The following is a 57,671-nucleotide window of genomic DNA, read 5'->3' on the forward strand; positions in this document are numbered from 1 at the left end:
AACCCAAGGGCAATGCTTACTGGAATAATGGCGCTCTCAATTCTCAATGCCCGAATATTTCCGGCTATCGAAGCTTCCAGATATCGTTTGTATTTGCCTTCCAAAAAACCGAAAATGTTAAATGCTTTTACAATCTCGCTGCCATGAATACTCTCTGCCAGCACCGAATCACTGACGGCGGCATTGTGCTGAGCCGAAACAATATGCTTGCCTATGGAATTGCTCAATCGTTTACTGATTAAGAAAGCAAACGGGAATATTATTAAGCTGACCAGCAGCAATCTCCAACTGATAAACGCCAGTATGAAGCAGCATACGATTGCTCTAGTGAATTGGTGAACATATGTCGGAAGCCGGTCCTTTAAAAAGTAGTGAAGGGTCTCACCTGCTTGCATGATCCGGGATATCATTTCACCCGTTTTTTGTTTCTCCAAATAAGTTACCGGCAAATCAGGAATTTTCCCAACGATTTCGTTTCGAATTACTTGCGTAATGTAGGCGGCAAATTTGCCTGAGCTGTTAATGCTAAGAATATTAGTCAGAAAACCAACAATTACAGTAACAACCGTAATAATAATATAAATGATCAAACTCCGATACTGGCTCTCCATAGCATAGTCTATTAAATTCCTCATATATAGAGCTAGTGAAATGTCGATCCAGACAAACAGTAACGCGCAAAAAATGCTGATGGCCGCCAGCCGGCGATATTCTTTTAAGTAGGGCAGCAGCCGGCGGTAGAACAATTTCCATTCACCCATGTCTTGTCCTTTCATATTCGTAATGACTCGTAACGGGTCAATCAAGCGTTTATATGTTGCACAACTCAGGATTGGCCAAATCGTGAAACTGCGGATAAACCCTGCTGATTTGTGTTTCTTGAAGCAATTGCTCAAACCTTTCCTTCTGTTCAGCAGCAGGCGTTAGTTTGGTTACAAACACACTTCGCAGCATGTCAATGGCCTCCTGAACCTTATCGGCACCGGCTGGTTTACCTTCCCTGGTTAATTGCTCTTCCATTTCCTTGATCCGGCGGTATGGCTCCAGCACTCCTTTTTGATACGCTTCTTGATCCCAATTACGGTTGCGAGTGCATACGGCGATTGCCAGACACCGGCTGATCAGCTTTAATGTAGCATCCTCTGCACTCAAATCCTTCGAAACATTCAAAGCCTTCCATTCCTGCAAATCTTCCTCGCTGTCAAAGGCAAATGTCCGAATAGAGGGGAAATCTTTAAACAGGTTTTTCAAAACTTTTCTTGGGCCCAGCTCCACGGCCGTCTCCATTCCCTTTGAAGCGAGAAATTGCATGGTTTCGCTCCAACGAACGGGTTCAATGATTTGTCTCGACAAAAATGCAGGTATACTTTCTTTGTTCAAATAAGGTCTGGCATGTACATTGGAAATGACGGGAATAGTCAACGGGTTGAAATCCATCTTGTCCAGCACAGCTTTATATTTTAACGAGGCCTCTTCCATAAGTGGACTATGGAAAGGGGCACTGACCGTTAACCGGAGCGTCCTGGCTCCTGAAGCCTGCAGTTGTTCCTCCGCCCGCGACACCGCAGACCCATGCCCTGAGATCACCCACTGGGACTTTGAATTATAATTGGAGACAGCCACCTGCGCCGTTTCATCCGAGCATGCTCTGCAAACATGCTCAACCAGCTCCTTATCCGTCCCAGATACTGCAGACATTGCACCAGCGATGCCAATGCTGGCCTCGCTCATAAGCTGCCCTCTAATACGGACCAGTTGAACAGCATTTGCGAATGAAATTGCCCCGCTAACCACAAGTGAAGTAAACTCTCCGAGACTGTGACCTGCCAGATAATGGGGCTGAGGACCTCCTTCTTCTCGGTATATACGGTACGCGGCAATGCTTGCGGTCAGAATCGCCGGCTGGGCATTCTCTGTCTGCATCAATTCCTTTTCATCGCCTTCAAAACACAAGCGGGAAAGGGGGAGCCCCAAGACACTGTCACATTCCTTGAATGTTTTGGCGGCAACTTCATAACTGTCAAACCATTTTTTCCCCATCCCTATATATTGCGCCCCTTGTCCTGGAAAAAGCAGTGCAATTTTCATTACCATATTTCCTCCTTAAAATAGGCGCCTTAACCATCACCATTCGAACTCTACACTAATCTCATTCTCAACTTTTTCAGAGCCTGAAATATGATCCGTCCGGCTAAGCCCTGTCAATTGACCAATTGTGGTTCCGCAAGCTGCCGAAACCTCCTTCAATACACTAATATACTCAGCACCCAGCAACTCAGCATCTCCATCTTCAAACTTCGCAGGATTGTACAGGAAACTGCATCTCCAGCCATCAATGACTTGAACTACATGTAAAAGAAGGTCAAAACGCATACTACGGTGATCATTATCCATAAGTGCAAGCTGAATTTCATCGTGCTGGAATCTGCCCTTGTCCTCTTCATAGACTTCATAGACAATCACCGTGTTGAATAGCGGATCCCTGCGAGAAGAAGGAGTCTCCGCCAATTCATCCATTATCAGTTGAAGCGGGTACTCTTGATGATCTAACGAGCTCCCTACTTTTTGCCGGACCCTGTCAACAAATTCGTTGAAATTCAATTCCGGAGACAAATAATTACGGATGCCGATCATATTGGTAAACATACCGATCAAAGACTGTACCTCTTCCGCTGGTCTGCCTAGTACGGGATATCCTATTGTAATATCATCCGTCTGGCAAATCTTAGCAAGTACAATATTCAAAATAGCTACTGCAAGAATAAACGATGTGGTATTAGTGTCAGATGCTGCTGTCCGAATCAGTGTAGAGCTAACTTCAAACTTTTTGCTGGCGTATACCGAGGCTACCGTACCCCCATCTTCATTTCCCCATCGCTTAAAAGGAAAGACCATTGGAGCAGACCTGGATTGATACTCTTTCAGCCAGTATGCGCGCTGCTTCCTGAATTCCTCACTGTGCAAATATTCCTCATTGAACCATACCGTATAATCCGAAAACTGGACTTGCAGCGGAGGAAGACTGGCACCGCCATAGAGTTGTCTAATTTCTGTCGCCATAATCTCCATTGATTTGCCGTCCACATTAATGTGATGCGCATCGAATAACAGTATTTGTTCTTCTTCCCCCTCCACTTCCAAAAGGCAGGCTCTGAGAAGAGGTGCTTGCTTCAAATCAAAGGGCTGGATGAACTCATTTACGGCGTTGCGGATCTGAGACTTGCCTATGGTTTTGGAGTCCAGCTTAAATACAACATTCTCGTGCACCAGCTGCACAATTTCCCCTTCCCTGATATCAAAGGAGGTACGGAGGGAACCATGTCTACGGATCAGGCTTTGAAATGCGCTCTCCAGCCTCGAACTGTCCAGCCTTCCTATAACCCGATAGGAATGAGTTTCGTTGTACAGGGTCTTATTTTCAGAAATGACCTGGTGGATATATACATTCAATTGAGAAGGAGTAAGCGGATAAGCACTCCTCTTCGAGAAACCGATTCTCCGGTTGTTCTTCTCCTGAATACAGCTTTGCTCTTCTATCAATACTGCCTGTTTCATGAATTCCGGCTCTTCAAACAGCAGTGAGGCTGGTAAATGACATCCAAACTCCTTGTTGATTTTCGAGGAAAGCACCATGACTGAAAGAGAATCACCGCCAAGATCAAAAAAATGACCTGAGGTATTTATCTTCTCGATCCCCAAAATATCATTCCAGATTTTGGCCAGGCGTGCTCTGGTATTACCAGTCTCTTTATCAGGCGGATCTGCGGGCTGTAGGTTAGCTGGAGAATTCTCTTCTTTCAAACTCAGCCATGGCATAGACACAATCCTGTTTATTTCAAACCAGCATCGCGTATTTGCGAATGGATAGACAGGCCACTTTATTTTGGCCGGCGGGTCTGCTTCGTACCACTGACTCCAGTCGATCCATCCCCCATCAACATAATATTCCCCGAAACGCATCAGCAGTTCTCTGTCATCCCCCGGTTGTGGACACCATGGAACTTGCTTCAATTGCTCGCGGCTAAGTTCACCTCGATAAAAGATTCCCTCTTCTGGCCTATGGAATGCCCCTCTTATCAAGAACTGTTCAAGGATACGGATCAATTCTCCAATGCTGGAGACGACCATAGCGGCCCTGTGGCTATAATGTCCTCTTCTGGAATTCAAAATAAACGAAATCTGCCTCAGATCCACGGAAGAACCATAACGCAGCTCGTACACATAATCCTTCACAAGTGCCGTAAACGCCTCCGCACTCGCCGCCGAAATTGTACAGAGTTCCGATTGGCCGGCCGGTTTGAGCACTGTAAGTTCTTGAACCGGAGCTTCCTCCAATACAAGGTGACAGTTCGTACCAGAAAGCCCAAACGAACTGACACCGCAGCGTAATGGTGCATCGGCGATCCAAGGCATACTCTTGTCTGCAACAAACACAGGCGAATTACCGAAGTCGATATTTTGATTCGGTTTCTGAAAGTTCAGCGTAGCGGGAATGGTTCTATGCTGCAAAGCCATAACCGCCTTTAATAAACCTGCCGCCCCGGAGCAGTGATCGAGATGGCCGATATTTGTCTTTACCGAACCTATGGCACAGAACTGTTTTTTGTCGGTAAATCTTTCAAATGCTTTGGTGATGGCGCTAATCTCAATCGGGTCGCCAAGTCTCGTGCCTGTTCCATGGGCTTCAATGTAACCGATGGACTCCGGAGGTATCCGGGCATCCTTCCAAGCATCAACTAACAACTGCTCTTGCGCCAGAGGGTTTGGAGCTGTGATTCCCGATGAGCTTCCGTCCTGATTGACAGCCCCTCCCTTAATTACTGCATAGATGCGGTCTCCATCCCTCACCGCCGTTGATAACGGTTTCAGGACAAAGGCTGCACTGCCCTCACCCCATACTGTTCCGTCAGAAGCATCATCGAACGTCCGGGTCTTATAATCTGATGATTCAATCCCAACCCCGCTGATATCTGCTACCGGAAGCGGTATTATTTTGACGCTACCCGCTATAGCCTGTTCACATTCTCCATTACGGAGACTTAGGCATGCCCTATGGATGGCAACCAGTGAAGAGGAGCAGGCTGTATCAATGACCATACTGGGACCCCTTAAATCCAACAAATAGGCGATACGGCTGGCAATAATGGATGTTACATTTCCCGCCAAAGCCAGTGGGGCTGATTCCGGTTCCAGCAACGAAACAACCTGTCCGTAGACAGGGAGACCGATATACCCTACGAAGACGCCTGTTTTGCTTCCCCTTATGCTGTCGCCCCCGTAACCGGCATCTTCTATCGCCTTCCATGCTTGCTGGAGGAATATCCGCTGATTCGGGTCCATCAGACTAGCTTCTTTGTGCGATATCCGGAAGTACCTGTGATCGAAGGCATCCACCCGGTTGAGGTAACCTCCCTCCACATAGGAATTCTCCGTACCGGTGTTTGCCGTCAGCCATTGAAACGGCGTACTATCAGAGATTCTTCCTTCCGGGAACATACGGATGCAATCCATTTTTTGCTCAATATTCTCCCAGAACTCGTCCGCATTCTCCGCATATGGAAATACCCCTGACAGACCAATAATAGCAATGCTTTGTTCTCCTTTTATATCATCGGAATAATGAATGACTTCCTTAGTAATCTCAGCCTGTGCATAAATGTAATCTGCGAGCTTAGCTAGCGTGGGATAAGCGAAAAGATCTGCCATGGACAGAACTCCCGGATAATGGGGAAGCAGCTTTTCGTAAACTCTTGTGATGTAAATGGAATTGCCGCCGATTTCAAAGAAATTGTCATCAATATGAAATCGGGAGTAACCAAGCACATCAGCCCAGACTTGGCCAATCTGTTCTTCGATCTGTTGTAAATGCTCTTCTTGTTTACCAACAATCTCTGTTCTGGCAGCAGGCTTTAGGGTCGGCCTTTTCTTCTCTTTGTCCAGTTGACTCCGCAGCTCTGTGGACAAGCCGATACCTAAGCTGTCCGGTGTAAGACCGTATATGTGTCCGTTCTCTCTAATCGTTCCGATAGCCACGCGTCTGTAAGGCTGCCGGAACGCTTGTCGAAAGGCCTTCACGGCTCTGGCTACCGGAAGAGCTGTGAAGATATCTCTACTTCTGTCATGTCTATGCTGGCCGGCCATCCCTGTATCCTCCCAGGCCGACCAATTAATGCATAATGTAATTTGATCCGGATGCGTTCTGTGCCGGTAATCAGCAAATACATCCTGATAATGGTTCGCCGCGGTGTAATCCCCCTGACCCAATCCCCCCGATATAGTGGTAACCGAGGAAAACAGGATAAAGAAGTTTAAGGGATCTTGACTTGTTAAATTATGCAAATTCCGTGTTCCGCTTACTTTGGGAGCCATTACTCTCCAGAACTCTTCTGCTGACTTATTAAAAATATAGCCTCCGCCTCCGCGGCCAGCACTATGTACCACACCCTTGATGGGTCCGTGCTCTGTTCTGATCTGATTGAGAGTTACATCAAGCGCATTGGAATCCGCTATGTCGGTAGTATAAAAAAACAAACGGGAGCCCTTGCTTTCAATTTGCCTGCAAGCTTCCACTCTGCGGGCAAGCACCGGATCTGCTTGTTCCTTTCCAAATGCCGGCCAAGCCGTCCGTTCAGGAAATCCTGTGGAGCTGATAAGGGCATAAGCAGCGGGCATTTCTTCCGCCCAATCGGAGATCAATTCTAACGCGATTCCTCCGCTTCCTCCTGCAACTACATAAATCCCCCGGGAATCCAGCTCCAACTGCTGCTGCGGACCCGAAGCAGGCTCAACCTCTTTCCAGCTTTCAACGTATTTGCAACCCTTCCGGTAAGCCACCGTATACGAGTCGAAAGTACAGGCAAGCTCACGTAAAATCTGCTCCGTCGTGACATCATCATCTATGTCTATACAACGGCAGCGCAGCGGGCTTTCCAGGCGAATGGTTTTTCCTAGACCGTACAATGCCGCATTCTCGGGCAGCAGGTCCGATTCGTCACCGGTGATCTCATAGCAATAATTTGAAATGAGGGTCACATCAATCGGGTTGTTGAATTTCCGCTTCATAAAATGTTTGCTGAAATAAAAGAAATTCCCGGTTGACCTGGCTAATCGCTGCGTGTGGGCACTATCTGACCGTTCATCGGTAGCAGCCAATGCGCTCATATAAATAATCTGGATAATATTTAAATGCTCCAAGCACTTGCACAACAACTGGTATGCGTCTTCTTCAGTTCCAGTCTTGAATTTCAACTCACCAGTCTGTTCAAAGCCCTCCCCTGTGTCCTCTACCTCAACTACCAGATACTTCAAGGATCGATAGTGATCTATAACCGGTTGAGATTTCCCCATTCGGTCCTTGAAGACAAGGACTGCTCCCCCGTCCATAAAGGGTACGTTTAAAGGCTGTGCGAGCGGAATGCCTGCCTCTTTCCATACGGGAGCAAGCAGGCGGATAGACTGTTCACTAACACCCGGATCAGGAAGCCAGCATCGTTGCTGCTGGAACGGATACGTTGGCAAATGAAGCTTTTGCTGTTCCCTCCCGTTATACAAGTTCTCCCAGGCAATACTTAGCCCCTCAACATACGACTGGCATAACTGTTCAAGACGGGCAAGCTCGTTTTGATGATAGTAGTCCTGTAGCGGATACTCTAAACCGTCGCTTTCATTTACAGAGGATTTATGAGGGCTGCGTTCATTCTCATCAGTTAGTGCAACATAAATGCTGCGGGATACATCTGCCTCCAGCCTCTCCTCCAACAGCTCCAGCTTGTCTTCCAGCTCTTTATGACTTCTGACAATAAAGGCAACGCGGTTGCTATAATGTCCTCTTCCACAGTTAGAAATATAGCAGATAGCTCTCCAATCGGCATTTGACCGTATTGCTTCCCTCCAGCTTCTGACGGATTCTGATAACGCAGAAGGAATAAGTGCTGATAGTGTGAAAACTGCTGCTTGTCCTTGGGAAGCCATTTCGTCTGCTTTGCCTTCGGGAGCCTCCTCCAATATTACATGGCAGTTGGTTCCGGTAATCCCAAATGAGCTTACAGCACATCTTCTGGGATAGTTGTCCGGCTTCCAGTCAGAGAGTTCGGTGTTCACGTAAAGCGGCGTATCCGAGAACTGAATCTGGCGGTTAGGATATTGGAAATGGGTCAGAGGCGGCAGTTTCCCATACTTCACAGTTAAGACTGCTTTGACAAGGCCCGCTATTCCGGCCGCATTATCAAGGTGGCCCAGGTTTGCTTTGATGGAACCCAAAGCGCAAAACTGTCTGTTCATGATATATCGGGATTCATAGGCCTTGGAAATCGCTTCAATCTCAATTGGATCACCGAGCCTGGTTCCGGTACCATGTGCCTCCCAATAGCGGATCGACAATGGATCAATGCCTGCAGCCTCCCACGCCCTCACGATAACATCCTTTTGCGATTCCGAATTTGGCGCAGTCAAACCGATTGAGCTGCCAGTCTGGTTGATGGCACTTCCTTTGATTACTGCATAGATGGAATCCTTGTCCCTCACTGCCCGGTGAAGCGGTTTCAGCATTACTGCTGCAACCCCCTCTCCCATACCGGTACCCTCAGCGTTTTCGTCGAAGGAGCGCGTTCTGCCATCTGTTGCTTCTACGCCAATCCAGGTATTTCGGACCGGAAGAATATTGATCTTGACCCCTCCGGCTACTGCCTGGTCACTCTCCCCCCTGCAGATGCTCTGGCAGGCCATATGTACTGCAACAAGAGAGGAAGAGCAGGTTGTGTTAATAAGCATGGAAGGACCCTTCCAGTCAAGCAGATAGGAAATGCGGGAACCAATGAATGGCTGGATATTGCCCGCAACCGCCATTGAAGCCAAGTCAGGATACCCCTCGTCAATAATCCGCTTGTATTCACTCTCATTCCCGAAGCCCACAAATACACCGGTGTTACTCCCTTTCAGGGCGTTGCCTCCGTAACCGGCATCTTCAATACAAGCCCATGCGGTTTGAAGAAACAATCTTTGATTGGGATCCATTAAATTAGCCTCGTTGGGTGACAGGTTAAAAAAAGAATAGTCAAAATCATCTATTCTCTCTAAATAACCGCCTTCTTCGTACACAAGTCCGTCAATTGGCTTGCCAGAATGCTCCAGAATATCCTCTACATCTTTTTTTCTATTCTGCGGAATCGGTCCCACACAGTCTGCACCAGACTGGATAAGCTCCCAAAATTGCTGCAGTGAAGAAGCACCCGGCATTCGGACGGACATTCCCACTACAGCAATATCCATCTCACCGTTGAGTTCGTCTGTGCATGAGGTATGTAATGCTCCGCTTTCTTCATCTTCAAATAATTGATCAATACGAAAATCATTAATCATAACAGCATCCTTTCTGCATATTCCGGGAATAGGTATTCTAACCCAGTCGCATGGAGCATGCTCATGATTTTCCTCTGCTGTATCTCCGATTCAACACGCTTCGTCTCCAAAATCAGATCAAGACACCTCAACGCTTTCAACGATACTTCTCTATCGGGATAGCAATCGGCTTTCTCCGCTTCTTCCAGCAACGCAGCCAGCGTTTTGTAAGGTTCAGATACCCCCTGCTCATAAGCAAGGGGGTCCATATTATCATTGCGGGTAGTGGCGACAATGGAAAGACAGCCGGCTACCACATTGAAGGTGTATCCCTTGCCAGCCACTCCTGCCTTTCCGGGCAGGACCTTGTATGCCTTCAAGAGGTTTTCCCGCTCGGAAGGCGAGGCATAAGACAGACATTGAACCGGAAGACCGCTCTTGCCGAATAACTCCGATAACAACCGGCCTGTTCCCATTTCCACAACTTGGTCCATCCGCTGATTTAAGAATTGCATCGTTTTGTTCCATTGCACCGGCATCACCAGTTGCTTCTCCATTAAATGGGCTATCGTATTGCCATCTATTGCAGGCAGTGCAGTAGTATTCATGATAATTGGAAATTTGGGACGGCAAAATTCAATGGATCTTATCCTTTGACGGATCTCCATTGCTACAGGCTCCATCATGGCACAATGAAACGGGGCGCCCGTAAAGAGCGGAGTCACGCTTGCGCCTTGCTCCATAACTATCGACTCTACTTGCTCCAGAAGCGGAGCATACCCTGATACCGCAACCTGATTATCTGTATTGAAACAAGCGATTCCAATCGTGCCCCCGGCCTTTGCCTTCACGTTCTGACATATTTGCTCTACCTCTGTTTCGGCCAGTCCGTCAATCACTGTCATGTATCCGTCTTCCTGCCTGGCAATCTGCATCGCCAGCCGGCTGCGCTCCATCACCAGCTCCAATCCGTTCTGGAAGGTGATTACACCGCTGCAGGCCAACGCAGAGTATTCACCAAGACTATGACCGGCGACGAATTGCGGACGGATACCTATATCTCTATAAAAAGCTCTGAAGCAGGCGATGCTTATGACATAGATGGCAGGAAGTGCATGGTCAAGCAGGCTCATATCTCTTAATGTGCCATCAAAACAATATTCTCTTAAATCAAAACCCAGTTGCCTGCTAGATTCATGAAACAAATCTCTAGTCTCGCGGCAAGAATCATATAAAGCTCTGCCCATTCCTACATGTTGTGCGCCTTGCCCAGGGAATACATAAGCCAAGTTCCGCAATGTGTTCCTCCTATCTGCCGGCCTTTTCACCGATGTTTTTCAATGCGAACCGTTGAACAGCATAGCTGCACTGAGCTGCCACCTGATTGACAACCAGAGAATTAATCCGCTCACGATTATACAGCCAAATCATTTGCAGGCCATGCTCGCCTTCCCATGTACAGCAGCAAATCAGATCAAAGTACAACCTTTCCTGGCTCCACTCGGGAAGCGTGTCGCCGAAGACGAGCGCCGGGATAAACTGCCCGGCTTCAGGAGAGGATTGAAAGATTGATTGTGCCCATTCAGTTCCCTCTTCGTTCCGCATCCGTGCATACATGTGCTCCGACTGGCGTAATGCATCCAGCATTCCTTTGGCTTCAAGCGGCCGGTAGGTCATTCCGTGAACCCGCCGGTCCTGAGAAATATAAGCAAAGGAAAGCGGATCCAGGCCAGTGGAACGATGCAATGCCGTCAAGAAGAGAACGGTCAATACGCTTTGAAGGCTGTGGTTCCCCTCTGCAGCAAATTTATTAAGACCATTAACTGCATCAACTCCGGTGTCCATTATGACTTTCCCATACTCCTCTGTGCTGGAAGGAATCGCAGATAGTGCCCGCCATTGTTCAGGCATCGGGTTCACCCAGGTCAATACCGGCCGGTTAATCCGCTTTTTGAGCAACGCCGCCATATGCCGGACACTTGGATGCTCAAATAAATCCACAATTCTGAGTACACCCGGATAACGTGCCTCTATTCTCAAGTGCACGCGGGTAAGCAATATAGAGTTACCTCCACTTTCAAAAAAATTATTCTCCGGATTGAGCTCCCGCACTTGAAGAACTTCTCTCCAGATTCCGATAATTTCTTCTTCCATCGGGTCCAGGGCAGCACCTGATGATACGGCGCCGGGTAGCACGCGGGCTTCAAGTGCGCCCCTGTCGATCTTCCCGTTTTGATTAACCGGCAGACGGTTCATGACTGAATAAGACGAAGGAAGCAAGGCGGCAGGAAAATATCCGGCCAGCCATTGCTCCAGCTTCTCCTTATCGATTGGTTGTTCAGCACCTATAAATGCAACCAGAATAGCGCTGTCCGCTGCCTTCTGCCGCTTCATAACAATCGCTTCTGCGATTCCTGGATATTCCAGTATCTTCAACTCAAGCTCCAGAGGATTAATCCGTATTCCCCTCAATTTAATTTCATGGTCCTTTCGGCCAATGAACCGGAGCTCACCGCCGCTGGTCCACTGCACCAAATCTCCGGTTCGGTACAATGTCTTCTCAGGAAAAACCGGATGACTAATGAAGCATTCCTCCGTCAGTTCCGGCCGATGGAGATATCCCCTCGCAATACCTGATCCGGCAACGCATAACTCCCCGGTAATGCCTGCAGGAAGCGGATTTATATCCCTATCCACAACAAGACATTCCACATTGTCGATGGGTTTGCCCAGCAGAACCTCCTGCCGCTCCTGGTCAAACCGGTAAACAGTAGAACAGACGCTATTTTCACTTGGCCCGTATTCATTGTATAGCTGCACATGACTCAGACATTCATAATGACGTCTCACTAGTTCTTCTCCAAAGGCTTCTCCTGCCAAAGTGACACTTCTCAGAGACGACAGTGCATCAGGAATCTCATACAGCATGGCTCTGTAAAAAGCCGGAGTAATCAACAGATGAGTTACCTGCTCCTGTAGCAGGGTCTGTCTGATGTAGGCCAAATCCATCCTTGATTCCTGAGGCAGCAGAACTAATCGTGCCCCTGTACTTAATGCACTGAAAATATCCTCGACCGAACTGTCAAATGACACTGAAGGCAATTGCAAAACGACATCCTCCGGTCCAAAACCGTAGGTTCTGGTTCGCCAGCTAATGGTATTAACAATGGACCGGTGCTCAATCATTACTCCTTTAGGGGTACCTGTACTTCCAGAAGTATAGATGAGATAAGCAAGGTCTTCTTCCTTCACTATATCTACCGTCCGGCAATCCGACTCTGAGCAGGGAGAATTGCTATCAAGCCTGTCCATATGAACCTGACAGATCTCCGATCCAAAGCGCTGCGACATTGAACTGTGTACCAGCACAATTTCTGCTCCGCTGTCTTCCAGCATCAAATTCATCCGGGCATACGGCATTTCGGTGTCCAAAGGCAAATAGGCGCCACCGGCCTTTAACACCGCCATAATTGCGGCAACCATCTCAAACGAGCGTTCCAGACAAATGGCAACGATTGTTTGCGGCCTCATCCCCTGACGAAGCAGTTCCTTCACTACCTGCCCTGCATATTCGTTCAGCTGGCCATAGGTCATATGGCTTCCAGCATATGTCAGCGCAACGTTATCCGGAAACCTTGCGGCACTTTCTTCGAAAAGCCTGTGTAGAAGATAATCGCCATTTCTGTTCGGGGAATGGATCATTCCGCTTTCCAGCATTAATTGGGTTTCCGCTTCATTTAGCAAGTTCAGTTTTGAGAGCGGACGCTCCGGCAACGCTGAAACTTTCCCGATCACGATAAAAAATCGTGTCATTATCTCGTCAATCTCTTCCTTGCTGAAATGCCCGTTATGATAGACGACATTCATTGCGATGCTGCCATCCTTTAGTTCAAACATAAGGTTAAACGAATAGTGCGGACGGCTCGTAACTTCAATATGTTCTACCCGCAAATCCTGATTCTTCGCCAGCATGTCTTGGTTAATCGGGTAGTTATCGAATGAGAGCGTATGATCAAACCATTCTCCGGATACATCAGCCACATGCATTTCATATAATGGCAAGAATCCAAAGACCTGATTATTCCATAGATCGGCTTGGAGTCTATGAGCAACCTGATAATAGGTTTCTCCCTCCTCACTTATCGAGCGTACCGGAAGCGCACTTGAATAATGGCCCACTGCCTTTTCAAAGGCTCCGCTGGATGGCCGTAAAGTAGTGACACACCCGAATACGATATCCCTCCGGTTTGTAAATTTATGAAGAAAAATTCCCCAAAGTGCTTGAATGGCCACACTAAGGGAGGTTCTTGCCCCTTCGGCAAGCCGGTGTATTCCTGCACTTAACGCAGTATCCATCGTATACCGTTTTACTTCTGATATTCCTGATTTGCCCGAATTTCGTTTATTGGAAGACAAGAGGGAACCATCACCCGAATATCCGGCGAGATAATCCTTCCAATGGTTTTTAGCCTGCACATGATCCTGTTGCCCGATCCAATCTACGAAACGCTGATAACCTGCAGGTACAGCCAGCTCTTTCATGCTCCCGGACCGATAATATTCCTGCATCCACTCTTCCAGTACCACAGCCAAACTCCATCCATCCATCACGATATGATGATAGCTTAGAAGGATATAGTATTCTTCAAGACCTGTCTTGAAAATATTGGTGCGAATCGCAGGTTCCATGCGCAGATTAAAACCACGTCTGCGATCTGTTTCTTTGAAGGCAGTTAAGGCAAGTTCTGCCGAACGGCTATCCATATTCGACCAATCAACCATGTGAAATTCATAGAACATACTATCACGGGTTGTTTGAACCGGCTCATCTTCGTCGTCGTAGTTAAAAATATTTCGCAGGATACCGTGGCGGGCAACCACCTTTTTGTAAGCGACTTCTAATTTATGGGCATCCAGAGTACCTGCCACATGGACGCACAACTGTTCCATGTAAACAGAGGACTGCTCATCAAGTTGCTTGTAGAGCAACAAACCCAGTTGTGCCGGTGAGAGCGGATAGGGATATGCACTATTGCCGGCACCGCAAAGATACAGACATGATTCTTTTAAATGTTCCGAAAAGGCCTGCACATCCCCGGCGTTTGGACTATAGTTCAAACGAATGACAAGTCTCCCTTGTTCAATTGAGCTGTTCATAACCAGTGCATGCCGAACGGGCATTTCCTCATGTACAAGCGACTGAAATGAGCCGGGCACCAACTGCAGTCCGGAAGCATTCAGCGAATCTAGTTCCCCCATATAGTTGAACAAAATCCCCGGCAGGACAGGAGAAAACCGTTCCTTGATCCATGGATAACCTATACCGTGATTGGGCACGCTTCTCAGCCGCTGAGTGAGCCCTTCAAGGTTATCCTCCGAACCCCTGCTCCATTCCAGCATAAATGGGAAAATAGTGGTGAACCATCCGACAGTACGGGATACATCTACCCCTGATATTATTTCATGTCGGCCGTGGCCTTCGATATCCACCCACAAGATCTGCCTACCGCTCCAGAGACAATGGGCCCTAGAGAGAGCAGCCAACAGAAACTCATCCATCTTCACCCGTCTATTCTCCATTACATCATGTAGCAGCTTGCGGGTCTCTCCCATGCTGAATTCAACGGTGAGCTCGCCCCTCTCACTCCATATTCCTCCAGTTGGAAGTTCAAGAGTTTCGGCCTTGAAATCGTCACTCACATTTTTCCAGTATAACAATTCATTCTCCGGAGTTTCCCGGTCAAAATAGCCTTCGGCTCGGGAAGCCCAGGAATAGTATGACACCGAAGTTGCCTGCAATTCAGTCTGAATATCCGCCTTGACGGCATTAATCATAGCATCTAGATCCTCCATAATAATCCGCCAGGAGACGCCGTCTATAATTAAGTGATGGAACACCAAACCAATGAAATCACAGGTCTCCGTCCTAAACAATCCCGCTCGTGCCAGGGGGCCGTTCCATACATTAATGTCTTGTGCCAGTTCCTGCAACATGGTATCTGTCGGTACAGGTAACCCGCTTATATCTGTAACCTTTAATGGGCAGAGGTCCTGACGGCTGCCACTACGCTGGACAATTTGATCTCCTTCAAGCTTAAATTCCATGCGCATAGCGCTATGTACGGCTGCCAACCGGTTCAAGGCTTCCTTCAGCACTTTCGGTTCAACAGCTTCAGCACTCTGCAGCACTAACCCTTGGCAAAAAAAGAATTCACTGCCACCCATTTCTTCGAAATAAGTTCTTTGAATCGGAGTCAACTTCACCAGCCCGCCGTCATATTCCATGAACTGGTCTGGCATCCGGGTCAACCTCATCTGCTGTGCGCATTCCTTCAGAACCGGATAATGAAGTACATCCAGAACCTTCAGTGAGTAGCCGTTCTTACCTACTCTTGAAACAATCTGCATGGCTTTAATTGAATCGCCGCCAAGACTGAAAAAATCATGCTGTTTAGAAATCATTCCTTGAGGATGAAGAACCTCACTCCACACCTTAAGAAGGATCTTCTCCTGTTCATCGTCGGGGATCAACCGCTCCGATCCTGTATCTTCAGCCGTTCTCTGTGCAAATCCGGATAACGCTTTCCGGTTAATTTTTCCATTTGCATGTACCGGCATCTCATCTAGTACAACATAATAACTGGGCATGGAATAACGGGGCAAAAACCGGGCAAGATGCGCCTGAATTACATCATCTAGAGGCTCACCGGCCACATAATATAATACAAGGCTCTTGTGCCCTGCGACGCCTTCTTTCACTGCGGCGGCTACGGATTGAATCCCGCCTAGATCAAGCGCACAGCTCTCAATTTCCTCAAGTTCAACGCGGAACCCGCGGACCTTCACCTGATGATCTGCACGTCCGGCAAATACCAGCTGACCATCGGCTTGCATTCGTACCAAATCACCGGTCCGGTAGCATCTTTCTTCCTGATTCAGCGGATTAGGCACGAAACGTGTCTTGGTCTGTTCCGGCTGACCGATGTAACCTCTGGCAATACCTTGTCCGCACAGCCAAAGCTCACCCAGAACCCCGGCGGGCATTAGACGCTGGTGCGAGTCCATTACCATTGCCCGGCAATGGGGAAACGGACGTCCAATAGGAACATTCGACTGGAGAACATCGGCTTGTACCTCATACATGGTCGCATATATTGCTGCTTCCGTTGGGCCATACAGATTTATTAGCCGCACTTTCGGCAGATGCTCGAATACGCCCCGGCAGAGCATTAACGGTAATGCTTCTCCGGCGGCAAATATGTATCTCCAATGTATCGGAATAACAGCCTCTCGCTGTTCCAGGAACTCCAGTAATACCCCCAGATAGGAAGGAACCAGATGGACATGAGTAACTCGATAATTATCGAGCAACTCAAGAAATCCCCCAGGCTCTCTAACCGCCTCAGCCGAGGCAATGGCCAATCTGCCTCCTTGCCAAAACCATCCAAAAATTTCTGCCAGGGATACATCAAAAGTAAACGTGGTTTTGAACAAGAGGGTATCATCCATCCCGACGGGGTAGCACTCCTGCATATCCTGCAATGTATGAAGAACCTGCCGGTGTTCAACGACGACCCCTTTAGGCCGGCCTGTAGAACCAGAGGTATATATTATGTAAGCTGGATCGCCCGGTTCACACCGGGGGATGAACGGAGAGCTTGCCTTACCTGTTACCCTGCTTACAGACAGCATTTTAAGCTGCTGGTTCAGTCTGTCCCGCATCTGTTCCCGGCAGGATTCATCGAACAATAATGTTGTAGCCTGGCTATCTTTAATAATATACTCCACCCGCTCATACGGGTCCTCCGGTGAAATGGGGACATATACCGCACCCGCCATCATTATGGCATATATGCTGATGAGCATACCATCCGACCGGTTCATCATAACTGCAATGACATCGCCCTTTTGAACGTTAAACTCGACGACAAGTGCTTCCGCAAGATTGGAAATTCGTTCATAGAACTGTCTGTAGGTTAAAGATGCGTCAGCACTGCACATTGCTTCACGTTCAGCATACCGGCTGACGCTGATTAGAAACTCGGACATTAATGTACCCGGATAGAAAGGAACGGGATGAACGGGCCCGGAGTACAAACTCTTTATTTCCTGTTCCATCAAAAATTCCATACTATTTACATACCGGTCTGAGTGCGCAATCATCCATTGCATAACAGCAAATAAGTGACTGCTTATTTGCTGAATCTCGTCGGACCGGAAGCGCTGTGGATTATATTCCAATTGCCATTGTAAACCAGTAAAAGGGATGATCTTCAACGTAAGATCGTAGTGGTTGCTTTCTTCAAGCTCAAAGGAATGAAACAAGCTCTCCGTTCCTGTATTCTGAAAACCTTCATCTATAGGGTAATTCTCCACGACAATGATTGATTCGAATAAATCAGGCAATTCTTCACGGCCTGCAAATGATTTGATCTTCACCAGCGGCGTCCATTCATGCCCGGATCTTTGACTGAGCTTCAGCATGACCCGTCTGCACAACTCATCAACCGTCTCCGTTGCTTCCCCCAGTTCCAAGACAAACGGAACTGTATTCATGAAAAGGCCTGCAATCGATTCAATATCAGGCAAATGGGCCGGACGGCCGGATATAACCGTTCCAAACATCACCCGATGGCTGTCAGTGTAACGGTGCAGCAATAACCCCCAAGCACAATAGACAAATGAGGCCAAGGTGATCCCTCTGCTTTGCAAAAAACAGTCCATTTGGCTTGAAAATGTTTCTGGAGCACAGTATGAGAATGAACGCCTCCCGGGAACTTCCTCAACACATGTCCTGTGGGAACCGGGAAACAGAGCAGTTTCAGCCCAAGGCCCAACTTCTTCTTTCCAGTATTGGTCATGCTCACTCTCCAGTCTATAATTTTGAAGCCAGTCTACATATTGTTTATATGATGATTTACACCTTAGGTACGGTGCTGATTGCGCACATAGTTGTTTATATAGGTCCAGCCATTCTCTGAGAATGATGGAGCAGCTCCAGCCATCCAGTAATATATGATGATATGAAAACAGAACATTGACTGTATGGTCTGCCCATTGGATGATCTCTATGCGATACGGAGATGCCGTTAGGTCAAGCACTGCCTTGTTATTTTGTGCTTTGATGCTGTTTAGCTCCGACTCTCTCGCTTCAGCAGGAATATTGGTACAATCAAACAATTCATAGGGAGGTGAAAAATTTTTCAGCACAATCCTTACCGGAAAATCAAGGTGCTCCCAACGGAATACTGAACGCAGAATATCGTTGGCCTGCATCACAAGATTAAATGCTTTGCGCAGGAGCGGCAGTTCCACGTATCCGCGGATACCGAAGCTCAAATGTTCGTGATACAATGCAGCTCCCGAATCGGCTATATGATGAAATAGTATTCCTTCTTGCATTGAACTGAGTCTTGACAGCTCTTCTACATTCGCTTTATCTAACTTGGCTTCTGGAAGTTTCATAGGTCCTCCCGACTCTCATTTTTGGCATACAAAATATACTCTGTCTTCCTGCTCAGGGTCAGCGACCGGAACGTTTAGATCACTTGCAGTTGCATAATATATACGGGTGAAACCTGTGTTTTCGAGTACCTTTTTTATCTCATTCATTGCGTATACCCTGTTATATATCAATTCTTCAAAGCGAACGTAGTTTCCGTCAGCCTGTCTCTGAAATCCGTCAATTGTGATATAAGCTGAATCCATGCCCGGGTGATAGATACCTTTTTCAAGAATAAAAACATCGCCGCTGTCATAGACATTCAATTTATTGGACTTCAGCAACCCTCGGGAAGTGTTCATATCAAAAACAAAAAAACCTCCCTCTTTCAACGAAAGGTAGACATTGCCAAAGCAGCTTTTCAGAGACTCAAGGCCCTCCAAGTGATTCATTGCATCGTATAGAGAGTAAGCAAACTCAAAAGACATCTCTCCCGGAACCGAAAATGCGGCGGCGTCTGCCTCTATCAAAACTGCTCTTGTTTTCAGAATATAATAGTATAATTTTTGTCTCGCAACATTCAACATATCTGGGGACCGATCCACCAGAACCACTTGATGCCCTTTTTTCAAAAAAGCCAGCGCGGATGTACCGGTTCCCGCACATAAATCCAGTACAGATCCCTTCAGACCCTTCTGTTCAAAAAATGAATAGAGCGCAGGCGTATATTTGCGTGAGAATCCCCCCCATTGGTCAACATTATCGTATAGGTTTGCCATCCATTTTCCGTATTGTTGCATGACTTCCTCCTATTTCACATATGTTATTCAGCACTGGCATAAAGGAACGTTCATGATCGAACAAATAAAAGTGTCCTCCTGGAAAAACATGGCTTTCGAACTTTCCGGTTACCAGTTCTCCCCACTTCCGGACATCCTTTTTAATCATTTCATCCTCCTGGCCATACATTACTGTTAAATCTATAGGTAGCGGTTCAAAGGGTTCTGAGCAACCGTAACGGTCCAGCATGGCAAAATCGGCACGCAGTATTGGCAGGAACAGATTCATCAATTCGGGGCTCGAAGCTATTTCCTTTGACAATCCACCCAGTTCCAGCATTTCCTCAATCAACTGCTGCTGCTCCATTAGATGATATTTCTTGTCCGGTTCACGAATCATTGGCGCGTCGCTGCCGGAAACAATAAGCTTAGCCGGCAAGGGAGCCTGCATTCGGTGCAGAAGACGACATAGCTCGTAGGCAAGTATGCTTCCCATACTGTGCCCGAACAGAATATAAGGCTGATTCCGGATAACCGGGCGGATCAGCGCCTCAATATCCGTCACAGCCTCTTCTACAGTAGAATAATAGGGTTCTCTAATTCTCCGCCCTCTGCCGGCAATTTCCATGGGCAGCTGCTTCACCTTTTTATCCAAATACTTGGCCCATCTGTTGTAGGCATAACAAGATCCTCCAGCATAGGGTAAACACAGCAACTGAACTTCCACACCTTTCACCTTTCCATTCTGCGTCCTATTTAAACAAGTAATCCAAATCCTCGCCGGGTAACCCCGCTGTTTCAAACAACTCGTGCCCCGGCGCCATTTCAACAGAAGAATATTGCGCGGCCAAAGCCAGTAGACGCTCCTTATAATTAGCCGCCAGCTGTTCCGCATCAGGAATGCCATATGTGATCAATTCGATTTGCAATTTACGTTCCATCACCATAATATTGATCTCTAAGTTAACTGTAGGGGCATTATTCCTGCCGGTTTTTTTCCCGAAAGAACCTTCGATGATTAAAAAATCGTTATAGTTTGCAGAAATCTCTCCCAGATAATTGAACAATATTGCCGGGTGACGTTGCGGTGAGAACTTTCCTGCTCCATATCCTGTGCCATGACGGGGAACAGCATTAAGCCTCTTTTGTGTATCAATGATTGCCGTCTCACCTTCCATACAGGTTCGCAGCATCATCGGATACATTCCGGTGAACCAGCCAACAGTGCGTGCAACGTTCATATCTCCGGTAATTTCATGCCTGCCATGATTCTCTAGCATCAACCACAGATCGGCGTAATTTGTACGCTGGCCCATTTCCTCACCCAGTATTGCCATAAAAACAGCCTGGGGCTCTATGCTCAAGGCAGCCGGTACTGCATGAATTAAGCGCTCTGTAGTCTCCTCATCCATTATCAGAGTTAAGCTTCTGTACGTATCCTGAGAAATCGGTTGCTTATGAGTCAACAGCCAAGGGTGAGAAGCATTCAACTGGTCAACAATATCCATCCAGTAATCATTTTCCTCTTGGGTACACCGGTAATTTTGAAGGAGCTCTGACCATCTGCTATAAGAGTCCGTCCGGGGCGGCATGCTTCTCGCATCAACCAGCCGTTTGGACTCATGGCTTAGTAAGCTCTGGAGATCATCCAGCAATATCCGCCATGATACACCGTCCACAACGAGATGGTGAGCAAATATTACGATTCTTGTTGTGTCGGGACTCAATTGGAAGGCGATGGCTTGAAACAGCAAATCTTCGGTGATGCTCACTCTTGACATACATTCGTCAACATATTCTGTTATTTTCTCAATCTGACGGCTCCCAAGCTCAGAACTCATATCCACCATGTCAACCCATTTGTCCCGTTGCAGATGAAGCTCGTTGTAGAATAATTGCTTACGCACCGGATCATAATTCATGCGCAATTCATCATGATGAATGATTAAACGCCGGAACACCCGGTTAAGCGCTGCTGCTGGCCTGTTCTTTAACTCAAGCGCCAGTGTGTGGAAATAATAATTTTTATCAAGGAGCGGCTGACTAAAAAACCATGAAATGGAAGGCGTTTGATGAATGTAGCCCTTCAGCGGCGGCTGCAATGGGGCCGCCTGTAGCGCCACGGCCTTGCCCACCATATCATCCAGATGAGGAAAAGTCAGAATATCCGTCACCTTCAGATAAATCTCTTTCTCATATAGTCTGGAAGATAACTGCAGCGCCTTGATGGAGTCCCCCCCTAATTTGAAGAAATGATCTGAAAATCCGATTTCACTGTTATGAAATAAGCGCCGGATTTCTTCTAAAATGTCCCCCTGCGCCCCGCCGTAATCGGTAGGCTTGTCTATTTGCCTGATTTTGAAAGAGGGCGGGGGAAGCTTACTTTTGTCGATTTTACCGTTTGCATTTATCGGAAGGGCCTCCACAGTCACAAACCCACTGGGAATCATATACTGCGGCAAATGTGCTTCCATCGCTGAGAACAAAAATTCATCCGTAACAGCACCATCTTTAACCACATATGCGTATATGTGTTTGGTATCACCATGTTGAACAACAGTCGCTACAGATGCTTCTATACCGTCCAAGCTGTTCAGCAAGCCTTCAATTTCCCCCAATTCAATACGGTATCCCCTGATTTTCACCTGCTCATCTATTCGGCCGCCGTATTCCATGATCATTTCGGGCAGAAGCCGTCCCACATCACCCGTTCTGTACAACCTGCTTCCCTCATGGAATGGATGGGCAATGAATTTCTCTGCAGTTAACTCTTGGCGGTTCATATATCCTTCGGCCAGTCCTGCACCAGCAACACAAATTTCCCCTTCCGCTCCAAAAGGCAGCAAATTCTGAGCTGAATCCAGCACATACACCTGCATATTCGAAATTGGTCTTCCGATGGGAACAGAGAGACCGATGTCTAGTTCTGGATTAAATTTGTGAATCATACAGCCTACCGTCGCCTCTGTTGGCCCATATTCATTATAAATTGAGAGCGAGCGTCTGAATTTATTTACTATCCTGCAGGCCAGACCTGCTCTCAGGTCTTCTCCCCCCACAACCATTATCTTCAGAGATCGCTCAATCCTATCATGCAGGGGCAAGTCTTCAATCACCGATAGATGAGAAGGAGTCAGCTTAATAATTGAGAAATCCCCGTCCCGCCAGGCTTCTAGAAGAGCTGCCCCGGAATCGCCGCCACGAAATACCTTTATGGTGCCGCCGCATATCAGCGGAGTAAAGATGGAGGTGATTGTCAGATCAAAGGCCAATGACGAATATAAAGGGAAGACCGGTTCAGCTTCTTGCACATAGGTCTCCTGTGCAAACCTGACATAGTGTGCCAGTGCACCCTCGGATACCGCTACCCCTTTTGGCTGCCCGCTTGTGCCTGAAGTATAGAGAATATAAGCCAGGGGCTCTGAATTATTGATGTGTGCAATTCCGGCCCCGCCGCCGCATCTCCAGAGTTCAAGACTGCCCACTGTCGTTTCATATCCGAAATCACCCGGGGGAAGGACCGCAGGGTCCGAGACAATGCAATATTGCGCCCCTGCATCCTCAAGAATAAATTTAATCCTTTCGGAAGGAGTTTCCGGTTCAATGGGTATATATGTTCCCTTAGCTTTTAAAACAGCAAGCATAGCAACAATACACTCTGCACTTCTGGGGAGTACCAGAGCCACTATCGGATATGTGCTTTGAGCACTATTGAGCAGATGCTCCAGCAGCTTGTTTGCATTTAAATTCAGTTCCGCGTAACTGAGCCGCTCTTCTTGATCGATTACCGCAATCCTGCTGGGAGTCCGTTCTGCCTGTTTTTCAAATAAAGAGATAACGGTGTCCGGCGGGCTATGGACTGCGGTATCATTATAAGCATACAAAATCTTCTGTCTCTGAGACTCGTCAAGGACCCCTATTTCTCCAATGCTCCTTCCGGCATTTGCTATTATATCCCGGAGAAGTGCCCGGAGACTTAACGCCATGTTCTCAATAATTGATTCATTGAAAATACTGGTCCAGTAATCAATTTCAAGAGTAATTGTATCCCTGTCGTTCCATTCTTTCGCAATGAACTGTAAGGGAAGAAGTTGCTGCCCGCTGTGAAATTCATGATTTTCAATATTGATTCCAGCTATCTGGTTTACAAGTGAGGTACTGTAACAGTTAATTGCACATTGAAAGATCGGGAGACCGTCCCTTTCTTTGTTCGACAGCTTTACCAGTTCATCTTGAGGAAATTTCCGGTGGATCAGCCCTTTCTGGTAAATACTCCGGCAATGCCGTATAAATTCAAAAACAGCCTGCTGATTGCAGACTTTGATTCTAAACGGCATTATTTTAGTGCACATAGAAAAACTTTGCTTGTGGCGTCTACCCACTCTATTCATTACTGGCATATTTACGAGCAGTTCAGAACATTGATAATATTTGCTTATTAGGATGACACATGCGGCTTGAATTACATCATTAAGCGTGAACTCATGGGTGTTTATAAATTGCCGTAATTGTGTTACCAAATCTCCTTTGAGTACAGTGATGTGACGCTTCCCGTTAAAAGCACCTGATGCAGGCTGCCTGATCATTGGCTCAGGTAAATTTTCCATTACCCCCTGCCAATATTCCATGTCTTTCAGAAAGCGTCCAGAGGCCAGATATTTTTGCTCTTCCCGCAAATACTCAGCATAGCTGGCGGACAAGGTGTTAACCTCAGATGCCGGCATTCCGTTAGATAAACGATTATATTCGCTGCAAATAGATGCTGTCATAATCTCCATGGACCATCCGTCAGCTATCAAATGATGCAGTTTTACGAAATATCCCCATTGCTGTTCATTAAGTTGCAGGACATAAAACTCAAACAAAGGGCTGTCCACCAAGCTAAACGGTTTTGCGGCCTGTTCTTCGGTCCAGTCCTTGAAAGCTAGTTCAGGATTTTTTTTCTCACTAAAATTCACAAATGAGGGGGGAAGCAGAGCATTGCTTGCCTCATATTGTTTGGGCAGATTCCCCTCCTTACAAAATTGATAACGCACACCCTCATGGCTTTGTAAAAAATGCAGAATGCTTTTCTGAAGATAACCAGGATGAATCATCCCTTTGAAAATGACCGTGCCCCCAAGATTATAAATGGAAGTTCCCGGGTACATTTCTTCCGTATACCAGATCTGCTTTTGGGCGTCGGTTAAATCGAGTAATGCAGCATGATTATCTCTGGAATGCATTTCTCTGGTCTCCTTTCTTCTTTTCAAATAAAAAATGCGCCTCAGGAAGAGTCGCATCATCAAAAATAATTAATTTTTTATTATATATTGAAATATAAGTGCACATAGCTTCGCCATGCCTGCGTATATTACTATACACATGTTAAGAAAAATTCAAAAACATAATAATTAACTTGCCGAAACAAAGATTAATTATAATATGTTTTTTTGTGTGAGAAACGGCACTCTATAATAGACCTTTATCCTCAATGGCCACTAGCAGTATTACAGTCACTATAGGACTCTATGAATTGTACTAAAGCATCCACCGTTGGAATCTTTTCCAATGAAAGAAATTCGTCAGGAAATTCAAAATTGAATTCTTCCTCGATAGAAACAATCGCTTTGATAAACGTAATTGAATTAAGGCCGTTTGCACTTAGGACGTTAACTATATTGGCTTCTTTGGGATTTTCAAGCACTTCATTAATAATTGTCTTGATTCTCCCTCTTGTATTGTCCATGTTAGTCCTCCTACTATCCGCTTGTTCATATAGGGCTAGATTCAAATTCTATACCTAAATCAATTATTTTACTGGCGCCCATAAACTCAAAGTTAATCTTCGCTCTTCTATGCCGTTTGTCCAGCTTGGTAATTCTACTTTCCTTTCCTTTTAGAGGTCCGGATAATATGTATAACTGATTATCGACAAAAACAGCCTTGGACAGTTCAATGATATCTTCCCCATTAATTAGCTCCAAGATGGGCTCGATTTCGCCTACGGGGACACATTTAAAATAATCTCCCTCACTGGCCTCTTCTCTGCAATGTATTCTCTTATCTTTTTCATTACAATAATCAAGAATTTTAAAAACGCCATATATTGAATTAATACCGGTGTACTTGTCAGCATCCATGTTGATGTAAACGAATACATAACCAGGGAACATGATTCTTGTTACTTCTCTAAAGACCCCCTCCTTCTTCTCATGAATTTTCCGTTTGGGTATACAACAATGCAAATAATCCAACTGCTTGTATAATTGTGTTCTAACCTGTTCCTCTCTCCCTGTCTGGACATAAACTGCATACCATTTCAAGATGGTTATCCCCCATAGAAGTTTTGTAGTATCCTCTTAACAAAAGAGAATAGGTGCATATAGTAAAAATAAAGTAAATTATATTATTAATGATAATATATTCAATATAATACCATCTTACACCATCTTCACTTATGAAAAAAATCACTTCACAGGGAGTAAAATGTAAATGTGAGTCATTATTCCAAAAAAATCGTCATATAATTGATCTTCCTGGAAAGATCCAGCTTCTGTTCCTACAATCCGTTGGCTTCAAACATCCGCATCGCGTTGGACCTGGTCATGAGGTAAGAACGGACTTTCGCTAATCAGCGACATGTAGGCTGGAGGATTCTGGAGCTGTGCCTTATCATGTTCAAGAATAATCAGATCTCCATACCGCTCCAGTTCCTTAAAGCCGGCAAATAGATAGGTAAACTTCATCATCCGGTTGTACTCTGTAGGGACAAACTCAGCACGCAGGGTTACGCCCGCATCCTTAGCCAGAGCAGCGACATAATTCAGCAGCACACTTCCAATTCCTCTTGACATAACCCGGCAAGACATTAACAAAAGCTTAAGCGTCCATACATTCTCGTCCATTTCGAGGAGTGTAAGCCCAATTTTCCCGTATGACCCATATTTATCTTTCAAGTCCGACATGAACAGCAGATGCTGGGGGGATAGCCGGAATTGGTCCAATTCTTCATAGGAATAGGTGTAACCAGTGGCATTTAGTTGATGGGTCCTCACCGTCAGCTCTTCCGCACGCTTTAAATCATCCTCCCGAACCGCTGCTACCGTGAGCTCCAACCCGAGTGAAGACAGAAATTCTTCATTGGAGCCAGCAAATTTCTCCTCAATATGGTTCCGTATAATATCATTCCTGTAGAGCTGCCTGCGATTTTTGGAATCTGCAGTAATAAACAACGGGTTAAACTCGGCCATCCCAAGTAAGGAGTCCATCTCTACCGAGTCTATGCATAACACTTCCGGATGCTGAAAATTCACTTCCTCGCGCTCAAACGGCTGATCATCAATAAAAGCCATGGATTCCCTACTGATATTAATTAAGGACCGAATATTCTCCACAGCAACAGACTTACTGTCCCAGCCGATTTGAGGATAGAGAAAAAATTCATCCAGGCCGAATTGCTTTAACTTAGCCATCGCCATATCATGGTTATTCCGGCTGGCAATGGATTGCAATATTCCCCGTTCATCCAAAGTTTTAACTATTGCGGCAACTCCCTCACGGAGTAAAACTTCCCGGTCTTCTGACAGAATGCCGTGCCACAATGTATTGTCCAAATCCCAGACTAAACACTTGATTTTTCGGGCTCCCATCAGACTCACGCACCTTCTCTCGACTTCCGCCGCAGGAGCCGTCTAACATTGACAATCTCCTGAGCAGCAATAAGTAATTCATGCATTTGTGTGGTTCCTTCGATAATCTCGTTAATTTTTGCGTCGCGAAAATACCGTTCTACAGGGTAGCCCTCATGACAGCCATTGCCTCCATGAATCTGTACCGCATAATCGGCAGCCATAGTAACCATGGTCGAAGCGTAGTATTTAGCCGACCATGTCTCCATAATGCTGTCCGGGTCTCCTGTATCCTTCAGATATCCGGCCTTGAAGCACAGCAGCCTTGATGCCTTAAGTTGAACGGCAATCTCCGTGATCATCTTCTGAATAAGCTGATTTTCACGGATAGGCCGGCCGAATTGAACTCTCTTGCTCGCATAATCAATAGATGCCTCCAGGCATGCCTGCGCTAGTCCGACACAACCCCAAGCTATTGTATATCGTCCATAATCCAGACTTGAAAGAGCAACATGTGAAAGTCCGGTACCGATTTGCCCCAACAGATTCTGGGAAGGTATTCGGCAGTTCTCAAAGGATAATTCAGCAATCATTGAAGCCCGAGCTCCCAGCAGGCCGGACATGGGTTTCGTGTTAAACCCTTCCCGAAACCGCTCGACAATAAAGGCGGTCGGCTTGCCTTCACATTTGGCGAAGATCAAAAAGACATCAGCAATTTGTCCCATTGTTATCCAGCGTTTATGCCCATTTAATACATAGTCATCGCCGTCCCGGATAGCTGTCGTTTCGATGCTCTTGGCGTCGCTGCCGGCATTGGGTTCCGTGAGACCAACGGCTCCTATCGCTTCGCCAGACGCGAACTTAGACAACCACTCCGCTTTTTGTGCATCTGTCCCCCAGCGCAGGATCGCTAAAGCTATCATTCCCTGAACAGTCAGCAGACTCCTAACGGACGAACAGGCCCGCCCAATCTCTTCATTTAATAATCCGGTTGTAATATTATCCAGACCCATACCTCCGTAATGTTTCGGCAACATGGAACCCAGATACCCTTTCTCTTTAAGGCTGCTCAGTGCATTCGGGTGAATCCGTTCCTCCTTGTCGTTGATCTCAGCGTATGGAAGCACCTCCATATCAACAAATCTTTGAAACTCCTCTTGCCAATTCTGCTGCTCCACTGTTAATTCAAGCTTCATCGTAATGGCCTCCCATGAGTTTTATAATGTCTTCATCTCAATCAGCTTGAGCATTCCATTAATTGTGCGGAAATTGTCCAAATCCATATCCGCATTGTCTATCCGGATGGAGAATTCCTTCTCCAGAAACATCACAAGCTGCATGGCGAATAACGAATTGACAAAGCCTAGAGCAAAAATATCCTCCTCGTCCCCAAGCTCATATTTACGGAAAAAACGGGACAAAAATAACCTGATCTTCACTTTGTTCTCTTCCATTTAAGTATCTCCCTTTTTCTTATTGGATTAGCGGTACTATACGTAATTGTAGAACCCGCGGCCGCTCTTGCGGCCAAGCAATCCTGCGTGCACCATCTTTTGCAATAATGGACAACAACGGAATTTTGAATCCTGGTAGCTTTCGTATAGTACCTTTAGAGAATGAACCACTGTGTCGAGACCAATCAAATCTGCAGTTTCCAGCGGTCCCATGGCATGTCCATAACATTTCTTGAAAATGTCGTCTATCTCTGAAGGTTCGGCTACTTGATCCTGAACCACAAAAGCGGCTTCATTCATAAATAGGTGGGAAATACGGTTAGAAACAAACCCCGGATAATCTTTCACTACAATTATGTCCTTGCCCATTCTGTCCATCAGCATCTCTACCGAAAGCACACAATTCTCCGATGTGTGGAAGCCGCGTATTACTTCGACCGTCTTCTTTGCTGGAACCGGATTCATAAAATGGGTTCCGATTACCCGATCCGCCCGCTGGGTCAAACCTGCGATTTGGGTAATAGAAATACAAGAGGTATTAACCATAAATATGCACTCTTCTGGGCAGATGCTGTCCAAACCACCATAAAGCTCCTTTTTTATCTCCCAATCCTCTGTAACATTCTCAATCACAAATTGCGTGTCAGCCAGCATCATTCTGTCGGTACTGAATGCAATGCGCCCCATAACAGTATCTGCATCCTCAAACTGCTGCCCGTTGCCGAACAAGGCACGAAAACGCAGGTTGTTCTCGATCTCTTTGCTGCAGCTCTCCAGCCGCTCTTCATCAATATCAATTGCTACTACCGGCAGACCCGCTTGTGCCAAAGTTTGTGCTACCCCGGTACCCATAATCCCTAAACCAACTACACCGATCTTCATCATGTAATCCCCCCACGTTATACAGAAGATAATTTATCCAGACAGACTCTTTCAAGTTCAATGATTTTTGCAATATTCTCTGTAAAAAAACCTGTACATAAGCTAATGGAACTGCCCGAGAAAAGATTCTTTGCGACTTTCGCTCTTATCGCTTTCCAGAGGTTCAGTATATCCTCTACAATCTTTACTTCATCTTGGCTGGAGCCAAACAAAAGTTTTATCCGGTACAGTTCCACTTGCTTCACATTAACTAAGGTATTAAGACCTTCAAGAACCTGATCATTTGCCATCAATTTTCTAGAATTTTCATCACAAAGATACTCCTCCAGCTCCATGATTCCCTTGGCGATGGCTTCTCTGCCAGTAAGGTAACTCCTCTTTAATTCATTAATTTGATAATCCGGTTCTGAAAGAGCAGCCCTTTCTCCAGTTCCGCTTAAATAATATTCATAATAGGAATACTCATCAAAGAAATTCGTGAAATTTTCAAGATAACCGTTATAGGCTCGGGTTACCTCCTCAAAGGAAACCTTTTTTTTGTCATAGGCCAAATTGTCCCGTAGAGGATGTTCGATTATATGAAATACTTGTTCTTCTTCGTTATATCCGTAAATTAGCCAAGTATGGGGCAGATGTGTTGTCTCGTACAAATCCTTTCTTATAGAAGCATAATAACAATCAATCCAGAGGATAACCGGATTCCCCTTTTGGATTGCCTTCATAGCATCTGGGATGATCTTCTCACTTTTAGATTTTGCATGAAATTCAATCCCGGTATGCTGCAACAGAAGACTGTTAGACTGCCTTGGAAGATATCGGGCTTCTGGCCATACTCCGTCTTCCTTGCGCTGAATCTGGTATACAATCAAGTCATTCAGTAGGAAGGGAATGATACTTCCTTTAAAATATTGAATAACAGGAAACAGGGAATTATAAAAACAGCTTTTGTAATAGACGTCATTGAAAGGGTGGATATCCAATAGAATGTCTGTTATTTTATTCTCAGTCGAACCGGGCTTCAGCGGTTCTTTTACAAGACATTCCTCGGTTCTCTTCTCCGCGCGTAAGGCCAGTTTTCGAATCGTTCTGTACTTCTCTACATCCTCGTAGCTTAAAGACAGATGCCCTTTCTCCATTTCGAGCTCACATTTTACAGCCACTAAGGAATTCCCGCCTAAATCATAGAAGTCCTTGTCAATGTTCACTTCGTCAATCCCTAACAACCCGGACCAAATCACTGCCAATTTGTTCTCCACTGGAGTATACGTTTCACCATTTTCTCTTCCTGCAGGACGAGCGGCAGCGGGCAATAAATTTGTTTCGGGTTCTCGGCTTGTTGAGGCAGACAATGTATGAATGACTCTGGCTCTGATCTCACCGGATAACGTAACCGGTAAATACTTTTCACTGAGCAGAAGTTCCTGTGTGTAACTTAATTTGCATATGACAATCCTTTTAATGTCCCGATTCAGTACCTGTAAGAATGCCTCCAACGCTTCTGCATTACTGATTCTTAACAGAATACTACTCTCGGTTAGACTATTTTTCGATACCATTCCAGTTTCTTTCCACGCCGTCCAATTTATAACGGTCGTTTTGCGCCCTCTTCTGTTTCTCCAAGCACCAAACGTATCCTGGTAGGCGTTCGCAGCGCTATAATACCCTAAGCCCTTTCCGCCAAGAATTGAAGCTACCGATGAAAACAGTATGAAAAAATCCATATCATCATCTTGTGTCAGCTTATCAAGAATCCATGTGCCATAGATTTTTGGAGCAATCACTTTCTCCAAATCCAGCCTGTTCTCTCTGGAAATGTTCTGCCCATCCCCTCCGGCAGCTGCGCTGTGCACCACGCCGTTAATTCTGCCAAACCTGCTTCTTACTTGCGCTAGCAGTTGCTTCATTTCAGATTCCTGGCATACATCCGCTCTCATGCAGACTACTTGGCTTCCGTTTTCTTTAATTGCAAGTAAGGTTCTAATTTTGTGGCACAATGCTTCGTCTGTAGACGTCTCTAGCAAATCCACCCATTTATCGGCTTCGGGAAATGGGGACCGGTTAACCAATACCAGGTTAACTTGGATCTGTTGTCTGGAGAAGAAATGTGCTATTTCCAGTCCAATACCGCCTGTGCCGCCAATAATGATATAGGCTCCGTCCTCTTTAAGCATCCATTGTTGCACGGGAACCGTTGACAGACTTTGCGGAGAAATCTCTTCCGTATATCTCTGGTTGTTACGGAAAGCCGCAGAATGAAGCTGGTAACCGGATTTTATTTCCTTGTAGATTAGTTCGGCATCTGTTTCATCGTCAATATCAATACATCTGCATTGTATTGCTTTACTTTCCTGGTTCACGACTTTCGCTAATCCGAACAAGGCCGCATTTTCAGGAATTAGCAGCTCTTCATCTCCTGTAACCTCGTTAGCATAAGCCGATATAACAGTGACCTCTATACTTTCGACTGGTCTTGAGTCTTGTAATGCATGTATTAATCCAAGAAAGCTGGATATCCCTTGCTTCAGATTGTCTCTAACCGGTCCAAAATCAGAACAAGCCGGCGTTCTCATACATGAAGCGAAATGGTAAATCTGAGATACTTCAGATAGCCGGAGGGAGTCTTCAGGCAGATCATAACTCTGGTGGCCCCCGACTCTCCACTCAATAAACGGCCTGCCCTCCTCCCTCAGCCTGTTTAATACATAATCTCCAATTCCGGCTCTGTCTGTAACAACAAGAATTGTCCCGTTCTGCTCTTCATGCTCCGTCTGAAGACTGGCCCGTTCTTGCCGTTTCCATGCATGGGAATAATACAGATGATTACTCTGGGAGACATTCTGCTTAAGCGCGGGGGCTGGTAAGCGGGCCCAGCACCTTTTCCTTTCAAACGGATAAGTAGGAAGACTTATCCGGCCAGCTCCTACGCCGGAATAGAAACGGTTCCAATTAATCTGCTCCCCTCTGGCATAATGCTTGCATATCTCCTCCAGCTGCCGTCTATTCAAATCATTATAGAACCATTGGTTATCAAGAAGCGGATTCAAGCTATCCGTCTCGTGAGTCAACAAAACGTCAGGACTATAGAATATGCCGTCTTTGTTTCGTGAATTAAAATCAATTGCCTTCAGCTTTTGTTGCAGCTCCCTGACATCCCTTGCCACAAAGGCAATACGGCATGCAAAGTGCTCTCTGCCTGTATTGGCTGTATAGCAAATATCAATCAAGTTATGCTTTGCAAAGCTAGTATGCTGATATTTTCTGACCAGTCGCTCCAGAGCAGCTGCTGAATTGGCTGATAAAGTGAAAATATAATCCACGGGAGGCATTTGATTCTCTCTACTTTCAGGGCACGGAGCCTCTTCCAATATCACATGACAATTAGTTCCGCTTAATCCGAAAGAACTTATTCCACATCTCCTTAACTGTCCGGCGCTGGTCTCCCAAAGCATTAACTTATCATTGATATAGACAGGGGAATTTTCAAAATCAATTTTCCGGTTCGGAAAGCTGAAGTTGATGCTGGGCGGAATTTTTTTATGTTTTAATGCCAGGACTGTCTTGATCAAACCGGCAATTCCGGCGGCATTGTCCAAATGGCCGATATTACTTTTTACCGCTCCGATCGCACAAAATTGTTTTTTTGAAGTAAATTGGCTGAACGCTTTATTGATCCCTTCAATTTCAACCGGGTCTCCCAATTTGGTTCCTGTGCCATGGGCTTCAATATAAGAGATCGTTTCAGGCTGTACTTCGGCATCCTGCCAGGCTCTGACAATCACATCCGCTTGGGCATCCGGGTTAGGTGCAGTTATACCAATTGAATGGCCATCCTGGTTGATGGCGCTCCCTTTAATAACTGCATAAATCTGATCGTGATCCTCAATGGCCTTATACAACGGTTTGAGCAAAATAACCGCTGACCCCTCTCCAAAGCCGGTTCCATCCGATGCTTCGTCAAAGGTCCTTGTCTGGTCCACCGAAGATTCGATTCCCATTCTGTTACTGTACTTAAAGGGTAAAAGATTTATTTTAATGCCACCGGCAAGCGCCGTTTCACAATCTCCGGTTCTAATGGAACGGCAAGCATAGTGAACGGCGGCCAGTGATGAAGAACACGTGGTATCTATCATCAGGCTTGGTCCCTTGAAGTCAAACAAATAGGATACTCTCCCGGCTATGACGGGTGCAAGGTTGCCGGTCATTGAAGCAGCAAAAGATTCCGGCTCCAATCTGGATACATGGTTAAAATATTCATTCGAGGAGAAACTGCTGAAGCCGAGGAACACCCCTACACGTTGACCGCGCAGTTTGTGTCCTCCGTAACCAGCATCTTCAAGAGCTTCCCAGGAAGTCTGGAGGAAAATCCTCTGGTTAGGGTCCATAAGACTGGCCTCTTTGGGAGAAATATTGAACAGCTCGTGGTCAAAGGAGTCTATCTCATCCAGATAAGCATATTTTGCATAATTGACCTCCTGTTCTTGCTCCGCAGCAGCTACGAATGCATCCAAATCCTTCCGTCTTCTTGCAGGTATTTCTCTTATGCAGTTCTCTCCATTCTCCAATATACCCCAATACTGCTCAGTGTTTTGAGCGGAGGCTATTCTGGCAGAGACCCCTATGATTGCGATATCCTTCATGGAAATATGAGGTTTGTTCCGCATCTCTTCACTGGTACTGGATTGCGGATTATTCAAGCTAAAGCCCAGCAGCTTTTTCTTGATTGCCATTTCAACACCCCGTATCTATTTAATAGACCTCGTTCAGGCTTCTTCACAAAATACACTTATAAGTTCAACATAATCCATAAATAGCTGCTCCATCTCAGCGGGTTTTAAGCGTCTGGCGTTGTACATAACTTTGAATGGAATATATTTATCTGGCGCTTCCAGGCTGACAATAATATCGTAAAAGTCTATCATGCCTTCATTCATCTCCAACCTGTCCTTCTCCAGGATGAGCGGAATGATGTTCGGCTGCGCTTTGATGATTTCGTTAATCTCGTTCATTTGGTACTTCTCGCTCATGGTCTCCTTTAATTGCTTATCTGTTTCTTTTACCAGGTCCATAATGCTATCTATCTCGCTGCCGCATACTCTAACAGGAGCAATAGTCCCCTTTTCAGACAGAGCCGCCTGAATCGTTACTTGCTCTTGCCCGCTTAGCTCCATAAAGAGATACAGATAGAGTGCCGCAAGGATGGTGTTGATATGAAAATTACCGATAGCTCCGATCGCCTGAAGTTTTTTCACCAGGTGGTCCGGCAAGCAATGCTGAATACTGCCTACTGGCCTGTCTGTATAGTACTGAACAAAATAATGCTCAGGAATCGGGAGCGAATCCAAGTTCACTTTTTTCTTAATACTATTTCTCTTATCCAAAAGTTTGGACAAGCCTCGAATTGTCGGAGATGCGAAAATAGCCCCGACAGAAATATGTCCGGGATACTTGGCCTCTATTCTATTTTGCATCTTTACGAGCAGAAGCGAATCACCGCCGACATTAAAAAAGTTGTCATCCATTCCGATTGTGTCTTTTTCCCTGTGAAGGAGTTCGGACCATAGCCCTGCCAGTTCATTTTGCGCAGGGCTTGCAGGAGGAACATAACCCGCAGACTTTCCGCTGCTCTCCTCTGGTACAGGCAGTCGCCGGCGGTCTATCTTCCCGTTAACCGAGATCGGAAAGGAATCTAATTGAATCATATAGGCAGGAACCATATATTCCGGTATTTTTCGCAGCAGATATTCCCTTAATTCTTGAATGTCCAGCCTGCAGTCTGCTGTATAATAAGCGCAGAGCGCTTTAAAGCTGTTATCTGTTTCAATAGCCATGACCAGGGCTTCATGAATGGAGGTATGCTTCAATAATGCCGCTTCAATATCACCAGGTTCGATTCTGTACCCCCGAATTTTCAGTTGATTGTTGATTCTGCCCAAAAATTCAATTTCACCGTCAGGCAACCATTTTCCGAGGTCTCCGGTACGGTATATTCTTTCCTTGGAGCTAAAAGGATTTGGAACAAAACGCTCCCTGGTCAATTCAGGATTGTTAAAATATCCCCTGGCTACTCCTTCTCCGCCAATACATATTTCCCCTGCCACCCCTATAGGCTGCACAAGATCATTACGGTCCAGAATGTACACTTTCACATTAGACAATGGACTGCCCAGATTAATCCGTTCTCCTGCACGCAGTTCTTTGACGGTTGCCCAAACCGTTGCTTCTGTAGGACCATACATATTGTATACCTTCGCATCGGATAGCTTGACGATCTCTTCCAAGAGCTTATCCTGAAACACATCTCCGCCTATCATAATCTCACTTAACCGCGACAGACTGGAGCGGGCTTGATGATTGTCTATTATCATCTGCATTCTTGAAGGCGTGGCCTGAAGCATATCCACCTTTTCGGTATTGATGATTTCAGCCAGTGATGCCGGATCCAGCTGTTTTTTCACACCTGCAATGACTACTTTAAGCCCCAGAGTCAACGGAAGCAGCGTCTCAACCAGAAAGATATCGAAAGAAATAGTAGTCAGGGCGAGAATGGTCTTTTCCGGTATAAATTCAATTCTATTAGCAATTCCGCTAAAAAAGTTCATAAGCGATACATGTTCTACAGCTACCCCTTTGGGTTTGCCTGTAGAACCCGATGTGTATAAGAGGTATGCCATATCACCCGATTGATTGACCGGTTCAGGATTGCAAGATTCCTCCGCATTCATTAATTGAATATCCATAATGATTGCCGCGTCTTTGTATAGATCTCCGGCACCCGCCGAGGCAACAAGGATATACTTCGCCCTGCTGTCCTCCAAAATCAGACGGACCCTTTCTTCGGGATAGCTAGGATCAATGGGCAAAAAAGCTCCGCCGGATTTTAGAATACCTAACAAATATCCAATCATATTAAAGGAGTGATCCATCATGACAGCAACTATATCTTCCCTGCCCACGCCTTTACCCCTTAACAATCTTGCCGTCCGGTTGGCTAATTCGTTCAATTCTCTATAATTCATCTGTTCCCGATCCATCACCAGGGCCACTCGGTCAGGTGTTCTCGCTGCCTGCTCTTCAAAAAGTTCATGTATACATTTCTCTCTGAAAAATGGTGCTTGTGTATTATTAAATTCATGTATATATCTTCGCTGCTCTTCAATGGTTAACATATTTATTTCCATTATTTTGTCGTTTTTATTTTTAGTAATCTCATTCAAAATAGTAAGATAGTGGGCAATCATACGGTGCATCGTTTCATTTTTAAATAAAGCTGTACAATACTCAAGGGTGAAGTGAATCTCATCGCCCAATTCAAAAGCTTCCATCGACAAATCAAATTTTGAAGTGCGGTTGCAATGATTAATAGCCGCGGTCTTCGTTTTTCTAATATGGCTTTGAAAGGTAAATACGGTATCAAACAAAGGATTTCTGCTAAAGTTTCTAGGAACATTAAGCTTATTGATAATTTCTTCATATTGATAGTCCTGATATTCAATAGCTTTCAGTTGACTAAGCTTGACTTCTTCCAAGAACAGCTCGATCGTTTTATCCCCGGCCGGATAATTCCTAAGCGGCAGCATATTAATAAAAAATCCAATGAGGTTTTGAACTCCGTCATGATGCCTGCCGGCAGCGGGTGAACCTACCACAATATCCTCCTGGCCCGAATACTTCATTAGGAGAATATTATATGCGGCGAGCAAAACCATATATATTGTGGTTTGGGTCGAACTTGCCAAGCTTTTTAACTTTTGAGTTAGCTCATGGTTTGCTGTAAAGGTGATATGCCGGCCTTCAAATTGCTGCCTTAACGGTCTGGGATAGTCCAGAGGGAGTTCCAATACGGGAAGCGCACCCTTAAATTGTTCCATCCAGTACTCCTCATGCTTGTTAAGCGAGCCGGAAGCAAACATATTATTCTGCCATTCCGCAAAATCTTTGTATTGAAACTTCAAAGGAGCAAGGGTCTCGTTATTGTAGAGTTTGAACAGTTCATCAATGAGAATATTACCCAGGGAGATTCCATCTGAGATAATATGGTGCATGTCAATAAGCAAGGTATATCCATCAAAAGTATTAAACAGTGCAGCTCTGATTAAATTCCCCTTTTCCAAATCAAAGGGTTTAACAAAATCATTCATTTCTTGTATTAAATCAGATCTGTTACAGCTTTGTTTATACAATCGAAAATCAAAATTCTCATGGATGAATTCAAAGGGTTCGCCTTCTACAAAGCAAAATGACGTTCGCAATGATTCGTGACGCCTGATCAGTTCAATAAACGCTGTTTCCAGCTGCTTGACATCCACTCTTGCATCAAGTTCGATCGCTTCTGACATATTGTAGCTGATTCCTGTTTCTGCGATGGAGCTCAACAGGAATATTCTCTTTTGGGCAGAGGACAACCGATATTTGTCCTTAGTTTCAACCGGTTGAATTCGATACAGATTGGAGGGATTCCCTGCCTGTGCTGTATGCTCCAATTGGTACATCAAATCGGAAAATTTCGTATCCAGCAGAGCTTGAATGGCAGCTTCACCCTTCAAGCCATCAGCTATGCCCGTCATCATTTCCTCTAGTATTGCCTTTACAACTTTCGTATTCTCTTTCTGATTTAGAATTTTTAAACTGCGCAGGGCATCTTCCTTAGTCATTTCTCCTTGTTTAAGATTTAACAGTATATGGGCATTTATCTGGTCAAGCTCATTCATACTGCTTCCCTCTTTTCTCACTCAATAAGGCAATCCCTTCGGCAATAGAGGTATTTCCGGACTCTATAGTTTCAAGCAAGAGGAGAAGCTGCTCTTCATCCGTTTGAATTTCAAGCTCAATGCCCGTTCTCTCGCGGATATAATCTGACATCTCAACGATTGTAGAATAAGTGAAAATGTCCGAGATACTAAGAATTTGCGGATATACCTTATCAATCTCCCGCAATAACTGCATTGCCAGAATCGAATCCCCGCCCATATTATAGAAGGTTTGGTATACCTGAATCTCTTCTAAGCCAAGAACGTTCCCCCAGATAATGGCCAAACGGCTCTCTATCATTTGTTTCTCCGGATTCTCCAAACCGATTACATTGACATCCAATAGACCTTCTTTTGATGCAGCAATATTATTACGGTCCTTGGTGATTCTTTGTTCTGCTTCACGCCGCAAATCTTCACTAAGGCTAAAGGAGGATAGCGACTCTTCAGGAAGGGAAGACATATATTCAAAATTAATACATCCTGGTAGAATATTAGTTACATCGGCAGTCTGAACGTCTTCAAAGACAGTGATTGCTTCTTCAGCACTCATTGCCAAAAAAATCTGATTCTCATCCGAAACACTATGTTCAGCAGCCATACCAACTCCCTTCCACAAAGGCCAGCTGATAGAAGTTCCAGGCAATCCCGTATGATTCCGGTACATGGCATATGAATCCAAATAGGAATTAGCTGCAGTATAATCACTCTGCCCTACTCCCCCAAGCAGCGAGGATACAGATGAAAAAAGCGTAAAGAAGTCAAGCGCATCATTTCTTGTCAAATGACCGAGAAGCCATGTCCCGTACACCTTTGGCGAAATGACTTCATCAAAGATCGCTGTGTCCTTGGCATAGATAAGACCTTTTCCTGCTACACCTGCGGTATGAATGATCCCCTTAATTGCCCCTTGGTTTGAACGGATTTTGTTCAAGACCTCTTCAAGCTCAGGGCCGTTGGAGATATCTGCCTTATAGTAGATATACTTTGCACCTGCCTGCTCAAGCTGTGTTAGCCTTTTTATTATTGCGCAGCAATGCATATCTTCTTTTTTATGCAGGATTTCCTTCCAGAGATTCCGCTCAGGCAGTACTGTCCTACCGATCAAAGCAATCTCTACCTGATGCTGGGCAGTAAGATGTTTCCCAATCTCGAACCCGATCCCTCCTGCTCCTCCGGTTATAACATATACGCCTTCGGTATGATACTGGACCTCCCTGCCAATAGGATTCAGACTTACTCTGCGCATTTCCTGCAAGTATCTTTGGTTCTGGCGATAAGCGGTGCACGCTGCAGTGCCGCGCATAATCTCCGCTATGATCAGATCAATGGATGATTGCCAATCTATATCAATATTTCTGCAGGTTATATTCTCATTTTCCTGGCCAACGACCTTGGTAAGCCCAAACAAGGGGGCGTTGTGGGGTTTGATGGCTTCTTCCTTCCCATCCACCAGATTCACATAATCCGAGATGGTAATCAAATCGGTTTTATAGTTGTATCCTTGAACAGACAACGAGCGTGCAATATTAAAAACGCTGTACACTCCCATTCTCTGGCTGTACTTGAGCTCGTCCAGTGCAGTGATATCTGGCTGCTTAGAGATGGACATTGCATGAATTATTTTTTGAATTTTGTATTGTTTTAATTCATGAAACAGCTCAGAATAATCGTTGTCTTCGCAGATGGTATACTTCCGGTGATTTAATTGCTGATATCCTTCACCCGATTCTACCTCTATCACATCAATCCCTGATTTCCGTAATCCCATAACCAGATGATCTGCCCAACCCGATCGGTCTTTAAAAACCAGAAATTGTCCGTATACATCACTTGCGTTTATTTCACCAAGCGGCGACGGGTACCATTGCATTGCAAAACCACCGCTGGCCTTCTTCGTAAAAGCAGATCTTTTAAACTCTTTTTCCGACACTCTTTTAATTGTATAATCAGCAATACTCATGAAGCAATTTCCATTCTCGTCAAGCAGTTCAATATCAAAAGAGATCGTTTCTTTATTATCGGCGTTCCGTTTTTGGACATAACTGAAAAATCTCGGCGGCATAGGGCCAAAAACGGTGATTCTTTTATACATTAACGGCAGAAATATGCCATCCCCAACACTTTGGCTGATAACATTAACTGCACAATCCATCATAGCCGGATGGATATAGTATTGATTCAAATCCTCTTTGAACTCAATTGGAAGGTTCATCTCGGCAATTATTTCATCGGTTCCCAGATAAACCGTACCCGAGTTGAACCATCTTGGTCCAAACTCAAAAGGCCCATTCACATTGGTGAACGCGGATTGGTATTGCCCTTGGCCGCAGTTGCTGATTATTTCCTCAATACTATAGGTCTTCCCTTGAGGAGTATGGCCTGCAGAAGCACAACCCTGTACGTGAGTGATCCAGCTTGAGCCGTTTTGTTCATTATCCATCTTACTAACAATGGTGAAATTAAGTTGTCCAGTGCCTTTTTCAACAATAATCAACACTGTCTTCTCTTCTCCCGAATGGACTGCCAATGGTCGAATAAAGGTTACTTCACTTAGCTCCAAAACAGCATCCTTGTAGTATTTGTCAAATATTCTCTTGAACATTTCCAGATAGGTGGTACCTGGAACCACATGCATATTCATAACTTTATGATCGCTTAATACCCAATGCTCGTTGACGGAGAATCGGGTCTCATACACATCTCTATCTGGAAGCTCAGTGACTCTTCTATGCACCAGAGGATGTTCTTTCCTATGCTCCAAGGCATTTCCATGAAACTCAACAACATTGGGCGATGCCCAATATCTCAAACGTTCCAATGGATATGGCGGCAGGGATACTCTGTTTCTTCTGCTGCCTGCATATAATGTCTCCCACTCCACCTCTGCTCCCTTGATATACAATCTGCATAGCTCAGCAAGAGCCGTATCGGCAGCATGAGGATTGGAATGGACTTCCTGGACTCTTTCCATGGCACTCAAGGTATACCCCTTTTTTTCTTTTTCGGTAAGCTCATTCGGACTTAATACTTTTTTGCTTGGCGGGACAAGCGTATGCTCGCCGTAGAAAAACCAGGATTTATCTATGGTCATGATTCCCTGTGAAACCAGAAGGTTTAATTTAGTCCTCAGATCAGGCATATCCTGTACAGTGAATGCTATTCGAAATAGATAGTCTCCTCTGCCCGTGTTGGCGGTATAGCAAATATCCTGCATGGTCAACGATTCATTTCTGTTCACAAACTGGACATACTTATTCAACGTATGCTCAAGCCCCGCCCTACTTTTGGCTGAGAGCTTCAGCAATCCGGGTGCTGAGGTTATATCCTGATCGTGCCGGACAGGCGGAGGTGCCTCTTCCAATACCAGATGGCAATTTGTTCCACTGAATCCGAACGAACTAACCCCGGCCCGCCGCGGCTTGCCGTTACTGTCCCAGCTACTTGCGGTATCATTGACAAAAACAGGACTATCACAAAAATGGATGAATTGATTGGGATATTGAAAGTTTAGACTGGGGGGAATAATCCCGTTTTTCAGAGACATCACAACTTTAATCAAGGAAGCCATTCCGGAAGCGCCCACAAGATGACCGATATTGGTTTTGACTGAGCCTATTCCGCAAAACTGCTTCTTATCGGTGTATCTCCGAAAAGCATTTGTTATCCCCTTAATTTCTATGGGATCGCCTAAGACTGTACCCGTGCCATGTGTTTCAATGTATCCGATAGTATCCGGTTCTACCTTGGCCTCTTGCCAGGCATCAATAATCAGTTTTTCCTGGGCTTCCGCATTAGGAGCCGTGATTCCGTTCGATGCACCATCGTTATTAACGGCCCCTCCTTTGATCACAGCATAAATATGATCCCCATCATCAATCGCTTTGCTTAAAGGCTTCAATAGAACTGCCGAGGAGCCTTCCCCCCATACGGTGCCGTTGGCTGCATTGTCAAACGTTCTTACAATACCGTCATTCGACTCAACCATATCCATCTGGCTGGCTTGAGCCTTAAACCCGGGGAATATTGAGATATGGATGCCCCCGGCAATCGCCAGCTCACACTTCTTATCATTTATAGCCTGGCATGCCTGATGTACAGCAACCAAGCCGGAAGAACATGCCGTATCTATAACCATGCTTGGACCTTGAAAATTGTAAATGTACGAAATCCTGCTGGCGAGAATACCCGCCCAGGAACCTGTAAGATGCATCTGATGGTGTTCAGTTACATATTTGTAATGTGAAGTATTTGTATGATCCTTTCCTACATACACTCCAACCTTTCCCCCGTACAGCTTATTTCCTCCATAGCCCGAGTCCTCGATAGCCAACATTGCAGTTTCGAGAAAGACACGCTGCAGGGGATCCATGAATTCAGCCTCTTTAGGAGGAATCCGAAAGAAATCCGCATCAAACTTATCAATTTCATTTAAGTACCCGCCCAAGATATAAATATCTTGTAAATCCTCTTCATTAGTAGCCAGGATCCCATTGAGCAGTTGGGCATGATAAGAATTCATCAGCAGCTGATTGGCGTCGTTCTGTCTTTCCTTTGGAAGTTCGCCGATACATGCTTTACCCTGAAGAAGATTATCCCAATACTCGTCAATATCAGCAGCTCCCGGAAATTTTCCGGATATTCCGATAATTGCAATATCTTGCTTGGTCTGAGGAGTGCTTTTTGCTATTTCCATGAGCAATTCCTTGGCAATGTGCTGAGGCAGCTTTTCATCCGCAACTTGCTGCAGTAAATAATTTTTGACCTTCTGCATTAATGATGACCCTCCCGTTCCATTCTTTTGCTTGCCTGGTTTACATCAATCTCTCCCTTTACAAGCCGGTCCAGAATATCATCAATATCCGCGCCGATCTCCCACTCTTCCTCCCTGCTAGAGGTAGAGTGACTAAGTTGCTTGCGATCAATAAATTCAGCCAAATTTATAATGGTAGGGAAAGTAAATATATCAGCGATATCAACTACTTCACCGAATGCCTTCACTATTTCTTTCAATAGCCCCGTCGCTAGTATAGAGTCTCCTCCCAAGTCATAAAAGTTATCATATATATTTAATTCATTCAGTCCGAGCATTTGCATCCAGATTTCTCCCAATATCTGTTCAGTATGATTAAAATCGTCTTCTGCTCTTCCGGTCAGCCGCAGCTTGGGCTTCATCCCCTGGGGTTGGGACGGCAATTTGTCCGATGCTCTGTTCACTCTTTTGAACTGATTCAGCCGTGATTTAATAGTGTCGGATACATTCAAAAAGCTACGGCCCCAATCTGCCTGGGTTAAGAATGTTTCGTTTAATACACCAGGCAGTACTTGTTCTGCCCGGGATTGTAAAATATGCTCAAACGCTTGGATTCCCATATGGTTGGAAATTGATCTAAAAATAGTCCTATCATCCGAAAGACCATAATCAAACGCTATGCCCGTCTCGCTCCAGGCAGGCCAGTTAATCGAAACTGTATGTTGGCCTTTGCCGTTTCTGTACCATGAATAGGTATCCATATATGCATTCGCCGCCGTATAGTCACTCTGGCCTGCGCCTCCCAAAATTGATGTAACAGAAGAGAACATCACGAAAAAATCCATGTTCTCTTTGGAGGTAACCCGGTCCAGATTGTAAGTGCCTTGTATTTTAGCGGCCATAACCTCTTTAAATGTGTCTTCATTTTTCCGGAATATAAATCCGTCACCGGCTATGCCTGCGCAGTGAATGACTCCGTTAACTTTACCGTGCTTCAGTATAATCTGCTCATATACTTTTCTCAGACTGTCAAAATCCGATACATCTACTGTGTAAGCATCAATCTGCGTTCCGCTTTCTTCTATTGCCTTAAGAGATTCCAACTTTTTGGATAGCTTATCATGGTCACCACTGCCAATGAGCAAGTCCCATTTCTCTCTTTCCGGCAATGGCGTTCTGCTGAGGATGCATATATTGACATTATCTTTGGAAGCCAGGAATTTTATCATTTCCATTCCTAATCCTCCTGTGCCTCCAGTGATGATATACACGCCTTGATTGCTTATCGGGATGCGAGATTCATCTACAGCTATCAAATCTTTGATTTCCATTAGAGGAACATAACGCTGACTGGCACGATAAGATACACGCTTATTGTCAGTACGGTTCAACTCCAGCCAAATATCCCCTATATCTGTACCTTCTTCAATATCAATTCCTTTGCAATATATGTTATCGTATTCCTGGCCAATAACTTGGCACAGCCCGAATAACGCCGCGTTATGCGGATTATATTTCTGCTCTTTACCTGTAACGCGATAGGCGTAATCGGAAACAACGTACATACTTATATTCTTAATTTTATGGGCTATGAGGGCTTTAGTAAGATAGAACAAACTAATTACACCCTTTTTCAACGCCTCATTCATACTCCTCTGATCATCGTCCCAGATGCTGTCATCCAGTGAGAGCAGGTGGATTATACGTTCAATAGAACCTCTATGCTGGCATGCCTCCAGCAATCTTGTGTAATCTTCTTGGGTGCTGCGGATGGTAAAATGATTATTGCATTCAACATAGCTGTCACCTGTCTGAACTTCAATATAATCCATTCCTCGTTTCTTGAATCCATCGCTTATTCTGCCGCTTGCTCCCTCACTCCCTTTAAAGAGAATCGTTATTCCCTTTGCCGGCTCATGCTGTCTGTTCACGTTCTCATTCTCGAGCGGGGACCAGACCATTTCATAATATTGCAGTCCGGTTTCCTTTTTCTCCAGCTGCTGCAAGTGAGAATTGACTTTCTTTATGGTATAACCTTCGATCTCTGCGATCGGATCGAATTGGGCATCAAATAGCGTAATATTATACGTTCGGGCTTCCGTGCCAGTGTAGTTGCCCACTTGATGAACATAACTGTAAAAACTCCCGGGGATATTCTTGAATACTTTAATTCTTTTGTAACCAAAGGGAAGATAAAGTCCTTCTCCGATACTATTTATCGCTAAATTCACCGCACAATCCATTAGAGATGGATGGAGGGTGAATAGTTGCAGATCCTCATTGTATATTTCAGGGAGCTCCAAATAGGCCAGCGCCTCATTATCACCTTGGAACATTTCCACTATAGTCTTCCATCTAGGTCCCGTCGTGATTGCTTCTTCTTCCTGGGATTGATTAAAAATCAAGCTGGGCTGGTCTTTAAAACGATTCCACAGACTTTCCATATGGTCATTAGCTTGCTTCATTGGATGCTCCGTAAATATGATGCTGCCCACCGCATGCTTGGTCCAATCTCCATCACCATCTGCTGCTGACTTGCTGGCAATGACAAACTCCGGGATTGCCGAAGTTGTCACACAAATATGAACGGTTTTCGGTTCTCCTTCCTCTACGATCATTGGAGTCAAAAACGTTACATTACCAAGCTCAAATGAACGTTCGGGATAACTCTCATGACAAATATTGATCATCATGTCGAGATAGGCGGTTCCGGGTAAAACACATCTTCCCATAACTCTGTGCTCACTCAGTATCCAGTTTTTTTCTGAACTGAGCTCAAATATGTACACATCTTCATTCACTGATCTTATAAGTTTTTTATCAGCCAGCGGATGCAGCTCCCGGCCGTCAATAACCGGACCCAGATTAATCCAGCACCGGCTTGGCATAAATGGATAAACAGGGAGGCTGATCCTGCGGTATTGACACGGTTCATACATATCGCTCCAATTCACATCCGCACCTGCAATATATAAACCGCATAACTCCTTTAACTTATCCTCCAAAACGGTGCCAGTCACACCGGCCACTTCAAGTGTAAGCTTGCGGCATATGCCTGTAATCCGATTGAACTCCTCCTCCGTCAATTCTTTCGCTTCCGTCCTGTGCTTATGACTGGAGATAAGATGATGCACACCGCAATATACCCCATCACTTCCGTTGCCGTTCATCCCCCGATTCAGCAACAAATTTAACTGGGCGCGAAGATCATCTATAGTTGTGAACAGTATAGCTGCCCGATAAGTGTAGTGGCCTCGTCCGGTATTGGCGGTGTAGCATAAATTATCCAGGTGGATATCGCTGGCCTTAGCCGTAAATCTGCAATACTCTTCCACCAAATGATGCAAACTCTCTCTTGTTTTCGCTGATAAGGTTAAAATTCTCAACTTATCCTGTTCGGATTCAGACCCTTCCGTGACTGAAGCGGGGGCTTCTTCCAGAATTACGTGACTGTTTGTGCCACTCAGGCCAAAAGAACTTACACCGCATCTTCTTGGTGAGCCCTCACATTCCCATTCCCGCAAAATATCATTTACAAATACCGGAGAATCACTAAAATCTATTTTGGAATTGGGCCTTGTAAAATGCAAGCTGGGTGGCAGCTTCTTATACTTCAATGCCAATACCGCTTTAATCAGCCCGGCAATTCCCGCCGCATGATCCAAATGCCCGATACTGGATTTCACCGAACTTACCGCACAAAATTGTTTTTTACCGGTGTATTCCCTGAAGGCCATATCTATACCGTCTATCTCCAGCGGGTCGCCGAGCCGGGTTCCCGTGCCATGGGCTTCGATATAGGTAATGGTCTCCGGATCTATTTTCGCCTGCTCCCATGCATCTATCAGCAGCTCCTTTTGTGCCAGTGGATTAGGAGCTGTAATCCCAATGGAGTTCCCGTCCTGATTAATCGCCGATCCTTTAATGACTGCATATATATTATCTTTATCTTGTATGGCCTTGTTAAGCGGCTTTAGAAGAATAACCCCTACTCCTTCTCCAAGCCCGGTTCCTTCCGAGGAAAAGTCGAATGTTCTCGCTCTGCCATCGGGAGATTCGATATTGATATCAACAGGACCGCTTTTTTTCGTTGTTAGAGGTAAAAGACTCAACTTTATTCCTCCAGCCAGAGCCATATCGCAATCATTTTTTCGAATCGCCTGGCAAGCCAGATGTACTGCAAGGAGGGCCGATGAACAAGCAGTGTCTACAAGCATACTCGGCCCCTTTAAGTCCAATAAATAGGCCAGCCTTGCTGCAATCATAGATTTAATATTTCCAACAAAAGAAAGATTCATATCCTCACTCTTGCATAGCTGAAGAAAAGCTTTGTAATCGTCGCCTGAATCAGAGCTGTTACCCAAATATATTCCTGTCCGGGTTCCAGAGAGCTTATTTCCCCCATAACCTCCATCCTCTATCGCATGATAGGCCGCTTGTAGAAATAATCGCTGGTTAGGGTCCATAACACTCGCTTCCCGGGGAGATATCTTAAAAAAGGAGTAATCAAACTTATCAATGTCGTCTATATACCCTTTTTCTGCGTAGTCTGGATGATCTGTATCTTGAATATATTTCAAGAAGTCATCCAGATCTGCTTTTCGTCCTGCTGGCAGTTCCCTGATCCCATCTTTGCCTTCTGCTATCAGATTCCAAAATTCTTCAAGGTTACTGCTCTCGGCAAACCTGCCAGAAACGCCTATAATGGCAACTTCAGTATTCTCATTATGGTTTCTCTGCTTCAGCAATTTAATCAGTTGAACGGCAGATGGTTTACTGATATTGTTTTGAGCCGTATTTTCAATAATCAGCTTAATAATCTCTTCCACGTTTTACCTCCATATTCAATATTCCTTGAACAATATCATCCGTAGATATATCCTCTGCTGCACCCATTTCAAGCCACTTCATGATTTCATCATCCATATTCACATCGGCGATATCCGCTTTTTCTTCCTGCTGCCCTGCAATTCTCTCTAAATGTTTAGCCAACTTGAATACAGATGGGTATTTAAAGAGATCAACAATCTTAATATGGTCTGGATACCGCTCATGAAGGAACGATTGCATAGTTGTCAAAATCAGTGAATTGCCGCCCAAATCAAAAAAGTTATCATGTATACCAATCTCCTTCATGTCAAGCAGTTCACTCCAGAGATGAACCAGATACTTCTCTGTACTACTGGTTGGACTTGTATACTCACTGCTCATTGCTGGCCTTTGGCTTAGGTCCAGTTCAAGCAGACGTTTTTTCTCAATTTTCCCATTAGGCAGCAGGGGCATACTTTCAATGGCAATAAAGCGTGCAGGTATCATGTAATCGGGCAGACTCTCTTCCAAATATGCTTTGATTTCATTTACAGTCAATTGCACCCTGGCCACATAAAAGCATAATAATTCAGTGCTGTTATTGCGTTCATCTGCGATTGCCGACACTGCATCGACCGCATGATGCTTCATTAGAGCATTTTCTATTTCCCCCGTTTCCACCCGGTATCCGCGAATTTTGACCATACCATCCTTTCGTCCCAGATATTCTATATTTCCATCCGGCAGGTATTTGCCAACATCGCATGATTTATACATTAGGCTATCCGCTTTCCCGGTCAGAAAGGTTTGCCGGTTCTGCTCCTCAGCCTTATAGTACCCGTTAGTAATATTAGCCCCGCACAGATAGATTTCCCCCGGAATCCCTGCAGCACACAGGTTCATATCCTGATCCAATATAAGGATTTGGTTATTGTCGACCGGCCTGCCGATCGGAATTTTATTCATTGTATCCAGCTTATCCCGTGGAATCGTATAACTTGATATCCATATGGTGGCTTCGGTAGGTCCGTACATATTCAATATTTCCGCTTCTTTAAAGCGGACTGCTATCTCCTTAGCCATTTCTGTACTCCACACTTCACCACCCAGCATTACTTTGCGTACCTTCTCCAGCTTTGCGTTTACGGGCTGGCCACTTTTAAATGCAGCCAGCATTTGATTCATTAACGAAGGGACAGAGTGCCATATCGTAATACCTTTATCTTCAAGATAATCTATGAAAGCGCGACTATCCCTCAGCAGCTTTGGAGACATTAAATGAAGCTCTGCTCCACTAAGCAAAGCACCAAATATTTCAAATACAGAAATATCAAAACTGATGGAACTGACCAGCATCATTTTATCTGTCCGGGTTATCCGGTTATGACCGATAGCCCATGTAATAAAGTTATCCACATTGGAATGTGTAACCATCACACCTTTGGGCTGTCCGGTAGAACCGGAAGTATACATAATATACATAAGATCAGCATAGTGATTACTTTGCGGATGATTATCAGAGCTGTGGTCCGCGAGGTCAGCCCTGCTGTACATCCTATCCGTTGGTGAACCTGGTTCGCTGCCTGTTACATTAAGGATGGCAAGTTTGTCATTCATACTGAGCGTAAGCGCCTCTTCCAGATGTTCATCTTCCGTTATAATGAACTTTGAACCGCTGTGTTTAGTCATAAAAGCTAGTCTTTGTAAGGGATACGCCGGGTCCAACGGAACATATGCACCGCCAGCCTTAAGAATACCCAATATGCTTGCAATTGCGTGTATGCTTTTATTCATCAGGACTAGAACAGGCTCGTTTGGACCAACATGCTCTGAGCGCAGCAGCCCTGCAATCCGATTAGCATAATGATTGAGCTCTTGATAGGTTAGGCTGCCTTCCTCGCTTACCAGAGCAATCTGATCTGCATGGAACTGAACCTGTTGTTCGAATCCTGAATTTAAGGTTAAACCAGGCTTATGCTTACCCGTATGCCCTGCCGAATGACTCAGCAGCATCTCTTTTTCCTTCGCCCCAAGCATATCAATATCTGCAATCCGAATAGAGGAAGCAGCGACGATTTGCCGGATAATATGAATATAATGCCCCGCCATCTTCTCTATGAAATCTCTGCTGAACAAGTCCGTCGCGTACTCTAAGCTCATGGAGATGACACCAGCCTCTTCCATTGCTTCTAGCGTCAAATCATACTTTGAAAACTTATGCTCCATTTCAAATTCTGATATTTTTAAATCCGCTATGCCTATAGGCTGTTTTTTCATATTTTGCATAATAAACATCGTGTCAAATAGGGGACTGCGGCTCAGATCTCTTTTCAGAGCAAGCCGGTCTACCAGATCTTCAAATTGACATTCCTGATTGCTATAAGCTTCCATTACGTTTTCTTTTACTTCCAATAGAAAATCTATAAATCTCTTATCCCCTGACGGATAATTTCGCATTGGCAATGAATTAATAAATACACCCATCATGTTCTCCAACTTGACATGGGGTCTTCCGGTAACAGGTGAGCCGATAATAATATCTTGCTGGTTCGTATACTTGTACAACAAAACATTGTATGCCGCCAGCATTACCATATATAAAGTCGAACCGGTCTGTAAGGATAAATTTTTCAGTCCTTCTGCTAGCTCCTGATTAATCCTGCAATTCAGCCTGCTTCCCTTGTAGGTCTGAATTTCGGGACGATTCTTATCCAGGGGCAGCAACAATTGAGGGAGATTACGGTCGCCAAATAAATCCAGCCAATATTTCCTTTGTCTGGACAAATCTTCACTTTCAAGTCTGCGGTTATGCCATTCTGCATAATCTTTATACTGCAATTCAGGTTTGTTAACCGGTGCACCTATGTAAGCGTCAATAATTTCTTGAGCCAATATCCCCATCGTTGTTCCATCCGAAACAATATGATGGCAATCCATTACAAAGATATGCTTGCTTTCTTCTCTTTCTATCACCATTGCGCGAAAAAGCGGTCCTTTTTCTAAATTAAACGGCATAATAAAATCACTGATTATCTTTTCAATATCTTGATCGGTATCTGCGACATACTGCAGCCTAAAATCAAAATCCTCGTGAATTTTTTGTACCCATTTCCCTTCCTGCATTTCAAAAGTGGTTCTGAACACTTCATGATTGTCAATCACCTTGCCTATAGCCCGGTTCAACCGCTCACTATCGAGGTTTCCCTCGATAACTAAAGACACCGGCAAATTATATGCCAAGCTTTCCTCATCGAGCTTATACAGCAGCAACAGACGCTTTTGGGCGGCAGACAGTGGGTAAACATCTTTTTTCTCAGCAGGAAGGATATCGCTCTTTGCAACTGCCCTTATTTCCGGCTGTTCGCTGATCATTGAGAACTCGGCTACGGTTGGGTACCTGAGCACGTCGGATACCTCAATCTTGCGGCCTATCGGTTCTTCCAGAAAATTAGCAATTCGAGCAGCATGGATAGAGTCTCCGCCCGCGGTGTACAAATCCCTGTTAATGTCTATCTCCTGATAACCGAGAACATTTGCCCAAGCCGAAGCTACGAGCCGTTCCATATCTGAGTACAGACCGGAGTCTCTGCCCAGCAGCCGGACATTAACAGCAACATTAGCAGCAAAGCTTGTTGAGTCCGTTCCTACAGAATGTTGATTTTGTGTGAAATGAATCGGTTGCTCAAGCCTAACCCAGGAACGTTCTCTCGCAAAAGGATAAACTGGCAGTCCGGCAATCTTGTATCTGTTTTGTTTGTATAACTTCTCCCAGGCTATATCCGCACCCGCAATATAATCCTTACACAGTAACTTCAACATGTTCTCTTTCTCATATTGGCTCAAGTTAGGACTAAGATACTCCTTCAGCCCGTCTTCCGCGTATGTAATCCGGCTATTTTTTCCCTTTTCCGCTTGCGAATCGGCACTTGTCTGATAGAACATGCCCATATCATTACACAACCACAGATCATCTAATCCGCTAAGAAGCTCAAGTTGGGCGGATAAATCATTAATACCGGTTACAATAAGAGCTAACCGGTTATTATAATGCCCTCTGCCTGTATTCACGGTATAGCAGATATCCTCAATGGATGCACATTGATTTTCATTTATATAATTAGCAAAGGATCGAACCAGTTGCTTTAAAGAGTTTACATTTTTGGCTGACAGAGTAAATATTTCAGTCCCGGAATTCACATGAGAAGATACTCTGTTCTTATATGATTCAAGGATGATATGGCTATTGGTCCCGCTAAGTCCAAATGAACTGACACCACAGCGTATAAGTGCATTCTCATCAAACCGCAGCACGTCTGTATTCACAAATACGGGTGATTCCTGAAATCTAATGTTCCGGTTAGGCCGCTCAAAATGAATAGATGGCGGTAATATCTTGTGATTAACAGATAGAGCAGCTTTAATCAATCCCGTGATGCCGGCGGCACTGTCCAGATGCCCGACGTTGCTCTTAACCGATCCAATAGCGCAGAATTGTTTTCTGGCGGTATATTTACTAAATGCTTTAATAATTCCATCAACTTCAATAGGATCTCCCAATGGGGTCCCAGTACCATGGGCTTCTATAAAAGAAAGAGTCTCCGGATGGACGCGCGCATCCTTTAAGGCCCGTAAAATCACATCTTCTTGAGCGGCGGTACTAGGAGCGGTTATCCCATTGGAATTACCGTCCTGATTAATTGCGCTACCCTTAATTACAGCGTATATATAGTCTCCGTCTTCAATGGCTTTCACTGCCGGTTTTAAAAGAATAGCAGCGACTCCTTCACCAAGTCCTGTCCCGTCAGAGCTATTGTCAAATGTACGGGTCAGCCCGTCTTTGGATATGATCTCCAAACCCTCATTCTGTTCCGCTTTGACCGGAAGCAGGGCGATATTAACACTACCTGCCAAAGCGTATTCACATTCATCATTTCTTAAGCTTTGACAAGCAATATGTACAGCAACAAGTGAGGAGGAACACGCTGTATCCACAATCATACTGGGCCCTCTGAAATCAAGCAGATAAGAGATACGGCTTGCGATAATAGATCTTATATTACCGACTGTTGAGGCATTGTATTGGGATGGGGCACCCACTTCTATCAATCTTTTATATTCATCTCCAGAACTGGAACCAACAAAGACACCGGTTCTGCTGCCTTTGAGCTTATCCCCCCCATATCCCGCATCCTCCAGAGACTTCCAAGCTGTCTCCAAAAATAATCTTTGCTTGGGATCCATTAACTCAGCTTCTCTGGGGGATATACGAAAAAATTCATGATCAAATTTATCAATCTCAGGGATAAAAGCACCCTTGGAGTATTTTGGGCGGGATTCATCCATTCCTTGTTGTAAATACAACGATTGTATATCTTCATCGCGAACAGAAGGAAAATTACCTACCAGATCTTTTCCATGAACCAGAGCATCCCAAAAACACTTCCAGTTCTCAGTTTCAGCAATTTCACAAGAAATCCCTATTATTGCAATATCTCTGTCCGATAACTCCACTTCTTGAATGACAATCTCATCATCAGATGCTTTAGATGTGGTTAGGTCAAATAATTTATTGATCATTATGCCCTCCATACTTCTGATTATTGATTGGTTATGCAAAAAGTTTGAAATTTGGAAATAACCCTTCAAGCCCAGTCTCGTTAAAAATCTGCTCAAATCTGTTCTTCTGTTCAGCCTGCACAGTACCTTTGGTGGCAAAGACTAATTTCAGCATGTCTAAAGCTTGTTCCATCTGGCTAAGTGTCGGTGCTTTATGTTCCTTCTCTAAATCCTCAACGAGTTTTTGGATTCCCCGATAAGGTTCAATAACCCCTTTACGATATTCTTCATCATTCCAATTGGTGTTTTTTGTACAGACTGCAATAGCAAGACATCTTGTCATCAATTTCAGTTTGTTGCCTTCATTGATCTTACGGGTCTGATTAAATCGCTCCATCTCCTCTTTTGAATCAAAGGCATATACGGAAGCAGTGGAGGAGATCGTCCGCACCATTTTTGCCAGTACATCTTTAGGCCCGACCTCTATAAAAGTATCTACACCCCGTTGCAACAAATATTGCATAGATGGCTTCCATGCGACAGGACTCTCAATCTGCTTGATCAAATAATCGATAATGCTGTCTTTTCCCGGATATGGAAGAGCTGTTACATTCGATATTACCGGGATGTTCAAATCATGGAACTGATATTGCAATAACTCTTCTCTATAAAGCTCTGCAACCTGCTTCATCAACGGACTATGGAAGGGTGCACTCACTCTAAGCGGAATCACCGTTGCACCAATCTTCGCTAACGCTTCACCAGCACGTTGTACTGCATCTTTATAACCCGAAATAACCAGCTGCTCTTGAGTATTATAATTAGAAATTACCGCATAGCTTTCCAGAGTCGATACGTTCTCACAAACTTCCTTAATTCTCTCTTCACTGACTCCTGTCACAGCTGCCATAGATCCTGTATCCAGAGGAACAGCTTCTTGCATCAACATTCCTCTTCTACGCACCATTTTCAAAGCATCTGCAAAGGCAATAGCCCCAGAACAGACCAATGCTGAGTATTCCCCTAAACTGTGACCTGCACAAAATCCAGGCTGCAGTCCCAACTCGCTGGCGTATACCCGGTTTGCAGCTACACTGGCTGTTAATATAGCCGGTTGTGTATGTTCGGTCTTCGTCAGTTCGGCTATATTTCCGTCAAAACATAATTTTGAAATGTCATATCCAAGAACATCATTCGCTTCTTCAAAGACGGCAGCAGCTACCCGGGAATGCTCACACAGCTCAGCCCCCATCCCAACATACTGAGATCCTTGTCCTGGAAAAATAAATGCAACACTCGTCATATTAATGCTCCTTTTCTATAGTTGGATATAAATAAAGAAGGAAACTCTTCCACGAAGAATTCCCTTCATATGGTGACTCACTATGCCGATTGAATCATTTTCATTAAGTGATTGCCCATTTCCTTCATAAAGTCAGCCTGCAGCCGGCCAGCATTATATTCAAAAAGGACATGACTGATTTCCGGGCCGGCATCAGTCTTGAGTATAATGTCAAATGTCTCTGACAACTGGCCGCCAAAATGGCGATGTCCTAGATACAGTAAGCTTACTGCCTCATCTTTTTTAACATGTGTAAGCCTCATGGCCTCATTAAGGTTAAAGCCCGCAGGTTTGGGTAGAAAGACCGCTTGTTCGGAGATGGTTCCAAACAGATCGGCTACTGCCTCAATGCTTGAAGGATTAATCGTCAGGGGTAGAACATCCCCGTTGTCATTCAATGCATAATGAATGGATATACTCCGGTCAGCAGAGTACTCATGCAGCAGATACATGAACAGCCCCTGTAGAATATGGTCTTTACTCGTTCCATACCTGTTGGACAGTTCAGTAAGCTTAGCATCTAAACCCGCCATTTCCATTTTAATTGAACCCGTACGCGCGTCCGCATTACCGCCGATCCTTCTAAGATCTGCATGAAGATTAACCACGTGAAGTTGGATACGGCCCAAAGATGTATCAGCACTCTCGATAGCCTCAGCCATCTCGCTTATAGAAGAATAGGTGAAAAAATCCGCAATTTCAACTTTGTCAGGATACAGCTTCTCCACCATAGCATGTACTCTGACAACCTGAATGGAATTCCCCCCCAATTCAAAGAAGTTGTCATTAATATCTATATAATCTACATCCAGTACAGATTTCCAGATATCAATTAATTGTTGTTCCGTCTGAGAATAGCTCACAGGCTCTGCCGGATTGAGGCGTCTGTGAGAGAGAAGAGGCTCCGGCAACGCCGTGATGTCAATTTTCGCACTGGTGTTCAAGGGCATTTGCTCCAAATAAACGTACACTCTCGGTATCATATAATGCGGCAAAATTGCAGCAAGATACGCGGTAATTACAGAAACCGGTATTTCATGTGCAGCCTCATAATAACCTGCTAAATATGCGGATTCTGGAGCCTCCCCGATTATTCTTACAATACAATTCTTGATTCCAGGCACTTCGCCCAGATTCTTCTGGATTTCTTCCAGCTCGATCCGGTACCCCCGCAATTTCACCTGGTTGTCCATCCTGCCCAGGTACTCGACTTCCCCTTCTGGTGTCCATTTGGCAAGGTCGCCTGTTCTGTAGATTCTTTCCCCATCCCGATAAGGGTTCTGAATAAATTTCTCAGCGGTAAGCTCCGGTTGTTTCCAATAGCCTCTCGCAAGCCCAGCCCCTCCGATATAAAGCTCACCAGCCACCCCAATAGGCTGCAGCCGTTGTTCTGAATCAAGAATATACATGGTGGTATTGGATATCGGTTTCCCTAAATTTATAGGAGCATCCGGTAATAGGTGTTTAATTGAACTGATAATCGTAGTTTCAGTAGGGCCGTACATATTATATACTCCCAAATTTTGTATACTCCCTAGTGTCTTCATCAGACTCTCAGGAAAAGCTTCTCCCGCCAGCATGCATACTTTCAAGCTGCTCATCCATGATAAATCCCCACCCTCACCTACAAGCATAATCATTCTGGAAGGGGTGGCACTTAGCATATCGATCCCTTGTTTTTCAATAATTCGGCGAATCCGCAAGGTATCTGCTTTATCACTCTCAGTAGGCACCACAACCTTCATACCTCTAATTAGAGGCAGCAGGGACTGCATAACAAACACATCAAAGGATGCGCTCGTCAAGGCCAGAATACTCTTACCTTCGACAAATTTCGTAGCGCGAGCTATTTCGGTTAAGCAGTTATTTACAGAACGATGCTCGATCGGTACTCCCTTGGGTTTACCCGTAGTACCGGAAGTATAAATAATATAAGCAAGGTCATTGGCCGTATTAATATGTTCCGGATTAAAAGACTCGGCCTTTCCACTAAGAATTTCGTCAATCTTCATAACTTCAATCTGTTGGATGTTCTCCAATGCTTGGGCACCTTCGTCCGATAGCACCAATCTGCTACTGCTGTTCTCCAGAATGTACATTAGCCGCTCTTCTGGATAATTACAATCCATTGGAAGGAAAGCACCCCCGGCTTTGAGTATGCCAAGGATGGCAATAAACAGTTCCGGTGAAGACTTGATCATGACTCCCACCGTAGTATCGGGACCAACTCCTTTGCTTCGCAGCACGGAAGCCACCTTATTGGCTTTATGATTCAAGTCCCTATAGGTTATCTCGTTATCCTCATATACCAGAGCAGTACGGTCAGGGCAAATCTCCACCCTTTCTTCGAATAATGCCTGCAAAGTATACTCTTCTCTAAAAGGCAGCGCCGTTTCGTTGAACTCCTCCAATAGCTCTTTCTGTTCAGGGATAGACAGCATATTTATGTTATTGATCGATTTGGAGGAATCCCGGGTAATAGAATCCAGGATGTTGATATAATGCTTTGCCATTCTTTGTATCGTTTGTTCTGTAAACAGCTTAGTACAGTATTCAAATGAAAGGACCATTTCCTCCTCTAGTTCAGTGGCACTGACTGAAATATCAAATTTGGATGTCTTGTTTGTCAATCCAACAGGCTCCGCTTCAAGCCCTCCGATGACCAACTTCGAGAAACTAATGTTATTCATCGAAAACATTGTGTCAAATACAGGATTCCGGCCCATGTCTCTGGGAATTCCCAGTTCATCAATAAGCTTATCAAACGGATAGCTCTGATTCTCGATAACCCGCAAGCAGTTGTCCCTGACCTCACTCAAAAAGGAATTAAAGGTTTGTTCTCCCTGCAGAAGATTACGCATAACCACAGTGTTCACAAACATTCCCACTGAATGTTCTTCTTCTTTACGGGTTCTGCCTGCAACCGGGCTGCCAATCAAAATATCATTTTGAGCAGTGTAT

Annotated in this window: 21 protein-coding genes (2 of these 21 running past the window's edge); all 21 read right to left on the reverse strand. The window is 45.0% G+C overall.

Going from position 1 to position 57,671, the window contains the following annotated elements; all coding sequences use genetic code 11:
- Positions 1-776, reverse strand: the 5' portion of a protein-coding gene (locus MKX42_RS26535; RefSeq protein WP_340755884.1) for an ABC transporter ATP-binding protein. The gene continues 988 nt to the left of window position 1, outside the view; the window shows 776 of its 1,764 coding nt (coding positions 1-776); it begins with the start codon at positions 774-776; its stop codon lies beyond the left edge, outside the window.
- A 34-nt stretch (positions 777-810) separates the two neighbouring features.
- Complete coding sequence (gene fabD, locus MKX42_RS26540; protein ID WP_340755886.1) at positions 811-2,088, reverse strand: ACP S-malonyltransferase; 1,278 nt, start codon at positions 2,086-2,088, stop codon at positions 811-813.
- A gap of 36 nt (positions 2,089-2,124) precedes the next feature.
- Complete coding sequence (locus MKX42_RS26545; RefSeq protein ID WP_340755888.1) at positions 2,125-9,357, reverse strand: beta-ketoacyl synthase N-terminal-like domain-containing protein; 7,233 nt, start codon at positions 9,355-9,357, stop codon at positions 2,125-2,127.
- Positions 9,354-10,634 carry an ACP S-malonyltransferase gene (locus tag MKX42_RS26550; protein WP_340755889.1) on the reverse strand — a complete coding sequence of 427 codons (1,281 nt, stop codon included), beginning with the start codon at positions 10,632-10,634 and terminating at the stop codon, positions 9,354-9,356. The genes MKX42_RS26545 and MKX42_RS26550 overlap by 4 nt, the downstream gene beginning before the upstream one ends.
- Before the next feature lie 10 nt (positions 10,635-10,644).
- Entirely contained in the window at positions 10,645-18,801 is an 8,157-nt protein-coding gene (locus tag MKX42_RS26555; RefSeq protein ID WP_340755890.1) for an amino acid adenylation domain-containing protein, read from the reverse strand.
- Positions 18,802-18,816: 15 nt separating this feature from the next.
- Positions 18,817-19,578 carry a class I SAM-dependent DNA methyltransferase gene (locus tag MKX42_RS26560; protein WP_340755892.1) on the reverse strand — a complete coding sequence of 254 codons (762 nt, stop codon included), beginning with the start codon at positions 19,576-19,578 and terminating at the stop codon, positions 18,817-18,819.
- A complete protein-coding gene (locus MKX42_RS26565) occupies positions 19,538-20,284 on the reverse strand; it encodes a thioesterase II family protein (protein WP_340755893.1) in 747 nt (248 codons plus the stop codon). Before MKX42_RS26565 ends, MKX42_RS26560 begins: the two co-directional genes overlap by 41 nt.
- A 25-nt stretch (positions 20,285-20,309) precedes the next feature.
- Positions 20,310-24,782 carry an amino acid adenylation domain-containing protein gene (locus MKX42_RS26570; RefSeq protein WP_340755895.1) on the reverse strand — a complete coding sequence of 1,491 codons (4,473 nt, stop codon included), beginning with the start codon at positions 24,780-24,782 and terminating at the stop codon, positions 20,310-20,312.
- A 245-nt stretch (positions 24,783-25,027) separates the two neighbouring features.
- Positions 25,028-25,285: an acyl carrier protein gene (locus MKX42_RS26575; protein WP_340755897.1), complete on the reverse strand. Its 258-nt coding sequence runs from the start codon at positions 25,283-25,285 to the stop codon at positions 25,028-25,030.
- A 25-nt stretch (positions 25,286-25,310) separates the two neighbouring features.
- Positions 25,311-25,862, reverse strand: a complete 552-nt coding sequence (gene loaP, locus MKX42_RS26580) for an antiterminator LoaP (protein ID WP_340755899.1) — start codon at positions 25,860-25,862, stop codon at positions 25,311-25,313.
- A gap of 252 nt (positions 25,863-26,114) precedes the next feature.
- Entirely contained in the window at positions 26,115-27,188 is a 1,074-nt protein-coding gene (locus MKX42_RS26585; RefSeq protein ID WP_340755901.1) for an HAD-IIIC family phosphatase, read from the reverse strand.
- A 5-nt stretch (positions 27,189-27,193) separates the two neighbouring features.
- Entirely contained in the window at positions 27,194-28,363 is a 1,170-nt protein-coding gene (locus tag MKX42_RS26590) for an acyl-CoA dehydrogenase family protein (RefSeq protein ID WP_340755903.1), read from the reverse strand.
- Positions 28,364-28,384: 21 nt separating this feature from the next.
- Complete coding sequence (locus MKX42_RS26595) at positions 28,385-28,621, reverse strand: acyl carrier protein (RefSeq protein ID WP_340755904.1); 237 nt, start codon at positions 28,619-28,621, stop codon at positions 28,385-28,387.
- Positions 28,622-28,657: 36 nt separating this feature from the next.
- Positions 28,658-29,506 carry a 3-hydroxyacyl-CoA dehydrogenase family protein gene (locus MKX42_RS26600; RefSeq protein ID WP_340755906.1) on the reverse strand — a complete coding sequence of 283 codons (849 nt, stop codon included), beginning with the start codon at positions 29,504-29,506 and terminating at the stop codon, positions 28,658-28,660.
- Positions 29,507-29,520: 14 nt separating this feature from the next.
- Positions 29,521-34,230, reverse strand: a complete 4,710-nt coding sequence (locus MKX42_RS26605) for an SDR family NAD(P)-dependent oxidoreductase (protein WP_340755907.1) — start codon at positions 34,228-34,230, stop codon at positions 29,521-29,523.
- A 33-nt stretch (positions 34,231-34,263) separates the two neighbouring features.
- Positions 34,264-38,211, reverse strand: coding sequence for a non-ribosomal peptide synthetase (locus MKX42_RS26610; RefSeq protein ID WP_340755909.1), 3,948 nt, complete (start codon positions 38,209-38,211; stop codon positions 34,264-34,266).
- The gene (locus MKX42_RS26615; RefSeq protein ID WP_340755910.1) at positions 38,204-43,024 is read right to left on the reverse strand and encodes a type I polyketide synthase; all 4,821 of its coding nucleotides are present in this window, start codon (positions 43,022-43,024) and stop codon (positions 38,204-38,206) included. The genes MKX42_RS26610 and MKX42_RS26615 overlap by 8 nt, the downstream gene beginning before the upstream one ends.
- Entirely contained in the window at positions 43,024-47,832 is a 4,809-nt protein-coding gene (locus MKX42_RS26620; RefSeq protein WP_340755911.1) for a type I polyketide synthase, read from the reverse strand. The genes MKX42_RS26615 and MKX42_RS26620 overlap by 1 nt, the downstream gene beginning before the upstream one ends.
- Positions 47,816-53,389 carry an amino acid adenylation domain-containing protein gene (locus MKX42_RS26625; RefSeq protein ID WP_340755913.1) on the reverse strand — a complete coding sequence of 1,858 codons (5,574 nt, stop codon included), beginning with the start codon at positions 53,387-53,389 and terminating at the stop codon, positions 47,816-47,818. Before MKX42_RS26625 ends, MKX42_RS26620 begins: the two co-directional genes overlap by 17 nt.
- 31 nt (positions 53,390-53,420) lie before the next feature.
- On the reverse strand, positions 53,421-54,671 hold the full coding sequence (gene fabD, locus MKX42_RS26630; protein ID WP_340755915.1) for an ACP S-malonyltransferase: 1,251 nt from the start codon (positions 54,669-54,671) through the stop codon (positions 53,421-53,423).
- Between the two features lie 80 nt (positions 54,672-54,751).
- Positions 54,752-57,671, reverse strand: the 3' end of a protein-coding gene (locus MKX42_RS26635; protein WP_340755916.1) for a non-ribosomal peptide synthetase. Its footprint extends 6,440 nt past the window's final position; only the last 2,920 of its 9,360 coding nucleotides appear in the window; its start codon lies off the right edge, out of view; the stop codon is at positions 54,752-54,754.

Origin of the sequence: Paenibacillus sp. FSL R7-0204 (genome assembly GCF_038002225.1) — a bacterium.
In the GTDB taxonomy this organism is placed as follows: Bacteria; Bacillota; Bacilli; order Paenibacillales; family Paenibacillaceae; genus Paenibacillus_AQ.

Bases quoted from the DNA above. Each gene is read 5' to 3' on its own strand.
- fabD (WP_340755915.1), bottom strand. From the start codon at position 54,671: ATGACGAGTGTTGCATTTATTTTTCCAGGACAAGGATCTCAGTATGTT.
- MKX42_RS26575 (WP_340755897.1), bottom strand. From the start codon at position 25,285: ATGGACAATACAAGAGGGAGAATCAAGACAATTATTAATGAAGTGCTT.
- MKX42_RS26590 (WP_340755903.1), bottom strand. From the start codon at position 28,363: ATGAAGCTTGAATTAACAGTGGAGCAGCAGAATTGGCAAGAGGAGTTT.
- MKX42_RS26555 (WP_340755890.1), bottom strand. From the start codon at position 18,801: ATGAAACTTCCAGAAGCCAAGTTAGATAAAGCGAATGTAGAAGAGCTG.
- MKX42_RS26615 (WP_340755910.1), bottom strand. From the start codon at position 43,024: ATGCAGAAGGTCAAAAATTATTTACTGCAGCAAGTTGCGGATGAAAAG.
- MKX42_RS26605 (WP_340755907.1), bottom strand. From the start codon at position 34,230: ATGGCAATCAAGAAAAAGCTGCTGGGCTTTAGCTTGAATAATCCGCAA.
- MKX42_RS26625 (WP_340755913.1), bottom strand. From the start codon at position 53,389: ATGATCAATAAATTATTTGACCTAACCACATCTAAAGCATCTGATGAT.
- MKX42_RS26610 (WP_340755909.1), bottom strand. From the start codon at position 38,211: ATGAATGAGCTTGACCAGATAAATGCCCATATACTGTTAAATCTTAAA.
- MKX42_RS26600 (WP_340755906.1), bottom strand. From the start codon at position 29,506: ATGATGAAGATCGGTGTAGTTGGTTTAGGGATTATGGGTACCGGGGTA.
- MKX42_RS26585 (WP_340755901.1), bottom strand. From the start codon at position 27,188: ATGGGAGCCCGAAAAATCAAGTGTTTAGTCTGGGATTTGGACAATACA.
- MKX42_RS26545 (WP_340755888.1), bottom strand. From the start codon at position 9,357: ATGATTAATGATTTTCGTATTGATCAATTATTTGAAGATGAAGAAAGC.
- MKX42_RS26595 (WP_340755904.1), bottom strand. From the start codon at position 28,621: ATGGAAGAGAACAAAGTGAAGATCAGGTTATTTTTGTCCCGTTTTTTC.
- MKX42_RS26570 (WP_340755895.1), bottom strand. From the start codon at position 24,782: ATGCATTCCAGAGATAATCATGCTGCATTACTCGATTTAACCGACGCC.
- MKX42_RS26560 (WP_340755892.1), bottom strand. From the start codon at position 19,578: ATGCAACAATACGGAAAATGGATGGCAAACCTATACGATAATGTTGAC.
- fabD (WP_340755886.1), bottom strand. From the start codon at position 2,088: ATGAAAATTGCACTGCTTTTTCCAGGACAAGGGGCGCAATATATAGGG.